Here is a 57,671-nt window from a genome sequence, read left to right as displayed (position 1 = left end):
GTCGACCTGCCGGCGGACCCGCACTTCGGCACCGTAGGCGCCATCGTCCCGGGCGTCGAGAGCAAGCTGGCTGACGACGGCGAGCTGCTGCTGCGCGGCCCCATCATCACCCCCGGCTACCACAACCTGCCGGACCAGACCGCTGAGGCGATCGACGACGACGGCTGGTACCACACCGGCGACATCGCTGAGATCGCCCCCACCGGCCACGTCAAGATCACGGACCGCAAGAAGGACCTGTTCAAGACCTCCGGCGGCAAGTTCGTGGCTCCGCAGAAGGTGGAGGGCGCCATCCAGGCGAACATCCCCTACGTGTCGCAGTCCATCGCGGTGGGCGAGGGGCGCAAGTACGTGGCCGCCCTCATCGTGCTGGACCCGGTGATGCTGCAGAAGTGGGCCGACAAGCGCGAACTCGGGAACCTCAGCTACGCCGAACTGTCGCAGCGACCGGAGATCCGGGCCTCCATCGAGAAGTGGATGAGCCGGGTCAACGAACGGCTCGAGAAGTGGGAGACGGTGAAGCAGTTCGCCATCCTCGACCACGAGCTCACCGTCGAGAACGCCGGCGTCACGGCCAACATGAAGGTGCGCCGCGGCGCGGTCACCGACAAGTACGCCGATGTCGTCGACACGCTGTACCCGCGGGAGGACTGACCCCTTGTTCCGCTGGGAGTGCCCCCTGCGTTGGTCGGACATGGATGCGCAGGGGCACATCAACAATGCCGTGATGGTCGACTACCTGCAGGAGGCGCGCGTCGTCTTCCTGCGTGGCGGGGCCGCCTCGGGATTGCTCGACGAGGGCATCGTCGTGGTCAGCCACCAGGTGGAGTACCGCCGACCCATCCATTACGACGGCGCTCAGGTGGTCGTCGAGCTGGGGGTGTCACGGCTGGGGGCCTCGCGGGTGGAGCTCGCCTACGAGGTGTCCCAGGGCGGTGAGGCGGCCCTCGTGGCGCGCACGATGCTGTGCGCCTTCTGCTTCGACGAGCAACGGCCCATCCGGTTGGAGCCCGAGTACCGCGAGTTCTTCGACGCCCACTGCAAGGAGGTGGAGCCGCTGCGCGAGCTGAGGGCTCCGGCGCTGGAGGGCGCGGGGACCCCGGTGTCGCTGCCGGTGCGCTGGACGGATCTGGACAGCTACGGGCACGTGAACAACGCGAAGGTCTACGACTACCTGCAGCAGGCGCGCATCGAGGCCACCACGCAGTGGGATCCGACGATGGCCCGGGCCGGCTCGGAGGGCGCAGAGCACATGTGGCTCGTCGCGCGGCAGGACGTGGACTACCTGGCGCAGCTCGAACACCGCCCGGAGCCGTACGAGGTGCGGGTCGCGCCCGTGCACCTGGGATCGTCGTCGATCGTGCTGGCCTCGGAGATCGTCGACCCGGCGACAGGCACGGTGCACAACCGGGCGCGGACCATCCTGGTGGTGGCCGATCAGGCGCTGAACAAGACGACGCTGCCCGGGGCACTGCGGGCCACCCTGGAGAGGCGCCTGGTGTCCTGACGCGATGATGGCTCCGCGAAGAACCTCGCGGAGCCATCACCGTGGTGCGTCAGCGCGCGGCCAACTCCGCCACCTCTGTGTCGGACAGGGGCGCGTTGTAGACCCGGAGCTCATCCATCGCCCCGGAGTAGGGGGCATCCCACCAGTTCACGCCCAGGCTGAAGACCCCGTCGGTGGTGGTGAGCACGTCCGGGAAGCCGGTGCCCTCGAACACCCGGGTGCCGTCCACCCAGGCCGCGAGCTTCCCGGAGTCGACGGTGAACGCCACGTGGGACCAGGCACCGACGGGCAGCTTCTGCCCGAAGCCGGCGTCGTACCAGGCCGAGCCGGACCAGATCATCGAGTCACCGCCCACGCCGCCGTGGCCGGACGGCAGCAGGCTCACCCAGGAGGTCTCGTCGCGCGCGGCGAAGAAGGTGGGGGTGAACTGCGTGGTCACGGTGGGTTTCAACCACAGGGAGACCGACCAGGTAGGCGCGGAGACGAGGCCATCGGGGAGCCGGACGCCCGTGGCGCCGTCGAACATGACGGCCTGGCCGTGTACCCCCTCGCCGAACGTGATGCTGCCGCCCGGGGCACCGATCCGCGGGCCGCTCACCGTGCCTGCGGTCTGCCCGTCGGCGGCGTCGAGGTCGCCGTCGAAGGGGTAGCTCGCCACCAGCCCGCCCTCAACGCGGGCGGGCACCACGACGGTGAACTGCCGCGAGCCGGTGACGACGCCGTTGGTGACGGTGGCGGTCAACTCCACCGTCGCGTCGGGCTCCCCGGCCGTGGGCCGGACGACCGAACCGTCAGCGGCGATGACCGACTCGTCCGAGCTGGTCCACACGATGGTCGACCCCTGGGTGCCGGCGGTCGGCAGAGCGAGGTCGCTGATGGCGGAGCCCGGCACCGTGAGGTCGGCCAGCACCCGCTCCACCGCCTCGTCCGGCCTCACCTGCAGCCGCTCAATGGCACCCAGTGCCGCCCCGTCGGGTGCCAGCGCGGTCCAGGTGGTGACCCATCGCCCCTGGTCAGGGTCGAACTGGCGGGCGACCTCCGCCACGTACGTGGTTCCGCCGAGCCGCAGGATGAGGCGGGACTGGCCGTCCCGCTCCCACGTGCCGCTCATGGCGCCGGTGACCTTGCCCTGCTGCGTCAACTCGATGGAGACGGCCTGATGGATGTCGGTGTCGATGGTGCGCGGGGCGTGGTCCACCACCGCGTAGCTGCCGACGACGTCGTGCCTCTTGATGTCCCTGGCTGTGGTGCCTCCGTAGCGCAGCGGCGCGACGACCGGCCACCCGTCAACGTCGGTGTACATCTCGTGCACGCGGATCTGGTGCTCCTCCCCGCGGCCCGGGAAGCGCGTGTGGATGGCCAGGAACGGCTGGCCGGTGGCCTCGTCGACGAACGGGGAACTGCCGCCGGGGGAGACGTACCCGAGCCCGCGTCCCACTCCGGGGTCGCCGGGCAGCCGCTGGAACTCGTGGTTGCCCAGCAACTTCACGGCTGACTCCTCGATGGAGGCGTCGTCGAACAGCGGCTTGGCCGGGTCCGCCTTGACCTCGGCCATGTCGCGTCCCTCCGCGTCGAGGTACGGCCCGTCCGGGCTCGTGGCGCGGGCGACGCGGATGTTGTAACCGCCCGTCGAATCCAGCCCGCCGTAGGTGACGAACAGGGTGTAGTAGCCGGTGGCGGGGTCGTAGCTGACGGCAGGCCCCTCGATGCGGGCGTGGTTGCCGCCCCAGAGGTGCTTGCCGTACCCCTGGTCCGGCAGCGGGAAGCCGGTGGAGGGATTCAGCTCGAGGATGAAGATGCCTCCTGAGAAGGAGCCGTAGACCATCCAGAGACGGCCGTCGGCATCGAAGAAGACATCCGGGTCGACGACATTGGGGTGGACCGTGGCGTCGTAGATGGTGCCGTCCTCGGAGGGCTGGCCCCACATGCCGGATTTCAGGATGAGGCCGAGGTCCTCGTACGGGCCGGTGACCTCGTCGGCCACCGCGATGCCCATCGCGGAGCGGGGTGAGTCGCCGCGGCAGGCGTTGTAGTACATGTAGAAGCGGCCGTCGGCCAGTTGGATCACGTCCGGTGCCCACAGCGTTTCGGTTTCCGCCCAGGTGAGCGCCTCGGAGAGCTCGGCGGTGACGTCGTCGAACAACGGATTCTCAGGGGTCACATCGGCGGCGATCTGCTCCCACTCGACCAGGTCCGTGCTCGAGGCCGCCTGGAGGTGGGATCCGAACACGTAATGCACACCGTCGACCTCGATGTGGTCGGGGTCGTGCACCGTGGCGTCCGCGAACGTCGGCGTGGGTGGCTGGGGTGCCTCGGGCGGCCGTGCCTCAGCGGGTGAGGCGGCGATCAGCGACACAGTGGCCACCACCGCCACGGAAATAGACAGGGGAGAGCGGAGAGACGACATTGTTGCTCCTCAGGTGGGTATCAGGTCAGGGACAGGGTGACGAAGGAGTGGGGCGGCAGTTCGACCTCGAGGACGCCGTCGGACGGGAGACCGACCTCGAACGACGACGGGGACACCGCGTCGGGCACGTCGGGGCTGTTGTGGTCACTGATCGACGGGGCGGTCAGGACCCGGCCCGTCACCGCTGTGACGGGACGGCCGCGCAGGGCGAGCCGCACCGTGGTGGCGGCCTCGAGATCGATGTTGCTCAGGGAGACCAGCGCCGCGCCGTCCTTGGTGGAGGCCGATGCCGAAACCATCGGCACGGTGGCTTTGCCAACCTCGCGGGTGCTGACCGGCTCGCCGATCCAGGACACTGCGAGCGAGTCCGCGTCGTGATGCCCCTTGTTCATCTCGAACACGTGGTAGGTGGGGGTCTTGACCAGGCGGTCGCCGTCGGTGTGGAGGACGGCCTGCAGGACGTTGAGCACCTGGGCGATGTTGGCCATGACCAGGCGGTCGGCGTGGCGGTGGAAGGAGTCGAAGTGTACTGCTGCCACCAGCGCGTCGCGCATGGTGTTCTGCTGGAACAGGAAGCCGGGATTGGTGCCGGGTTCGGCTGCGAACCAGGTGCCCCACTCGTCCAGCACGAGGCCGATCCGCTTGCCGGGATCGTAGGCGTCCATGATGGTGCCGTGCCGCGTGAGGAGTTCCTCTATCCGGAACGCCGAGCGCATGGTGTCGTAGTAGACGTCCGTGCTGAACTCGGTGGCGCTGTAGGTGGGCGGCCATTCGCCCGGGTACGTGTAGTAGTGCAGCGAGATGGCGTCGAAGAAATGACGGGGGTTGCAGCCGCAGCCCAGGTCGCCGAGGGTCTTCATCAGCGTCTCGGTCCAGTGGTAGTCGTCCACGTTGGCGCCGCCGGCGATCTTGTAGAGCTTGTTGCCGTCGTGTTCGCGGCAGTAGGTCGAGTACTGGCGGGCCAGGTCGGCGTAGTACTCGGCGCGCATGTTGCCGCCGCAACCCCAGGACTCGTTGCCCACGCCCCAGAAGGGGATGCGCCACGGTTCGTCGCGCCCGTTCTTGCGGCGCAACGTCGACATCGGGGCGTCGCCGGAGCGGGTGAGGTACTCCACCCAGTCAGCCATCTCCTGCACGGTGCCGGAACCGACGTTGCCGCAGATGTACGGCTCGGTGCCCAGTTGGTCGCACAGGTCCATGAACTCGTGGGTGCCGAAGGAGTTGTCCTCCACCACGTTGCCCCAGTGGGTGTTGACCACGGTGGGGCGCTGGTCCCGGGGGCCGACGCCGTCGCGCCAGTGGTACTCGTCGGCGAAGCAGCCGCCGGGCCACCGGAGATTGGGGATGTCCAGGGCCTTCAGCGCCTCCACCACATCCGTGCGCATGCCACGGGTGTGGGGGATGTGGGAATCCTCGCCGACGAAGATCCCCTCGTAGATGCAGTGGCCGAGGTGCTCGGCGAAGTGCCCGTAGAGGTGTCGGCTGATCCTGGGGCCGGGGACGTCGAGGTTGATGACGGCGGTGGTGAGCATGGGTCTCCTTACTTCGTGGTCTCGGACTCGGTCCGGAGGATCGGCCAGCCGTCGCGCCAACCGAAGGTGCGGATGGCCAGCTGGAAGTCGCCGCCGAGGTCGGCGTCGTAGTAGTGGTAGGCGATGTGGTCGCCCGAGACGGACTGGCCGCCGGGGCCGATGCGGTTGTCGACGATTTCGAGCAGCAGCGTGCCGCCGCCCTCTGCGAGATCGACCCCCTCCGCGTCCAGGTAAGGCCCCTCGGGTGACCTGGCGCGCCCGACGTTGATGTTGTAGCTGCTGGCCGTACCCCGGCAGCACGAGTCGAACGAGACGAACAGGTAGTACCAGCCGTCGCGGTACAGCAGCGCCGGCGCCTCGATGGCGTTGGTGGCGGTCTGGCGACTGGCAATGGTCACCGGTTCGGCTCCCTCCGCGACCGTGCCGGAGGGGAGATCCAGCGGCACCAACTGGATGCCGCCCCAGAACGACCCGAACGCCATCCAGCCCTGGCCCTCCTGGTCGACGAGCACGGCCGGGTCGATGGCGTTGTAGTCCGTGGATCCGTCGGACGAGACCACCTCGCCCCGGTCGGTCCAGCCCGCCGACGGATCCTCGGCGTTGAGCCGGTCGTTGGTCATCAGGCCGATGGCCGACGTGTTGGAGCCGAAGGTGGAGGCGGAGTAGTAGAGGTACCAGGTGCCCTCGTGCTCCAGCACCTCTGGAGCCCAGAAGTTCTCCACGCCGGTGATCTTCTCGACGGCCCATTGGGGCGCGGTGTCGGGCCCCCATGCCTCACCGGCGTAGCGCCATTCACGCCCGTCAGTCGAGGTGCGGACCTGGATCGCGCCTTGGGCGACGCGGGGGTCGCCGGTGGAGAACACGAACCACGGGTGGTCCTCGGTGCCGACGATGAGGCCCGGATCGTGTGTGCGGAGGTCGCCCGACACGTCGAGTTCCTCAGCCACGGGCGAGCCCGCCTGGCAGCCGGCCACCAGGAGGGCCGCCACCAGGCCCGCGACCCACCTGCCGGTCATCCGGCGAACCTCACCATCGTCCAGGAGATCGGCGGAAGCGAGATCTCCAGGGAGCCGTCCGTCAGCGTGGCGCTCTCGTTCGGGCGCGGTGCCACGGTGGTGTCGTCGTCAACGCCGGCCTGCCACCGGGGGTCGGTGTGGTGCAGGGTGACGGCCTCGGTCAGGGACACGCCGGCAGGGGTATCGACCACCACCTCGATGGTCTCGCTCTCGGAGCGGTTGACGAGGAACAGCGCACCGGCCGACTCGTCCCACGTCGCGACGGCGTCCACCGCGGGAACAGCGCCGAACGCGTGGCTCTCGATCGTGGGGGAATCGATGACGACGCGGAGCACTTCGCCCCGGGCGTACCTGGAGGTGAGCGCGAACGGGTGGAAGGTCGTCTGCTTCCAGACGGGGCCGGCGGGCTCACTCATCACCGGCGCGATGACGTTGACGAGCTGCGCCAGGTTGGCGGACCACACCCTGTCGGTGTGGCGCAGCAGCGAGATGAGCAGGTTCCCGAAGACGACGGCGTCGGCCACCGAGTAGTTGTCCTCGAGCAGTCGGGGTGCCACGGGCCAGTCGTCGCCCGTGGGCGGCTTCGACGGCGTGCGGTCCTGGTACCAGATGTTCCACTCGTCGAAGGAGATGCCTATCTTCTTGTCACTCTTCCGGGCGGCGCCGACGGCGTCGATCGTCGCGCCCACCTGGCTGATGAAGCGGTCCATGTCCTCGGCGGACACGAGGAACTCCTGGAGGCCGTGCTCGCCCTCCCAGTAGTAGGCGTGCGCGGAGATCATGTCCACCTGGTCCCAGGCCTCGGTGAGGACGATGCGCTCCCACTCACCGAAGGTCGGCATCGAGCGCTGCGAGGAGCCACACGCGACCAGTTCGAGGGAGGGGTCGATCATCCGCATGGCACGGGCCGTCTCGGTGGCGATGCGGCCGTACTCCTCGGCCGTCTTGTGACCGATCTGCCAGGGACCGTCCATCTCGTTGCCGAGGCACCACATCCGGACCCGGTACGGCTCGTCAGCGCCGTTGGCGCGACGCTGCTCCGCGAGGTGGGACGTGCCGGGCACGTTGCAGTACTCCAACAGGTCGAGGGCCTCTTGCGTGCCACGCGTGCCGAGGTTGACCGCCATCATCGGCTCGATCCCGGCAAGCCGTGCCCAGGCCATGAATTCGTCGGTGCCGAACGTGTTGGGGTCCGAGGAGTGCCAGGCGAGATCCAGCCGGTGCGGCCGCTCCTCGACGGGCCCCACGCCGTCCTCCCAGCGGTACCCGGAGACGAAGTTGCCGCCCGGGTAGCGCACGGTGGACACCCCGAGCTCGCGCACCAGGTCGAGGACGTCGCCCCGGAACCCGTTCTCGTCGGCCGTCGGGTGCCCCGGCTCGTAGATGCCGGTGTAGACGCATCGGCCGAGGTGCTCGACGAACGAGCCGAATGTCCGCCGGCGCACCGGGCCGACCCGGAACGCTGGATTGATGACCACATGGGCATGATGCATGCCTGAGCCCCTTTGCTGAAACTGTACATCGATAGAAAGCCAGCATGTCATCTGGCGCAGCGGCAGGTCAAGGTCTGGCTGAAAATCTCGTCGTTGAGCGTGAGGAGGCCTGAGAAGATCACGGTTTGATAACGGCGGTTGCGTGTACATCGATGTAAGTGTAATTTCCTGGCTACCAGTTCCAGGGTGGGAACGTGACGCCTCTCAACGACCGAGGGTGCGTGGGTCCCGGCCCCCCAAAGAGACGAAAGGGCCAGAAATGTTTGGCAACTTCAACCGCCGCAACTTCCTTCTCGGCGCCAGTGCAGCCCTCGCAGCCCCCACGCTCGCCGCCTGCGGAGGCAGCGACGACCCGGCTTCCGGCTCAGGCGGCAACGGCGGGAGCTCCGGCTCCGGCGTCGAGCTCACCTACATGTTCCGTGGCGGTGAGGACGAGCGCAAGGCATACGACCAGGCCATCAAGGCCTTCGAAGACGAGACGGGCGCCAAGGTGAAGGTCATCGTGACCGACGCCGACTCGTACCGCACCAAGCTGCAGGCAGCCATCACCGGCAACCAGACGCCGGACGTCTTCTACCTCGAACAGGGCGCGGTGATGGCGTTCGCGAAGAACGGCGTCGTCAAGGACATCACCGCCGACATCGAAACCGCCGGCATCGAGGTGGACAAGGTGTGGAAGTACGGCGTGGACTCCTACCGCTTCGACGGGTCCAAGGTGGGCGAAGGCGCCCTCTACGGGTTGCCGAAGGATATCGGTCCCTTCTCCTTCGGCTACAACAAGACGATGTTCGAGAAGGCCGGCATCGCGCTGCCCGACAAGGACACCCCCTATACCTGGGCCGAGTTCCGCGACGTCGCCAAGCAACTGACCACGGGCGAACAGTGGGGCACCGGCCTCAACGTCACCTGGAACCTCCAGGCGTGGGTGTGGTCCAACGGCGGCGACTGGGCCGATGCTGACCGCCGGAAGGTCACCGTCGACACCCCCGAGTTCGCCGAGGCCTTCCAGGATTTCGCCGACATCCAGCTGGTCGACAAGTCCACGCCGTCGGTCGAGCAGGCCCAGACCATGGACACCTACCAGCGGTGGATGCGCGGCCAGATCGGGTTCTTCCCCGTCGGCCCCTGGGACGTCTCCACCTACGCGAAGCTGCCCTTCGACTGGGATCTCATCCCCTACCCGGTGGGTTCCACCGGCAAGACCGCCACCTGGGTGGGTTCGCTCGGCATCGCGGTGTCGTCCAAGACGAAGAACTCCGAGCTGGCGGCCCAACTGGCGATGTTCCTCTCCGCCAACGAGGAGACCCAGCGCCAGCTGTACAAGGCCGGTGTCCAGATCCCCAACCTGGTGGACATGGCCCACGGCGAATACGCCGAGTCCGAGGGTATGCCCGAGAACAAGATCGAGTTCGTCCAGATCGCCGAGGAGTACGGCCGCGCCCTGCCCGCCGCCACCACCTGGTCCGGCGAGTGGTACGACGAGTTCTGGGTGGGCATCCAGCCGGTGCTCGACGGGAAGATCAGCGCGGCGGACTACTGCAAGGACGTCCAGCCACGCATGCAGCAGAAGCTCGACGCCGCCAACCAGGCCGCCGGTATCTGATCACCTTCGACGGTGGGGCGGGGCTCCTGCCCCGTCCCACCCCCATGACGGGAGAGCACTGTGCACACCAGCGTCAACGTTGCCGGCCACAAGGCCCGCACGCGAAAGACCCATCTGTACCGACGGGAGCACTGGGTCGCCGCGGCCTTCATCGCCCTGCCGCTGCTCGGCTTCCTGGTGTTCGCCATCGGGCCGTTCCTGTACGCGGTGTACGCATCGTTCACTAACTGGAACATGCTCAGCGACCCCCAGCCTGTCGGCCTCCAGAACTACATCACCGCCTTCAACGACCCCTACTTCCTCACGTCGCTGGGCAACACCTTCTTCTACATGATCGGCATCCCGATCGGCCTGGTGCTGGCCCTGACCCTCGCGCTGGCCATGAACCGGCGCATGCCCGGCCGGGCGCTGTTCCGCTCGATCTACTACGTGCCTGTCGTCAGCTCGCTCGCGGCCGTCTCGATCCTGTGGCAATGGGCCTACAACGGTGACTTCGGTCTCGTCAACCAGGTGTTGGAGCTTGTCGGCATCGACGGCCCCAACTGGCTGCAGAACACCGCCACCGTCAAGCCTGCCCTCATCATCATGGCCGTGTGGAAGGGCCTCGGCTACTCGATGCTGCTCTACCTCGCCGCGCTGCAGAGCGTGCCGGCCTCGCTGATGGAGGCGGCTGAACTCGACGGCGCCGGTTCCTTCCGCCGCTTCTGGCACATCACGCTGCCCATGGTCCAGCCCGTGACCTTCTTCCTGGTTGTCACCGGCGTCATCGGCGGCTCCCAGATCTTCACCGAGATCAACATCATGACCCCCACGGGCGGCCCGGAATACTCGTCGGCGTCGATCGTCTGGTACATCTGGCAGAAGGCCTTCGCCAACCTGCAGATGGGCTATGCGTCGGCGATGGCGGTCCTCCTCGGCCTGCTCGTGTTCATCATCACGGCCCTGCAGTTCTGGTTCAACGCCAGGCACGGCCACGAAGGAGCTGAGTGACATGGCGTCGACAGCCAAGACCCGCTATCGCACCGGCAACATCGTTGTTGCGGTACTGCTACTGATCGGCGGCATCGTGATGGTGGCTCCGCTGCTGTGGATGGTGTCGACCTCGCTGAAGACCCAGGACGGCGTCTTCTCCCTCCCTCCGGAGTGGATCCCGCCACTGCCGCAGTGGCAGAACTACCTGCGGGTGTGGGATGCCGGCCCGTTGGCCAGTGGCATCAAGAACTCACTGATCGTGTCGCTGACGGTGACCATCGTGGGCTCGATCACCTCGACGCTGGCGGCGTTCGCCTTCAGCAAGCTCCGCCTCCCCGGCAAGAACGCGATCTTCCTGTTCATGCTCGCCGGCATCATGATCCCGTTCCCCACCCTGATGATTCCCCAGTTCGTGATGTTCTCGAAGCTGGGTTGGATCGACACCCTGCTGCCGCTGATCGTTCCGGGCCTGTTCGGCAACATCATGATGATCTTCTTCCTCCGCCAATACCTGCACAGCGTGCCGGATTCCCTCATAGAGGCCGCCAAGATTGACGGCGCCGGTTATCTGCGGATCTTCGGCTCCATAGTGTTGCCTCTTATCCGGCCCGCTATCGCCGCGCAATTCATTCTGTGGTTCATGGCGGTGTGGAATGACTATCTGGCGCCGATCATCTACCTCAACAGCCCGGAGAAACAGACGCTCCAGGTGGTCATTGCCAACTTCAATGCCAATTACGCCATTCAGACCGACTATCCGTTGATCATGGCCGCTTCGGTGATTGCACTCGTGCCGGTTTTCGTGATCTTCGTCGCCTTCCAGAAGCAGATCATCGAATCCGTCGCACTCACCGGGACGAAGGGCTGACATGGGACCCGACTACCTGGCTGTGAAGGCCGTCTCCCAGGCCGATCCCGGTCTCTGGGGCGCCCATGACCCCACCGTCGTCCGGGCCCGGGACGGCCGGTGGCTGATGATGTCCACGGACACCGCGGTGGCCGGCTCTCCCGGTGCCGGCGTCCAGATCCGGCAATCCTGGGATCTGGAGACCTGGACCTGGTTCGGGCACGCCTTCAACGGGGTGCCCGGTCCCGCCTTCGAGTGGTCGGGTGCCCACGGCATCTGGGCCCCGGAGGTCATCCGGCGTGGCGAGGAGTACCGCATGTACTACTCGGCCAGTTCCTTCGGCTCCCGCACCTCGGCGATTGCGCTGGCAACGGCCCCTGATGCCACCGGTCCTTGGGAACACCGGGCCCTCGTCGTGTCGACGCGGCACGACGCCGACGACGTCAACGCCATTGACGCCGGGGTGACCACCGATGCCGACGGCACCGACTGGCTGCTGTACGGCTCGTTCTTCGGTGGTCTGCGGATCCTCCCGCTGGACGAGGCGGGGTTCCCGCTGGAACCCGGTGATCTGGGGGAGCCCGTCGTGCACCGGGCCGCGTCGATCAACGGTGCCGTCGAGGGCGGCCACATCATCGCCGCACGGGGGCGGTATTTCCTGGTGTGCTCGTTCGACTCGCTCTTCGACACCTACAACGTTCGCGTCGCCGCCTCGGATTCGATCACCGGCCCGTACGTGGACGCCACCGGAGCCGGCCTCATCGACGACTCGGAGCCGCCTGCTCAGGTCGGGACCCTGATCCTGACGAGCTACGAAGCGCCGGACGGCACCATCTGGGCTGCGCCCGGCCACAGTTCGCACCTGGTGACGTCCTCGGGGCTGGTCCTCGTGCACCACGTCCGCGACGGCGTTGACCCGACCCGCCACACGGCGCACCTCCGGGCGCTGAAGTGGACCGCCGGTGGCTGGCCGGTGGCCAACCCGCTGCCTGCACCCGGGCACGACGTGCCCGAGGACGCCGTGTGGGCGGGCCACTGGCTCGTCTACCGGCTGGAGGCGTCGGCCCCCATTCCCGTGCGCCCCACTCGGGTGGAGCTCAACGGTGCAGATCTAGCGGCACTCGCCACGGCTGGCCGCGGGAGCGTGTCGCTGGCGGGGCAGGTCGTCGACGCCGTGTGCTTCGCCCAGGACGGGGAACTCGCGTTCGCGGGAATCGACGAGCAGGGAGTGACGGTGTGGGGCATCAAGGCGTGAAGCGGTCGCCTCGCACGGGCGGCGGGTGGGCGGAGACAGCGATGCGCTGGCTCGGCACCGGCACCCAGGTGGTGGAGGTCAGCCTCGCCTGGTGGGTGGCGACCCTGCTCGGCCTGATCCTGTTCGGCCACCTGCCCGCCAGCGTGGCCGCCGTGTCGGTTCTCGGCAGGCTGGGCACCGACGACGCCAGCACCCGTCCGCTCGGTGACTTCGTCCGCGCCTGGCGCGCCACCCTGGTCCGCAGCACCGTGGTCGGCTGGCCGGCGACGCTTGCCCTCGTCGTCCTGGGCTTCAACGGCTGGGTGCTGAGCCTCGGCGATGAGCCGTGGATGGCCCCGATGTTCGTGGTCACGGTGGGCGTCGCCGCGTGCCTGTCGCTGGGGCTGGCCTACGTCGTGGCCATGCTGGCCGACGAGCGCGGCCGTCGCGTCCCCGTGCTCACGCTGTGGCGTGCCGCGCTGGGCGTCTGCCTCGTGTCGCCGGCGACGGCGGCTGCCTGGGCGGTCAGCGCCGCAGGCCTGGCCGTCGTCGCCTGGCGCTTCCCGATCCTGGTCCCACTGGCCGTGCCGGGGTTGGTGGCGCTGCTCACCGCGTGGTTGATGCGCCGGCGCCTGGATCAGACCGGGGTCTTCGCCCCGGAGGACTCGCGCTCGACGATGGTGAAGTCTGCATAGAGGTGGCGCACGGGCAGCCGGTCCTTCAGGGGAGTGGCTGCCTCACGGACGCGGTCCTCCAGCATCGCCACCGCCACCCGGGCGATCTGCTGGCGTCCCGGAGACACGGTGCTGAGGGTGGGGCGCGTGAAGGCGGCATCCTCGATGTCGTCGAAGCCGATGACCGCCACCTGGCTGGGCACGTCGATCCGGTGTGAATGCAGGGAGTGCAGCACGCCCAGCGCGAGCGTGTCGTTCAGGGCGACGACGCCGTCGAACTCCGCGCCGGACTCGATGAGTTCATCGGTCGCCTCGGCTCCGGTGTTGCGGTGCCACAGCCCCGTGGGCCGGATCAGTTCCTCCCGGACGGGCAACCCGGCCTCGCCCATGGCCCGGCGGAACCCGCGCTCACGCAGTGCTGCGGACCCGACCACCTCGCCGGGGTGCGTCCCGACGACGGCGATGCGGGTCCGACCCTGCTCGATGAGGTGCCGGGTGGCCGCCGCGGCCGCCTCCACGTTGCTCATCGTGATGTGGTCGTTCGGAGAACCGAAGACACGCTCGCCCAACAGGACGAGTGGGAAGTCGACGGTGAACAGCCTGATGTCCTCCGGCCCGAGGGCCAGCGGCGAGAAGATGGTGCCGTCGGTCATGGTGCGGAGCGGACCGTGCAGGACGTCGATCTCGCGGTTCCGATCCGAGTTGGTCTGCTCGATCAACACGCGCAGGCCTGCCTTCTCAGCTTCCACGATGACGGAATCAGCGAGTTCCGCGAAATAGGGGAGCTTCAATTCGGGCAGTGCCAGTCCAATGAGGCCCGTCCGTCCACGACGGAGGTTCCGGGCGGTGAAGTTCACCTCATAGCCGAGCTTTTCGATGGCATTCACAACCCGCTTTCGGGTCTCGGGACGCACGTGTGGGAATTCATTGACGACGTTGGAAACTGTCTTGACCGAAACGCCGGCAAGCTTCGCAACATCCTGCATCGTAGCGGCCACTTCGAGTCCTTCCCCGCGGTGATTCTGCTCTGGAGGAGCGGATGAATTCAGCGCAACTTCATTGTTCCACACGCATTCCATCGATAGGAAAGCGACGGCCCCGCTATGGCGCGGGCTGGCAGGTGGGGCACCACCAGATGACGCGCTGCTGGTCCACGTCGGCGTCGGCGACGGACTTGCCGCCGCCCAGTTCCGAGGCCTCGATCAGCGTGCCGCATCGGCGACACGGGCGGTGCCGGCGCCCGAACACGAACGTGTTCTCACCTCGCCGGTGGATCCCGGTGAACGTCCGGACGGGGTTCGTGAGGTTCCCGCGCATCAGTTTCGCGGCCAGGTCCACGACGGCGGGGACGTCGCACAGGGCCACCGACGTCGTCGGGTGGAGGCCGTGCAGGAAGCAGACCTCGACGCGGTACTCGTTGCCGATGCCCGCCAGGTTGCGCTGGTCCAGCAGCGCCTCGCCGATGGTCCGTTCGGGGCGGGACGACACCCGGCGGACCGCCTCGTCGCGCCCGGTGGACTCCCAGCGGCCGGGGGAGTGCCAGTCGCTGGCGAGCACATCAGGGCCGAGGTGGGCGGTGCGTCGGTCGTACTCCCTGGCGGGCCAGAGCTCGACGACGCCGAGCCAATGCCCCACCAACTCGACCCCGCCGTCGACCCGGATCACCAGGCGGGCGGTATGGGCGGGCGCCGACCATTTCGCCCCCACCGAATGGATGCGCCAGGTGCCGTCCATGCGGAGGTGGGTGTGCAGGATGCGGTCCGCGCACTGCCAGTAGAGGTGCTTGCCGTAGGGCCAGATGCGGTCGATCGTGGTGCCCACCAAGGTCTCCGTCGCGAGCGCGGGCACGCGGAAGTCGCTGTGCTCGATGGTCCGCCCGACGAGGGGCTGGAGCCGCTGCGACAGTTGCCAGACGGTGTCGCCCTCAGGCACGGGGCGCCTCCACCGTGATGCCCTTCGGCGTGAGCCGTGCACCGGCGGCCAGCAGCGTGGCCTCGAGGCCCGACGAACCCACCCGTTCGCCGTCGACCTCTTCGATGCGGAGCCTGCCCATCCTTCCCTCACCCACGGCGCGCACGAGGGCGTGGATGACCAGGGTGGCGTGGCGTTCGCGGTGCTCGGAGCCGCCGAAGAGGGTGAGGATGCGGCCCCCGCGGGTGAGGTGGGCGAGGCAGACGCCGTCGGCCAGCACGACGAGGGCGCCGGCAGCGCGCGAAGGGTGGGCCGTCGGGTGCGCGGGCCAAGGGAGGATCGAGCCGTACGGGTTGGCCGGGTCGAGGGCGGCCAGGACCTGGAGGCTGCGGGGCCCCTCCACCGCCGGCCCTTCGGGAACGGCTGGGCCGCGATTCTCGTGCGAGCGGAGCTGCTCGATGAGGTCCGGCGTGCTGAACTGCGCGCCGCCCAGGCCTTCCACGAGGTAGCCGCGCAGCATCTTGCCGGCTTCCTCCAGCTTGGACAGCAGGCGATAGGCGGCGGCGAAACCGCCGGGCGTGCCGTCAGCCGTCACCCCACCGCGCGTGATCACGCCGAAGCGCTCGAGCCACGAGGACGCCAACGCCAGGGCCGCTTCAGCGGGGGTGGGCTGGGTGTCCCGCACCCGGTACCACCGGCCCGAGACCTGCGGTGGGGTGAGCGATCCTTGCCCGCTCAACAGCGCGCGAGACGGGCGGGGGAGGCGGGCACGCCGTCGGGGCGAGGGGCGGCTGGCCTTGTGCGCTCCCCGGGCGGCGCCGCCGATACGGGCCCGCACGGGAGCCATCGACGCCGGGGCGATCGCGCCCTCCTCCGCCGCGCGCCAGAGTGCGTCCGCGAGTTCCACAGCGGACTCAGAGCCGTGGATCGACGCGAACGTACCGTCGCCCTCCGCGAGCCGGTCGGCCACGGCGAGCGCCTCCTCCGACGGCGGCTGATCCGGTGGCCCGAGCAGGTCGAGGTCGTCCGCCGGGACCAACGCCACCAGCGGGTCGTTCGGCCCCGCGGCGCCACGCAGACGGACCACCACCTCGCCCTCGGCGAGCAGCGCGTCGAGGTGCACTGCCTGGTAACCCGCCAGACGGGCGGGCAGCACGTGGGTTTCCCAGGCGCTGGCGGGGAGCGCCGCTCCGGCGAGCCGTTGCAGGGCGAGCAGCACCTCGTCGGGGCTGGACACCGGCCGGTCATCGACGTGGTGTGATGCCGCCAGGAAGCGTGCGAAGCCCTCCTGCGAGACGGGCTGCAGCTCCGAGCGCGCCTTGTAGAGCGAGCGGCTGCGCAGCCGGCGGAGCACCTCCGGGTCCACGAATTGGGGCTCCGTGGCGGTGAACCGCCCGGCCACCAGGCGCTTTGCCACCCGCTCCCGCTCCACCACCAACCCGACGGTGGCCACCCCCAGGCCGAACGCGTCGGCCACCTCCTGCGCACTGAACGGGCCGTGGGTGCGGGCGTAGCGGGCGATGAGCTGGGTCAGCGGGTCGCGGCCCTCCACCGGGGGCGCGGCGTGCCCGGCGGGTACCGGGATCCCGAGCGCGTCGCGCAGCAGGGCCAGATCCGAGACCGCCACCAGGTGCGGGCGCCCGGCCAGGTTGAGCACCACCACGTCGTTGAGCCGCTCCGCCACGGTGGCTCCGGAGGCGGCCCACCACTCAGGCGACACCTTCCCCTCGAGCTCGACGAGGGGAACCGGTCCCAGTTCCCGCGGCAGCGCGGCCACCGCGTCGTCGTGGCCGGCCCGTCGGTTCGACGCGGTGCGCTGCAGCTCGGCGACCACCTCGGCCACGACGTCCGGGTCGAGCACCTCGCGCAGGTCCAGCGTGCCCAGGGCGGCGGCCAGGAGCTCCGGGTCCATGGCGAGCAGGGCGGCGCGGCGCTCCGCGAGCGGCGCGTCGCCGTCGTAGATGAAGGCCCCGGGATAGCGGAACAGGAGCGTGGCCGCGAACGGGCTGGGTTGATCGGTGACCACCTCCACGAGCCGCACTGCCCCGGAGCGCAGCCCGCGCATGAGCTCGACGAGGCCGGGCAGGTCGTAGGCGTCCTGCGTGACCTCGCGCACCGTTTCGATGATGATCGGGAACCTCGGGTGGTGCCTGGCCACCTCCAGGAGTTGGGCCGAGCGCTGCCGCTGCTGCCAGAGCGGCGCGCGCCGGCCCGGGTTGGGCCGGGGGAGGAGCAGCGCCCGGGCGGCGCACTCGCGGAAGCGCGCGGCGAACAGGGCGGTGCCGCCCACCTGCTCGACGACGATGCGGCCCACGTCGTCGGGTTCGGTCAGGAGGAGTTCGGGGAGGCGCTCGACGAGATCCGAATCCGGGAGGCGCAGCACGATGCCGTCGTCGCCGGCCACGGGCGCGACGTCGATGCTGACCTCCCGCGACAGCGCGTCCGCGATGATGAGCGACCATGCCCCCAGCACCCGTCGGCCGAGCGGCGAATGGACCACCACGCGCCAGTCGCCCAGCTCGTCGCGGAACCGCTCCAGCACGACGGTGTGCTCGTCCGGCACCGACCCCGTCGCCGTGCGCTGCTCAGCCAGGTAGCGCTCCAGGTTGCGGCGGGTGTTCCTGTCCAGGAAGGGGCGGTCCAGCCGCTCCGGATTGCGCGAGGCCTCCCGCTGGAGGCGGCCGATGTTCCTGCCCAACTCCGCTGGCCGCCCCTCGTCCTCGCCGCGCCAGAACGGCAACCGGCCGGTGTTCCCCGGGGCCGGCGTGACGAGCACCCGGTCGCGCGTGATCTCCTCCACGCGCCATGACGACGCGCCCAGCGTGAAGACGTCGCCCACCCGTGATTCGTGGACCATCTCCTCGTCGAGTTCACCCACCCGCCGGGCACCCGCCTCCTCGCCGGCGAGGAACACGCCGAACATCCCCCGGTCCGGGATGGTGCCGCCCGAGGTGGCGGCCACCCGCAGTGCGCCCGGCCTGGGGTAGAGCCGGTTGTCCTCGCCCATCGCCAGCCTGGCGCGCAGGTTGCCGAAGTCGGCTGAAGGGTAGGCGCCCGTGAGCAGTTCCACCACGGAATCGAGCAGCGACCGGTCCAGATCCGAGTAGGGCCGTGAGCGCGTGACGGCGGTGAACCACCCGTCGACGTCCAGCCCCTCGTCGCCCTCTGCGGCCGTTGCGGCGACCGTCTGCTGGGCCAGCACATCCAGCGGGTGCTGGGGAATGTGGAGTTCCTCGATGTCCCCGGCCAGCATCCGCTCCGTCGTGACGACGGCCGAGGCGAGGTCACCCCTGTGCAACGGGAAGACCTGGCCCACGGACGTGGCTCCCACGACGTGCCCCGCGCGCCCGATGCGCTGCAGGGCGCTGGCCACCGACGGGGGAGAGGCGACCTGGAGGACCCGGTCCACCGCCCCCATGTCGATGCCGAGCTCGAGCGAGCTGGTGGCCACGACGCACTTGAGCTCGCCGGATTTCAGCGCGCCCTCGATCTCGGCGCGCTGCTCCTTGCTGACCGAGCCGTGGTGGGCGCGCGCGATGACCAGCGGTGCGCCGCGGACCGTGTCCACGGGTGCCATCACCTGGGCGGGCGGGCGTGCCGGGATGGGTGGGAGCGTGTCGGGATCGTGCTCCTCCGCCCACATCTCGTTGAGCCGGCCGGTGATGCGCTCGGCCGAGCGGCGGCCGTTGGTGAAGATCAGGGTGGAGCGGCCCTGTTTGACGGCGTCGTAGAGTTCCCGCTCCACATGCGGCCAGATCGAGCCGTTCGTGGCCGGGCCGCTGCGCAGCAGGTCCAACAGGCCGCCTGCAGTGCCGTCGCCTGCGTCGGGATCCGGGATGTCGGTGAGGTCCTCCACCGCGGTGCGCACGGTCACGTCCCACGACTTGTGGGCGGGCGGGGCCACCACCGTGACGGCCCTGTCGCCGCCGAGGAACGAGGCGACCTGCTCGATGGGGCGCACGGTCGCGGACAACGCCACGCGTTGGACGTCGCGTCCCACCAGCATGTCCAGCCGCTCGAGGGACAGGGCCAGGTGCGAGCCACGCTTCGTGCCCGCCACGGCGTGGATCTCGTCCACGATCACGGTCTCGACGGAGGTCAGCGTGCGCCGGGCCGAACTCGTCAGCATCAGGTACAGCGACTCGGGCGTGGTGATCAGGACGTCGGGCGGCCTCCGGATGAGGGCGGCGCGCTCCCGCTGAGGTGTGTCGCCGGAGCGCACGCCCACCGACACCTCGCTCCACGGGACGCCGAGGCGCTCAGCGGCCAATCGGGTGCCGGTGAGTGGCGCGCGCAGGTTGCGTTCAATATCGACGCCCAGCGCCTTGAGCGGCGAGACGTACACGACGCTGGTCCCGGCCGTCGGGAGCCTCTCGGGCCGCGTCGCCAGGCCGTCGATGGCGGAGAGGAAGGCCGACAGCGTCTTGCCGGAGCCGGTGGGCGCGACGACGAGCGCATGCTCGCCCCGCGCGATCGCTGTCCAGGCCTCGGCCTGGACAGCGGTGGGGGCCGAAAACACGCTGGCGAACCACTCGCGCGTGGGAGCGGAGAAGTTCGCCAGCGGGTCAGGTGCGGTCATCAGCCAGCGGTGTCCGCAGGCTCCTCGGTGCCGTCGGTGCTCCAATTGATGTGGAAGGCACCCTCGGCATCGATGCGGCGGTAGGTGTGGGCACCGAAGTAGTCGCGCAGGCCCTGGGTGAGAGCCGCGTTGAGACGGGGTGCGCGCGCCTGGTCATAGTGCGCCAGGGCTGCCGCGAAGCCGGGAACGGGGACGCCGGCCTTGACGGCCACCGACACCACCTCGCGCCACGCGTCCTGCGTGCTGGCCAGGCCCTCAGCCACGGAGGGCGCCTCGAGCAGCGTGGCGAGCTTCCTGTCCGCGTACTCCGAGCGGATGCGCTCGAGCAGCTTCGCGCGGATGATGCAGCCGGCGCGCCAGATCTTGGCCACCTCGCCGACGTTGATGTCCCAACCGTATTCGGCCCCGGCCATGCGGATCTCGTCGAGACCCTGCGCGTAGGCGACCACCTTGGAGGCCCACAGCGCCTGGCGGATCTGCTCGACGAACGCCTCGCGGTCCGCCACCTGGATCTTCGCGTCGGGACCCTGCAACGCGGCCTGCGCCGCTTGGCGCAGTTCAGGGGCCGACGAGATCGCGCGGGCGAAGACGGACTCGGCAATGGTGTTGACCGGGGTGCCCAGGTTGAGGGCCGACTGCACCGTCCAGGTGCCGGTGCCCTTCATGCCGGCGGCGTCGACGATCACCTCGACGAGGGGGCGGCCGGTGCGGGGATCCTTCTTGCGCAGAACCTCTGCGGTGATCTCGATGAGGTAGGAGTCCAGGTCGCCGGTGTTCCAGGTGGCGAACACGTCGGCCATCTCGTCGTGCGAGAACCCCACGGCCTTCAGGAGTTCGTACGCCTCGCCGATGAACTGCATGTCGGCGTACTCGATGCCGTTGTGCACCATCTTCACGAAGTGGCCCGCGCCATCCGGCCCGATGTAGGTGCAGCAGGGTTCGCCGTCGACCTTGGCGGAGATGGATTCGAGGATGGGGCCGAGCGCTTCGTAGGACTCGGGAGAGCCGCCGGGCATGATCGAGGGGCCTTCGAGCGCGCCCACCTCGCCACCGGAGATGCCGGCGCCGACGAAGTGGAGGCCCAGTTCGCGCAGCTTGAGCTCACGCCTGCGGGTGTCCTCGAAGTGGGCGTTGCCGCCGTCGACGACGATGTCGCCCTCGTCGAGCAGCGGGACCAACAGGTCGATGGTGGAATTCGTGGGGGCGCCGGCCTTGATCATCAGGATCATGCGGCGCGGGCGCTCGATCGAGGCGACGAAATCTGCCAGCTCGACGGCGGGGACGAAGTCGCCCTCGTGGCCGTGCTCGGCGACCAGCTCGTTGGTGCGTTCCGGGCTGCGGTTCCACACAGCTACGCGATGGCCGTTGCGTGCCAGGTTCCGGGCCAGGTTCGAGCCCATCACCGCCATTCCGATGACGCCGACAGCTGCCAGATTGCTCATGGAAGTTCTCCTCACGTTCGTTCCCCTTGAGCCTAGTGGTGCGGGGCTAGTAGGAGGAGCCCGTCTGCGCCGCCGCGCCCAAACCGCTCCAGATATTCCTTGACGTCAAGATGTCTTCGTGTCACTCTGCGGCCGCTCACGCTCACCGATGAAGGCTTGGTCACGGAATGATTACGGATCGCTCACCTTAACCGTTCAATCAGTCGTTCGCTATGAGCGTTAACGCGTCCAAATGGTGGGGCGCGGAATGAGCGAGTGTACGGTCTGTCCCTAGGAATAGCTCCTGCTCGAAGTAGATCCGGAGGATTAATGACTTTCAAGCGTTACATGAAGGCCGGCGCAGTGCTGGCCGTCGCAGCCCTGGGCCTGAGTGCCTGTGGCACCGGCACCACCGAACCCGCCGCTGAGGAAACCCCCGCTGCCAGCACCCCTGCACAGGAGACCACCCCGGCCGAGGAGAGCACGCCCGCTGAAGAGCCCGCCGGCGAGCCCGTGGAGATCCAGTACCTCCACCGTCTCCCCGACGGCGAGGGCATGACCCCGGTCAGCGAGATCGTTCAGCGTTGGAACGACGAGAACCCAGACATCCAGGTCACCGCCACCAAGTTCGATGGCAAGGCCCAAGAGATGATCACCAAGCTCGAGACGGACGTCAACGCGAACAACGCTCCCTGCCTCGCGCAACTCGGTTACGCCGAAGTTCCCGAGATGTTCGTCAAGGGCCTGGTCGAGGACGTCACTGAAGAGGCCAAGAAGTACGAGGGTGACTTCGGCGGCGCGTTCGGCCAGATGTCGGTCGGAGGCACCATGGTCGGCCTGCCGCAGGATTCGGGCCCGCTCGTCTACCTGTACAACGAGGCTGAGTTCGAGAAGCTCGGCATCGAGGTCCCGACCGACTCCGCGTCGTTCGTCGAGGCCGCCAAGGCCGCCGCGGCTAAGGGCAAGTACATCGCTGACTTCACCCCTGACGAGGCGCAGTACTGGCTGTCCGGCCAGGCCGCCGGCGCCGGCGCCGTCTGGTACGGGGCTGAGAACGATCAGTGGGTCGTGAAGACCGACACCGCGGAATCCCAGGCCGTCGCTGCCATGTGGCAGGAACTGCTGGACAACAAGGCCGTCCTCACGCACGACCGGTGGGGCGACGCCTACGGCGCAGCCCTGGTCGACGGCAGCCTCATCGGCAACATCGCCGCCGCCTGGGAGACGGGTTTCGCACTCGATGCCCTGGACGGGACTGCCTTCGAGGGCCAGTGGCGCGTCGCTCAGATGCCCGCCATCAACGGTTCCGAGCTGACCGGCCCGAACGGCGGCTCTGGCGTGGCGGTCATGAAGGGCTGCGCCAACCCGGCTGAGGCCATGGAGTTCAACGCCTGGTTCAACACCCAGGTCGATGACCTCGCGCAGCAGGGCCTCGTTCCCGCCGCCACCGCCGTGGCCGCGACGCCCGAGAAGATGAGCCGCCAGTTCGGTGGCCAGGACGTCATGGCTGAACTGGTGAAGGCCAACGAGCGCATGAGCACCGAGTTCGGCTACATCCCGGGCTTCTCCGCCGTGGGTCCGAAGATGGCTGAGGCAGCTGCTGCCGCCGCCAACGGTTCCGGCAAGGTCGCTGATGTGTTCGTGGCTGCGCAGGCCGCATCCATCGCTGCCCTGCAGGATGCTGGTCTTTCGGTTGCCAGCTGATCGTCGATGATCCAGTGGACCCGGGCCTGGGAGCGGAGCCTCCGCACCCAGGCCCGGTTTCCGTCCGCACAAGATGTATAGGAGAGAATATGTCCTCGCCCAGCACTACAGCTGAGCCGAAACGCAGAAGGTGGAGCCGACAGGCTAGGCATCAGGCGATCAGCGGTTGGGCGTTCGCACTGCCGTTCTTCCTGGCGTTCTGCCTCGTCTTCATCGCTCCCATCGTCTCGTCCGCCCGCTCGGCCCTGTTCACCATGAAGGCGAGCGGGGGACTTTACGGTGGTGGCACGATGACGGAGCAGTTCGTCGGTCTGGAGAACTTCCGGGTCGCGGCGTCGAACCCTGCATTCTGGGAAGGTGTCGGACGCGTCATGCTGTTCGGCCTGGTGCAGATTCCCGTCATGATCGGAGTCGCGCTCCTCCTGGCGCTGCTCCTCGACTCGTACCTGGTTCGCCGCCCCGGCTTCTGGCGCCTGTCCTACTTCCTGCCCTACGCCATCCCGGGCTTGATCGCCGCCATCGTGTGGGGATACCTCTACATCCCCGAGGTGTCGCCCTTCGCGGATGCCTTCGGCAGCGTCCAGGGATCCCCCTTCTTCCTGTCGCCCCCTGTGGTGCTGTGGTCCATGGCCAACATGACCACGTGGACCTACACGGGCTACAACATGCTCATCTTCCTGGCTGCCCTGCAGGCGATCCCCGGAGACCTGTACGAAGCTGCCCGCATCGATGGCGCCTCGGGTTGGAAGATCACCACGCAGATCAAGATCCCCATGGTGGGCAGCGCAGCGCTGCTGGCAGTGCTGCTGTCGATCATCGGCACGGTGCAGTTGTTCAACGAGCCCGCAGTCGTGCAGACGTTGGCCACCTGGATGCCCAACAGCTACACGCCGATGATGATGGCCTACAACACGATGATGGGTCAGATCACCCCGAGCGGCGCTGGAATGGCATCCGCCATCTCCATCCTGATGGCCCTGATCGCCGGCTCACTCGCCATCGTCTACTTCCTCGCGCAGCGGAGGCTTCAGAAGTGATGTTCACCAGGGTCAAGAACCCCAAGACGAAAACCACTCCGGACGGGTTGGTGTACCGCCCGTCGATCGACGGTCTGCCCCCGCGTGCCATCGCGCCGAGCAAGACGGCCCGCAACCTCACGACGGTGGTCCTCGCCCTCATCGGGTTGTATTTCCTCCTGCCCATTGTCTGGGTGATCTTCGCGTCGTCCAAGACCAAGGGTGACCTTTTGGGCACCTTCGGCTTCTGGTTCGGCAACGACGTCAGCTGGGGGGCCAACTGGAGCGCCCTGATGTCGTGGACGCAGGACCTGTTCCCCCGCTGGGTAGCGAACTCGGTGTTCTACTCCACGGTGTCCGCAGCAGTCGGGACGCTCATCTCGGTGGCCTGTGGCTATGCGCTGGCCAAGTTCAGGTTCCCGGGTCGAGGCATCATGCTGGGCGCCGTCATGACCGGCCTGCTGATGCCGGTGGCGCTGCTCACGGTTCCGATGTACCTGTTGTTCACGCAGATGGGAATCACCAACACCATCTGGTCGATTCTCATCCCGTGCATGGTGTCCCCCTTCGGCGTCTTCCTCGGCAACGTGTACGCCGCCACGTCGGTGCCCACGGAGTTGCTCGAAGCCGCCCGCATCGACGGCGCCGGCGAGGCCCGCATCTTCTTCACGATGGTGTTGCGTCTCCTCTCACCCGCAATGGTGACGGTCTTCCTGTTCATCTTCGTCGCCACCTGGAACAACTTCCTCCTGCCGTTGATGATGATCAGTTCCGCGGAGCTGAAACCCGTCACACTGGGTCTCTACGGGATGATGAGCTACTTCGACCCCAACCGGGGTGCCGTCATGCTCGGGTCACTCCTGGGCGTCATCCCGCTGATCGCCCTGTTCCTGTTCCTCCAGCGCTTCTGGAAGGCCGGCTTGGCAGCTGGTTCCGTGAAGGGCTGATCCACCACCGGATCATTCGACGCGGGGTCGGGCATTGCGCCCGGCCCCGCGTCGTTGTGCATGGCGGGTGGGTGCTGGGTTTGATGCCGTCCTGGGCATCAACTCCAGCATTGAACAGCCAGCCCCGTTTCACTGCTGAGTGTGGCGCCGTCGGCAGCGCCGACCCAGCAGGAATCGCAGCTCCATCGCCGGACGACGGTGGGCCCACCCAGCTCGCGCGTTGGCTGCCTTCGCCCACGGGGTGAACCAGAAGCCGAGAGCAGCAGCGCACACGCGAAGAACCCCCGGGCTTCCAAGCAGGTTGCCTGAAAGCCCGGGGGTCCACTTCAGCGGAGAGTCACCTCACCGCCCCTTCGACCGGGCACTGCGCGCCCGGCCCAAGGAACGGATCAACGCTTCTCGGGTTCTCCGAACATCACGATGTTGTTGAACACCCACTCGTTGCTCTGCGAGAAGGAATACCCACCCGCAGCCTTCGCAGTGGCGGCGTACACCGTCGTCCAGGTGTAGGAGCGGCAGGCACCCCTGCCCGTGGCGGCGGTGTCGCACTCGGTCTTCCACTGACGCCCACCCGAGGTGAACCCGCCGTTGGTGGTGGAGGCCAGGTCGCCCAGCGGGTTGCCCTTCCACGCCTGACGGGTCATGTACGGCAGGTACGTCAGGTTGTTGAAGGCCCACCCCGACTCGCGGACGAACGTGCCGTCCTCGACCTTGACCACGGTGGCCCAGATCTCGGTGCGGCAGCGTTCCGTCTGCGAGTACGGCTCGCAGGTGGTCATCCACTGACGGCCGTTGAAGTCGTGCGTGCCGGGCTCGGTGTAGGGCGCGGTCCGGACGAACGTGTCGGAGGGCTTGGTCGGGGTCGCCGTCGGCTTGGCCGAAGGCGACACCGAGGGCTTCACCGAGGGCTTCACCGAAGGCGACTTCGATGGGCTAGGCGACGGCGACGCCGAGGGGCTCGGCGACACCGACGGGCTCGGCGAGGCAGTGGCCGCCTTCGCCACCGTCAGCGTGAAGCTGGCGGTGCCGCTGAGGCCTGTCGCGTCCGTGACCGTCACCGTGACGGGGAACGTGCCGTCGACGGTGGGGCTGCCGGAGATGAGACCCGTCGCCGGGCTGATCGTGACGCCCGACGGCAGGCCGGACGCGGCCCAGGTGAATGGGGCGGTGCCGGTGACCGTCGGCTGGACCGACACCGTCGTGCCGACGGTGCCCGCCTGCGCCGGGATGGCGGTGACGGTGGGGGCCACCGCCACCGGGGCGTCACCGGAGACCGTCAGTTCCGCCACAGTGGTCCAGGCGTGCCCCGCGGTTTGGGGCCGGACCGAGACGAACTTGACGTAGCGCGCCTCCACGGGGCCGTCGGGGATCTCGACCGTCTTCAGACCCAGACCGTCGCTGAACGTGCCCTCGGCCACCTTGGTGTACTGGACACCGGCCGGCTCGGGGTACGCCAGCTGCTTGAGCTGCTCTGCGGTGCGGATGTCGAAGTCGCCCGCGGCGGCCACGTAGACCTCGTAGTCACCGATGAGGCCGTTGGCGCTGCTCTGGCGCGGAAGGTAGGTCAACGAGGCGATGTCCTTGACCTCGCCCAGGTCGAGCACCACGTAGTGCGGGAAGGGCGTGGTGCCGCCGCTCCAGCGGGTGTGCCAGTACGTGTTCGGGTTGCCGTCCGCCAACGCCGTGACGTAGCCGCTGCCGCCGCCTTCGTTCGGTTCGGCGGAGTTCCACGCCACGATGCCGGCGATGTCCAGGACCGACGGGTCGATCAAGCGGATCGCGGTGGAGACGCTGGCGGTGCGACCGTCCTCAAGCCTGGCCACCGCTCGGATGGTGCCCGAAGTACCGTCCAGCGGGGCCTTCACCGTCACCGACGCGGTGTCACCGGTGGTGGTCTGCGTCGCAGGCGTCACCGTCCAGCCCGCAGGGGCGTCGACGGTGAACGTGCTGCCCGCAGGCACGTTGGTCATGGCGAAGCTGACGGTGCTGCTGGCGCCCCAGGTCAGTTCGGCCGGGGCCGAGGTGACCGTCATCGACGGCGCGGTGAGGATGCCGCTCAGGTACTGCGCCTGGTTGGCGGCGGGATAGGGCTGCCAGTCCGCCGGGGCGCCGGTGGTGGAGTGCACCGGGACCAGACGGATGGTGTTGGGGCCCTGGCCCGCAGACTTCGCGACCACGGACACGGCGATCTCGTTCTCGCCGCGCGGGTTCAGCCATCCCGCCGGGATGGTGAACTCGGACTGCGGGCCGACGTCGCCGATGAACACGCCGGCGTTCCAGCCGTTGACGTACAGGTCGACCTGGCTGCCGTTGGTGCGCGTGGCGGTGGTGCCGCCGAAGTTGTCGGCGTCGATGACCAGGCGCCAAGCGGTGTCCTGGCCCTCGGCCACGTTGAGGTCGGCCTTGGTCCGGTACCAGGTGGTGCCGGCCTCGGTGGCCTCCATCGTGGACGCGGGGGTCCAGCCAGTGGTGTCGACGCCCGGTAGGTGCCAACCCTCGAGCTCGCCGATCTTGCCGCCGGTGTTGTACATGCCACGCATGGCGTCGGACTGGCCGAACGCATCTGCGGAGCCCTGCAACTTCCAGGTCTCGGTGCCGGCCTTCGAACCGAGGTTGGCTTCGAAGAGACCACGGTTCTGTCGCGACAGGCCGTCATCCGACCAGTCGAGGTTCAGACCCAGGTTGTTGGCCAGCACCGTGACGACGACTTCCTGGCCGCCGACGATGGACCCGGCAGGCACCGGGACGCTCTGGGTGGAGCCGTTGAGGGTGCGGGCACCGGCGTACTGGCCGTTGACCCAGACCTGGAAGAAGCCCGGCGCCTTGCGCTGCGCGCCGTACGTGCCGGCGTTACCGCGGAACGACAGGCTCGTCGGTGCGGTGTCGGCTGCCGTGTACTCGGCGCGGTACCAGACGGAACCGTTGTGGAAGCCGTAGCGGTTCGAGTCGAGCACCACACCATTGGTGCCGGGGCCCTGCTGTGAGTTGAGCGGGGTACGGGCGTTGGCGACGGTCCAGTCGGAGTCGTCGTAGTCGACTGCGACGGGCAGGGGCTCGGCCTTCTTCACCCAGTTGAGGGCTGGCGTCGCAACGGCTGCGGGAGACGGGGCGTTATTGCCGGTCAGTGTCTGGCCGTTCCAGGTGTAGGAGGTGATACCTGCTGGCAGGGTCACGTTGAGGGTGCCGCTCTGAGCCATGGAACCGGTCAGGTGGGCGGTGGTGCCCTCAAACTCGACGGTGCGCACCAGATACGCCCCGTGCACTGCGACGGTGTCGTTACCGTCGCCACGGATGCCTTCAATGTGCCAGGTGGTGGCAGCGGTCTGGCGATCGAGGACCCGCAGGATCAGGATCTTCCCGTCAGCACGAGTGACCTTGATGTCCTGCGCGGTGGCACCGTGGGTGTAGTTGAGGCGCAACTGCTGCGTGGCAGCGTCGTAGTCCTGCGTTACGCCCGCGGGCGCGTTGACGGAGTAACCCGCCGGCACGCGCAGCACGGTCTCGCCGGCGTCGGCACGGTGGCCCACCAGCGTCTGGATCATTCCTGCGTCAGTGATCAACGGCTCGTCGAACAGCTGGGAGGTGGTGTAGTACAGGTCGTGGACCCCGCCGAGCTTCACGTCTGCGGTGATCATCAGTGCGTCACGGCCGTGCAGGGCCAGCTTGGTGTCAGCCTTCTGGGGCACTCGCGGCCAGACGATCTCGCCCGACGGAACCTCCGGATCGACGGTGGCGTCACCGGTGTGAACGCGCACGGCGTCGACCGAGAAGTAGACACCGCGTGGGTCCTGAGCTCCTGGGAAGAACACACCCTTGTGCACGAGACGCACAGTGTGTTCGCCATCGGGCAGGTCCTTCTTGGAGAAGATGACCTGCTGGGGAACAGCGTTCGGGGTCACGTCCTCCTCGGTCTGGCCCACAAGGACGTCGTCGATGTAGACATCGGCCGGGCCGTGGTTGCTGGAGTGGGCGGCGATGACGTCGAAGCCCGTGCCGGTGAAGGTGAACTCCACCGAGTCCCCGGCGGTGCGGGTGTAGGTCTCGTCGCCGCTGATGTTCCCGGACGTCCAGCGGTGACCCGACGCCTGAGTCCAGTTCGCGGCTTCCGCGCCGGACGTAGGAGTGAAGACCACTGGGGCGGGGGTGAAGGTGAAGAAGTCCGTGTCCGAGTTGTTGTACACGGTGCTCGTGGAGCCGGTGCTGGCGCCGAGCACGTTGAGCGCGTCGATGGCGAAGGCAGTTCCGGTGGCGTTGGCGCCAGCCTGACCGGTCACGGTGATCGTGGCGGTGTGGGTGCCCTGCGTCAGACCCTCGACGCGGCCACGAACCTGCTGCACAGGGGCGTTCTGATTGGTGTTGTAGGAGGCGTCCATCTGAACGGGGGTGCCACCGTCGACGGTCAGCGTTGCCTTGCCGTAATCAGGACCAGTGGGCACGATGACCTCAAGTCCGGTTCCGGTGAACGTGAACGCTGCGGTTGACCCCGCCGTCGAAGAGCGGCTCAGGGTGCTCTTGTACGCCGAGGTGTCGGCAACCTGGGTCCAGCCACTGGAGTACGTGATAGTGGCCGAACGGTCGTCGTTGGTGTAGGCGTCCGCTACCGGACCAGTGGGCTCGCCGAGGCTCAGCGGGAACGTGAACGAGGTCTCGGTGGTGTCATTCGAATTGCTCAGGCGCGCAGCGATGTAGCGCGGGCCGTTGCCGCTGACGGAGAGCGCCTTGTGTTCCTGATCGGTGGCGACGCGCTGGTAGATGTTGACGTTGCCGCCAGTGCGCTCAGTAGCGGTGATGCGCGGTGCTGGCGCCATCGAGGTGAGCTGAGGGAAGCCGCGCTGGTAGTAGCCCAATTCCTTCTGCACAGCGAGCTTCGGAGTGATGGTGCGGTCCTCGTTGAGGGCAGCACCGTAGTCGTAGCTGGTGAAGCCGGAGCCGGGAGCTCCGGTGTAACCCCAGTTCGTACCGCCGATGATCATGTAGTAGTTGAAGGCAGTGATGCCCTGACCGATGTTGTTCGCACCCCACTGACGGGTGAACGACGGGTCTGCGAACTCCTTGCACTTGTCGTTCTCGGTCCAGGGTGCGCCCCAGGGGGAGAATGCTCCGCCCTGAGCTTCCGTGATGAAGTGCGGCGTGTCCTGGGAAATGTTGCGGAAGCCCTGTTCCTGATCGTTGATCGCGTTGCGGCCAGCGTCGCAGGAGAAGCCCAGCGGGTACTGGTCGTAGGCGTAATAGTCGAGGCCGAGGTTCTCCACGTCCGAGAAGCGGCCGCCCATGCCCCAGTCATTGTGAAAGAGGGGCACATCGATGCCGTCTGCAGCGATGTGCTCCGCCAGCGTCTTCAGGAAGGCGCGACGGTTGGTGTCTTCAGTGATGAGCTCGTTCTCAACCTGGTACATGATGATGGAACCGCCACCGTCGGTAATCTGGTGCTCCCGAGCGATCTCGTTGAAAGCGGAGAGCCATTCCTTGGAGGGCTCCAGCACCGAAGCATCGGTGGAGCGCAGGGAGCCGGCAGTCTTGTTGACCATGTACGCGGGGAGGCCGCCCATGGACACCTCGGCGTTGACGTACGGGCCAGGTCGCGCGATGACGTAGAGGCCCTCCTCAGCGGCGAGAGTCAGCAGCTTGTCGAGATCACGGGGACCGGAGAAATCAAAGGGGCCACCCTCCTCGTTCTGGTGGAATCCCCAGAAGAAATAGAGAGACACTGCGTTGAAGCCCGCAGCGCGCAGCTTCTGGAAGACGTCACGCCATCCGTCCTCGTGCGGTACCCGCCAATGGTGGAGTTCGCCGGACCAGATGACGAGGCGCTCTCCGTCGATCTTGAACGAATGGCCGTCCCAGGAGACGGCATGTTCCTGGCCATCGTTGCCGGGGAACGTGATCTTGTTGCCCTGGTGGGCAGGCGGGTCGACGGCCTTCGCCGTGCCGGGTGCTACAAAGCCGGTGATCGCGAGGGCGATCACGGCGAGGATGGCAAGAACTCTTCTTGACAAGCGGTTATTCACGCTGGGGGGCCTTCCGTGCGACAGTGCAGGTCCGGTGAGTGTCGCAAGGCGGAGCGTTCAGGTGCAAAGAATTCTGACGATCACGCGTTCTCAACGAGCGTTTGAGAACGCCCCGGCCGGATCAGGGCCCCCCAGCGCGGGGACCCCTCAGGAATCGGTGCGCGCGAAGGTCTGGCGACCCCTCAGGAAGGTGGCCTCCACGGGGTCCGGCAGGGTGCGTCCGTGGTACGGGTTGTTGCGGCTCAGTGACCTCGACTGGGCCCTGTCGACCGTCGCGGTCCGATCAGGGTTGACCAGCACGATGTTGGCGGGCTCGCCGACCCGGAGCGGGCGCCCCTGATCCGCCAAGGACGCCAGCCGGGCGGGAGCGTGGCTCATCCGCTCGGCCACCTGGGCCCAGGTGAGACGCCCCGGCTTGACCATGGTCTCGATGACGACGGACAGCGCCTGCTCCAGGCCCAGCATGCCGGGCCTGGCGTCGACGAAGGCGTGGTCCTTGTCCTGCGGCGCGTGGGGCGCATGGTCCGTGCCCACCACGTCGATGGTGCCGTCCTCCAGCGCGGCGCGCAGGGCTTCGATGTGCTCGGGGGTGCGCAGCGGCGGGTTCACCTTGTAGACGGTGTCGTAGCCGGTGAGTTCCTCGGTGCCCAGCAGCAGGTGGTGGGGCGTGACCTCAGCCGTGATCTGCACGCCGCGCTGCTTGGCCCACCGAACCACTTGGACGCCCTCGGCGGTGGTGATGTGGCACACGTGCAGCCGGGAACCGGTGGCCTCAGCCAGCATGGCGTCGCGGGCGATGATCGTCGACTCCGCCACGGGCGGCCAGCCGCCCAGGCCGAGGCGCCCGGACAGCTCGCCCTCGTGGCAGCAGGCGCCGGGGCCGGCCAGGAACGAATCCTGCGAGTGCTGGGCGACCACGCCGTTGAAGGGGCGCACCCACTCCAGCGCGCGGCGCATGAGCTGGGGGTTCATGAGGCACATGCCGTCGTCGGAGAACATCGTCACGCGGGCGCGGGAGCGGTTCATCAGGCCCAGTTCGGCGAGTTCCTCGCCCTTGAGGCCCTTGGAGATGGCGCCGATCACGACGACGTCCGCCAGGCCGGCGTTGAGGCCCAGGTCGAGCACGTGCTCGGCCTTCTCTGCTGTGTCGGTGACGGGCTGGGTATTCGCCATGGCGCACACTGCCGTGAACCCGCCGCGCGCGGCGGCCTCAGTGCCGCTCAGCACCGTTTCGGCGTCTTCACGCCCCGGCTCACGCAGGTGGGTGTGGGGATCGACGAGGCCGGGCAGCGCGATGAGCCCGTGGCAGTCGACGATCCGCGCGTCGGCCGGTGCTGATTCGGCGATCACGCCGTTGGCAAGGTGGAGGTCGGTGCGGGTGCCGTCCGGCAGTTGCACCCCGTGGAGCGTGGTGGCGGTCATCTACTACTTTTCCTCTCCGGCAAGCAGGTGGTAGAGCACGCTCATCCGCACCGCGACACCGGCCGAGACCTGGTCGAGGATGATCGAGCGCGCGGCGTCGGCGGCCGCTGACGAGATTTCGAGGCCCCTGTTCATCGGGCCGGGGTGTGCGATGCAGGCGCCGTCCTTCAGCATCCTGAGGCGTCGGGGGGTGAGGCCGTAGGCGTCGATGTATTCGCGCTCTGAGGGGAAGAACCCGCCCTGCATGCGCTCGCGCTGGACGCGCAGCATCATGGCCACGTCGACCTCCGGCAGCACCTCGTCGAAGGTCGCGGTGGTCTCGACGCCCCACGTCTCCACGCCGGGCGGCATGAGCGTCGGGGGAGCCACCAGGACCACGCTGGCGCCCACCTTTCCCCACAGGAGCACGTTGGAGCGCACCACGCGGGAGTGCAGGAGGTCGCCGGTGATGGCGATGCGCTTGCCCTTCAGGTCGCCCAGGTTGTTGGCGTGCAGCTGCCGACGGATGGCGTGGGCGTCAAGGAGCGCCTGGGTGGGGTGTTCGTGCATGCCGTCGCCGGCGTTGATCATCGACGCGCGGACCCAGCCCGCCGCCTGCGCCACCGAGCCGGAGCCGGCGTGCCGCATCACGATGGCGTCGACACTCATGGCGTCGAGGGTCTGCAGCGTGTCCTTCATGGACTCGCCCTTCGACACCGACGACCCCTTGGCCGCGACGTTGATGGAATCTGCCGACAGCCATTTGGCCGCCAACTCGAAGGACGAGCGGGTGCGCGTCGAGTCCTCGAAGAACAGGTTGACGATGGTGCGGCCGCGCAGGGCGGGCAGTTTCTTGATGGGGCGCGACTGGATGTCGTGCATCTCCTCGGCCGTGTCGAGGATGGTCCAGATCTCTTCTTCGCTGAGATCGGCGATGCCGAGGAGATGCTTCACCGGCCGCTCCGTTCGATGGTGATGAGGTCTTGACCGTCGGTCTCGGTGAGGTTCACACGGACCCGTTCGTCGCGGGCGGTCGGGATGAGTTTGCCGACGATGTCCGCTTGGATGGGCAGGTCGCGTCCACCGCGGTCGATGAGCGCCACCAGTTGGATGGAGCGTGGCCGGCCCAGGTCTGCCAGCGCAAGCAGCGCGGCCTGGATGGTGCGTCCGGAGAACAGCACGTCGTCCACCAGCACCACGACCTTGTCGTCGATCTCCTCCGGCAGGACGGTGGGGCTGGGCATGCGGGTGGGGTTGCGGCGCAGGTCGTCGCGGTACATCGTGATGTCCAGTTGCCCGACGGGGATCGAGTGCCCTTGCGCCTCGGCGATCGCGGCGATCCGCTCCGCCAGAGGGGCGCCGCGGGTGATGATGCCCAACAGGATCACGTCGTCACTGCCGTGGTTCTTCTCGAGGATCTCGTGCGTCATGCGGTTCAACGCCCACTGCATCTCGTCGCCATCTACTACGGCGCGTGGCTCCATGGTTCCTCCCGTGGTCGGCTCAATCTACCGTACGGACTGACTCCTCTCCCACGCCAGTTCCGTATAGAGTGCCTGCCATGAACCTGCTCCCACTCGAGGTCCTTCCGGGCTGGCCCCAGCCGGAGCCCGTCTCTGACATGCTCCTGATGTTCCTGATGGTGCTTGGCCCGCTGGGCTTCGGCGTCATCGTGGCTCTGCTGTACTTCGGCCCCAAGTTGGCGCGCGAACGCCGCGAGCGCGAGCTGAAGGCCAGCAGCACCGAACTGGAGAACACCCGTCCGAACTAGCCGCACCTGGACGACCAAGGGCCGCCGGGCATTGTTGCCCGGCGGCCCTTTTGTCGTCGCTCAGGACGCTTCGTGGCGGCTGCGCTCCTGGGCCTTCAGTGAGCGGCGCGCCTCGTCGAGTCGTTCAGTGACGGAACGGCGGACCTGTTCGCTGGGCTCGTTGTCGTCGAGCCAGGCCTGGATCGTGGCCACCAGCGACTCCGTCACCAGCGGCGTGGGGAACAGCCAGCGCAGCGCGGTACCGACGGTGGCGTAGCCCCGGTCGGCCCACGTGCCCTCACGGCGCGAGATGCGGCCGAGCAGGTCCAGGTAGGCGGCCGGGTAGGGCTCCAGCACCTCGTCCTGGCCGTACCGCCAGAACCCCATGCAGATGGACCGGTGGGTCTCATTCGGCACGTCCGGGTCGTCCGTGGCCAGCGCCCACGCCTGCGACTTGGAGTCCACGTCCGGGAGCGCTGCCCCCGCGCCGGCTGCCTGTTCGGCGCCGGCGGAGGTGTTGTCGCGGTCCAGCTCGGCGGAGATCTCGTCGTGGCCGATGGCACCCAGCTTGGCCAGGGCCGCCGTGATCGCCCAGCGCATGCCGGTGTCGATGACCAGACCCTCGGGCACCTCTTCGCCGTGGAGCCACCCGCGGATGAGTTCGATGCCCTCTGCGGAGCGCACATTCCCGATGAGCGCCTTGGCGATCAGCACCTGCTTGTCCGAGCCCGGCTCGGTCTCCTTGAGGAGTTGCGCGAGGCCCGCCACCCAGCGGGTGTTGAGGTCGTCGCGCAGTTCCGGAGCCGTGAAGGCGAGTGCGGCGTTGCTGGCCTGGGCCAGCAGCGTCGAGGCACCTGCCATGTCGTTCTCCGAGGGGAGCGCGGCCTGCACCAGGCGCTTGTACTGCTGCGCGGGGAACTCCGCGTCGCGCGTCATCTCCCAGAAGGCGGTGAGCGCGACGGCGCGGGCCAGGGGATCGGTCAGCGCGCCGATGTGCTCCACGAGCGCGGCGGCCGAGTCGTCGTCGAAGCGGACCTTGGCGTAGGTGAGGTCGCCGTCGTTGAGGAGCACCACGTCGCCGCGGTGCACCCCCACCAGGTCCTCGATGGCGGTGCGCTCGCCGTCGACATCGGTCTCGACGTAGTGGCTGCGGGTGAGGCGGCCGTCCTCGCCGAGGCTGTAGATGCCGATGCCCAGGCGGTGCGTGCGCAGCGTCGGCCAGTCCGCGGGTGCGGTCTGCACGACGTCGAAGCGGGTGAAGTGACCACCCTCATCGAGGTCGAAGCTGGCGGCCAGCGTGTTGACGCCGGCGGTCTCCAGCCACTGCGTGGAGAACCACGACAGGTCGCGGCCCGAGGCCGACTCCAGTTCGACCAGGAGGTCGGAGAGCTCCGTGTTGCCCCACGCGTGCTTCTGGAAGTACTCGTGCACGCCGGCGAGGAACGCTTCGCGGCCGACGATGGAGACCAGCAGCTTCAGGACGGAGGCGCCCTTGGCGTAGGTGATGCCATCGAAGTTCTGCTCGACCTTCTCGAGGTCGCTCATGTCGGCGGCGATGGGGTGGGTGGTGGAGAGCTGGTCCTGCAGGTAGGCCCAGGCCTTGCGCTCGTTGCTGAACGACGCCCAGGAATTGGTACCGGTGTCGTAGCGCTTGGAGATCTCGTCGTTGGCGTAGTGGGAGGCCCATTCGGCGAATGACTCGTTGAGCCACAGGTCGTTCCACCAGCGCATGGTGACGAGGTCGCCGAACCACATGTGGGCCAGCTCGTGGAGGATCGTGTTGTCGCGGGCGTCCAGTTCACGCGACGTCACCCGCGAGCGGAACAGGTACTCGTCGCGGAAGGTGACGCAGCCGGCGTTCTCCATGGCCCCGGCGTTGAACTCCGGCACGAAGATCTGGTCGTAGGTGGAGAAGGGGTAGGGCACGCCGAAGGAGTCCTCGAAGACCTCGAAACCGCGCTGCGTGGTGGTGAGGATGCGGTCCGCGTCCAGGTACTGGGCCAGCGACCGGCGGCATGCCACCGACGCCGGGATCTCCTTGCCGTCAGTGGTGATGGTGCCCTCCACCATGTGGAACTCGCCGCAGACAAGTGCGGTGATATAGGTGGAGACCGGCGGCGTGGGCTCGTGCTCGAAGCGGCCGAAACCGTCGCCGATGTCGTGCGGCTCCACGCGGGCGGAGTTGGTGAACACCACCCATTCGCTCGGGGCCAGCACGGTCAGCTGGAAGGTGGCCTTCTGGTCCGGCTGCTCGGCGTTGGCGAACATGCGGCGCGCGTCGGCCGTCTCGAACTGGGTGTAGAGGTACACCTTGTCGTCGGCCGGGTCCACGAAACGGTGTAGGCCCTCACCCGTGTTGGAGTAGCGGCACGTGGCCACGACCTGCACCTCGTGCTGGCCCTCCATGAGTTCGGGGAGGGGGAGGCGGTAGCCGTCGAAGGCTGAGGTGTCGAACGCCTCACCGTCGAGGGTGGCCTCACGCACGTCGTCGGCGATGAGGTCGAGGTAGGTCGAGCCGCCCTCCGAGGAGAAGGTGAGGTGCGTGGTCGAGACGAACTGCCGGGCGGGCTGTTCGACCTCACGACCGGTGAGGTCGACGAGAACACGGTAGGCCTCGGTGGTCATGATCTGGGACCGTGCGACGGCCTCGTCGCGCGTGATGTTCGCCGTAGCCATGGGGTGTCTATTCTCCTGTGTCGATGGTGTCCGCCCTCATCAGGGTTTCCTGCATTGTTCTACTGAACTGCCCTGGGCGGTGGGATTTAGGGCGCTCGTGGGAACAAATGATTCCCCCCCACCGTAGATCTGGGTGGTGTCACCAGCGTATGCAACGATAAAACGTATGAGTGAAGAGAGCCGGGCCGGGGTGGAATCCCCGCAGTTGCGCCGCCAGTGGACTGACCTCAACACGCGCCTGACCGAGGCCCAGGAGGCCTACTACGGGGCTGATTCGCCCACCATGTCGGACGCGGAGTACGACGAGACGATGCGTGAGCTCCAGGCGCTCGAGGACGCCCACCCGTCGCTGGTCACGCCTGATTCCGTCACCCAACGCGTGGGCACCGCGCGCATCACGGACTTCAAGCCAGTGGAGCACCGCCGTCGCCTGCTCAGCCTCGACAACGTGTTCTCGGACGAGGAACTCACCGCCTGGCTCAACCGCACCCCGGCAGACCGCTACCTGTGCGAGCTGAAGATCGACGGGCTCGCCGTGAACCTGCTCTACCTTCACGGCCGGCTCAGCGTCGCGGCCACGCGCGGCGACGGGCGCGTGGGCGAGGACGTCACGCCCAACGTGGAAACCATCAGGGGCATCCCGCGGCGGCTGAAGGGCGCGGCGCCGGCCGTGTTGGAGGTGCGCGGCGAGGTCTTCTTCCCCGTCGCGGGCTTTGAGCGGCTCAACGAGTCGCTGGTCGAGGACGGCAAGGCGCCCTTCGCCAACCCGCGCAACGCGGCGGCGGGTTCGCTGCGCCAGAAGAATCCCGCGGTGAGCGCGTCGCGCCCGCTGCAGATGATCGTGCACGGCATCGGCGTCGTGGAGGGGGCCGCCTTCGAGTCGCAGTCAGACGCCTACGAGCAGTTGAAGGAGTGGGGCCTGCCGGTGTCCCCGGCCTACAAGGTGCTGGAGTCGCGGGCGGAGGTGGCGGAGTATGTCGCCCACTACGGCGAACACCGCCACGGCCTGACCCACGAGATCGACGGTGTCGTGGTGAAGGTGGACAAGCTCTCGGAGCAGGACCGGTTGGGGGCCACGTCGAGGGCGCCTCGCTGGGCCATCGCGTACAAGTACCCGCCGGAGGAGGTCAACACCAAGCTGCTCGACATCCGGGTCAACGTGGGCCGCACCGGCCGCGTCACCCCGTACGGGATCATGGAGCCCGTCTTCGTCAGTGGCTCGACGGTGGAGATGGCCACGCTCCACAACCCGTTCGAGGTAGAGCGCAAGGGCGTACTCATCGGCGACACCGTCGTCCTCCGGAAGGCCGGCGACGTCATCCCGGAGATCGTCGCCCCCGTCGTGGCGCTGCGCGACGGCTCGGAGCGGCCGTTCGTGATGCCCACCCACTGCCCGTCCTGCGGCACCGAACTGCGGCCCGAGAAGGAGGGCGACAAGGACATCCGGTGCCCGAACTCCCGCACCTGCCCCAGCCAGCTCCGGGAACGACTGTTCAGCCTGGCGTCGCGTGGCGCGTTCGACATTGAGGCGCTCGGCGAGAAGGGCGCGAACGCGCTGCTCAGCGCCGGCCTGCTGACGGACGAAGGCGGCCTCTTCGACATGACGGCCGAAGACCTGCTCGCCACGGATTTCTACACGCGGCTGGCCAAGCCCTCAGACGGCGACGCGCCCAGCCGCAACGGCCGCGTGTTGTCGACGGTGGGGGAGAAGCTCATCGCCAACCTCGAGGCGGTCAAGACCCAGCCCCTGTGGCGCGTCCTGGTGGCGCTGTCCATCAGGCACGTCGGCCCCACGGCGGCCCGGTCGTTGGCGGCCAGGTTCGCCTCGCTCGACGCCGTCCGCGCGGCCTCGCTGGAGGAGCTCGCCTCGACGGAGGGGGTGGGCGGGGTGATTGCCGAGTCGGTGAAGAACTGGTTCGACGTGGACTGGCACGTCGCCATTGTGGACCGGTGGGCGGCTGCCGGGGTCCGGATGGCCGACGAAGTGGACCGGTCGCAGCCGCGCACACTGGAGGGCGTCACCGTGGTGGTGACCGGATCGCTGGAGGGCTTCACCCGGGACGGCGCGAAGGAGGCCATCATCAGCCGCGGCGGCAAGGCCGCGGGCTCGGTCAGCAAGAACACCGACTACGTCGTGGTGGGCGCCAACGCGGGGACGAAGGCCGCCAAGGCGGAGGAGCTTGGGCTGCCCATCCTGGACGAGGCAGGATTCGTCACCCTGTTGAGCAGCGGCCCGGCCGGGCTGGGATAGTTGACCCATGCGAATCCACATTGCCACTGACCATGCGGCCTTCGAGCTGAAGAACTACCTCGTCGAGCGGCTTCAGGAGGACGGCTTCGAGGTCGTCGACCACGGCGCGCACGAGTATGACGCGCTGGACGATTACCCTCCGTTCGTCATCCCCTGTGCAGAGGCAGTCGTAGCGGAGGAGGGGTCCCTGGGCGTCGTGCTGGGTGGCTCCGGCAACGGTGAGCAGATCGCGGCCAACAAGGTGAAGGGCGTGCGCGCGGCGTTGGCGTACAACGTGGAGTTGGCCAGGCTGGCCCGCGAGCACAATGACGCCAACGTCATCTCACTGGGCGGCCGTATGCAGTCCCTGGAAGAGTCCTACGACATCGTCAAGACCTTCGTCACCACGGAGTTCCCGGGGGAGGACCGGCATCAGCGCCGCATCGACCTCATTGCGGAATACGAGAACCGCTGAGCCTGCGCAGTTGACGCCTGGCGACGCGTTGCTGCCGCATCCGTCGCTGGGCTTCTATGAGGCGCGGGAGAACGAGCGCTGAGTCGATGCGCACGTTGGCCCGCCGGGGTTTACGGAGTGCGCCCTTGGTCGGGTCGTTCGAAGACATGTGCAGAGTCTATGCGCACTTTGCCCAGGAACCTCGGGCGTCCATCTGTGCGGACGCCCTTGTCAGACCGTTGATCGCTCAACTTTCTTGCGCGTTGCGATTCCTGAGGCGCTGATGCTTCTGCTGGTCTTCGATGCTGCGATCCCGACGGGGGAGCAGCTTCGCCCGCAGGGCCCGCTCCCGGTCAACCAGGCCGGACACGCCATCGCGCCCGAACTCACGCCGCTGCTCTTCGCTCATGGGTCGAGTCTACGGACGGCTAAGGTGGCGAAATGCCTGAGGGTCACGTCATTCACCGGCTCGCGTCCGAATACACCGCCACCTTCGGCGGGGTCGAGGTCTCCGTCACCTCCCCGCAGGGCCGTTTCGACGCGACACCTCTTGACGGCTCCGTGTTCAACCACGGCGAAGCCGTCGGCAAGCACCTCTTCCTCGACTTCGCCACGGGCGACGTCGTGCACATCCACCTGGGGTTGATCGGCAAGATCCGCTTCGAGCCCCTGGCCCCACCTGTCGGCGAGGTGCGGCTGCGCATCCACAACGGCGTCACCGTCGCAGATCTGCGGGGGCCGCAATGGTGCCGCATCATCACCCTGGAGGAGCGCGACGCGGTGGTCGCCTCGAGCGGTCCCGATCCGCTGCGCGCTGACGCCGAGCCGTCGCGGGGCTTCGAACGAGTACGACGCTCCGGCAAGCCGATCGCCGCCCTGTTGATGGACCAGCGCGTCGCCGCCGGAGTGGGCAACATCTTCCGCGCGGAGGTGCTCTACCGGCACCGCCTCGACCCCGCGGTACCCGGCCGTGACATCGACCGCCGCACCTGGGACGCCCTCTGGGCGGATCTGGTCGAACTGATGCACTACGCCGTCGGTGCCGGCCGCATCGACACGGTCCGCGACGAGCACGGCCCGGAGGTCCAGGGCCGCGATCCGCGGGTCGACCGGCACGGCGGTGAGGTCTACGTCTACCGACGGGCAGGGCAACCGTGCCTGGTGTGCGGCTCCGAGATCCGCACCGCCATGCTCGAGGGTCGCAACATGTACTGGTGCGGTCGTTGCCAGCGCCGGAAGCGGGTCGGTCGCTGAGCACGGGGGCGGTAAATGCCGGGACCGGCCGCGCATCCTCTCCGCGGCCATCAACGCCGCATAGGGTGGGCCCATGGAGTGGAGCGACTACCAAGCAGTCCTGTTCGACCTCGATGGAGTGATCACCCCAACCGCTGAGGTGCACATGCACGCCTGGGCCGACATGTTCAACGGCTTCCTCAGCACGCGCAGCGGCCAACTGCCGTACACCGACGACGACTACTTCGCCTTCGTGGACGGTAAACCGCGCTACGACGGGGTGCGCGACTTCCTCCTGTCCCGCGGCATCGTGTTGCCGGAGGGTCGGCCGACGGACGACCCGAGCCAGCTGACGGTGTGTGGGCTCGGCAACCGGAAGAACGAAGCCTTCAACACCATCATCGAGCGCGACGGCGTGGACCCCTATCCCGGCTCGAAACTCCTGGTCGAGCAGCTCGCGGCCGGCGGTTTCAAGCTCGCGGTGGTGTCGTCGTCGAAGAATGCGCCGGCCATCCTCCGCGCCGCGGGGCTCGCCCCCTACTTCCCCGTGGTGATGGACGGCAACGTCGCCGCCCAGGCCAACATCGCCGGCAAGCCGGCTCCGGACACCTTCATCCACGCCGCCCAGATGCTTGGCGTGCCCACCCGCAACGCCGTCGTCGTGGAGGACGCGATCTCCGGCGTGGCCGCGGGCGCGGCGGGAGATTTCGGCCTCGTCATCGGTGTCGACCGCGGCGTCGGGCACGAGGCGCTGCTCATCGCGGGCGCCGACCTCGTCGTCGACGACCTCCGGGAGCTTGCGGCATGAAGACCCGCGAGATCATCACCGACCCGATGAACCGCTCACGCTTCCCGGTGGACCCGTGGCGGTTGGTGGAGGTGGAACCCAGCGCCCATGACGTGGGCACCACGGAGTCGCTCTTCGCCGTCGGCAACGGCTACCTCGGCATGCGCGGGAACCCTGAGGAGGGGCGCGTCAGCTACGCCAACGGCACGTTCATCAACGGCTTCCACGAAACATGGCCCATCGAGCACGCCGAGGCCGCCTATGGGTTCGCCCACACCGGCCAGACGATCGTCAACGTTCCGGACGCCAAGCTGCTCAAGGTCTATGTCGACGACGAGCCGCTGACGCTCACGGTGGCAGACCTCGACGACTACGAGCGGGTCCTCGACCTGCGCTCCGGCTGCCTCAACCGCAAGGTGGTGTGGCGCACGCCGTCAGGGAAGGTGGTGGAGATCAGGAGCAGCCGCATGGTCTCGTTCACCGACCGTCACCTTGCCCTCATGCAGATCGAGATCACACTGCTTGAGGGTGGTGAAGCCCCCATTGTGGTCAGCTCGCAGATCGTCAACAGGCAGGACGGGTACTCCGATTACCGGGCGACCGAGCAGGCGGAGGGCTTCGACCCGCGGCGCACCAGCAAGTTCCAGGAGCGGGTGCTCAACCCGGAACTCAACTGGAGCAAGGGCGATCGCATGTTGCTCGGCTTCCAGACCGCGCGCTCCGGCATGACGCTCGCGGTGGCGGCAGACCACTCCCTGGAGACGGAGAACCGGTACGAGGCGGTGATCTCCACCACCGAAGACGTGGGCAAGCAGGTGTACCGCTTCGACGCGAAGCAGGGCGAGCCGATCAGGATCTCGAAGGCCGCGGTCTACCACAGCTCGCGCGGGGTGCCGGTGGCCGAACTGTCGGACCGCTGTCGCCGCACGCTCGACCGCGTCCGCGACAAGGGTTTCGACTACTTCTACGACCAGCAGCGGCACTGGCTGGACAACTTCTGGCGCGACTCCGACGTGGTCGTCGAGGGTCAGCCGGCCATCCAGCAGGCCGTGCGCTGGTGCCTCTTCCAACTGGCGCAGGCGTCGGCCCGCGCGGACCAGTTGGGAATCCCCGCCAAGGGCGTGACAGGCTCAGGCTACGAGGGCCACTACTTCTGGGACACGGAGATCTACCTACTGCCGTTCCTCACGTACACCTCGCCGCGGGCGGCCCGCAACGCGCTGCGCTCCAGGGTGATCATGCTGCCGCAGGCCCGTGAAAGGGCGGGTGTGCTGTCGCAACGCGGCGCGCTGTTCCCGTGGCGCACCATCAACGGGGAGGAGGCGTCGGCGTACTATGCGGCCGGAACCGCCCAGTACCATATCGACGCCGACGTGGCCTTCGCCTTCGAGAAGTACCGCGACATCACCGGCGACCAGGCCTTCATGTACCGCGACGGTGCCGCCGTGCTGGTGGAGACCGCCCGCATGTGGGCTGACCTCGGTTTCTGGCGCACCGACGCCGAGGGCGCGCACAGGTTCCACATCCACGGCGTCACGGGACCGGACGAGTACACCGCCGTGGTCAACAACAACCTCTACACCAACGTCATGGCCCGCGCGAACCTCAACTACGCGGTCTCCCTCATCCGCGAGATGCGCCACATGGACGAGGCGGCGTACCAGCGCGTGGTGGAGGACCTGGGCCTGACCGACGACGAGGTGCTCGAGTGGGAGGCCTGCGCCAAGGGCATGGTGATCCCCTTCGACGAGACGTTCGGTATCAACCCACAGGACGAGAAGTTCCTCTACTCGGAGATGTGGGACCTGGAGAATACCCCTGAGAGTAAGCGGCCGCTGCTGCTGAACTACCACCCGCTGGTGATCTACCGGTTTCAGGTGTTGAAGCAGGCCGACGTGGTGTTGGCGATGTTCCTGCAGGGCGACCAGTTCACGACGGAGCAGAAGAAGGCCAACTTCGAGTACTACGACCCCATCACCACCGGCGACTCCACCCTCTCCAGCGTGGTGCAGTCCATCCTCGCGGCGGAGGTGGGGTACCAGGACATGGCCATGGAGTACTTCACGTCCGGCCTGTTCGTGGATCTCGCGGACCTGCACTCCAACGCCCGCGACGGCGTGCACATCGCGTCGACCGCCGGCGTGTGGAAGGCGCTCGTGCACGGCTTCGGCGGCTTGCGCGACCACGACGGGCAGCTCACGTTCGACCCGCGCCTGCCCAAGGAGTGGCCGTCGCTGACGTTCTCCATCACCGTGCACGGTTCCCGTCTGCGAGTGCGCCTGGCGCGCACCTCGATCGCCTTCGACGTGGAGGAGGGCGGCCCGGTCGAACTGGCCGTGCGCGGGAGGCCGCTGACGGTGCTACCCGGAAGTCCGGTCGCCGTGCCGCTCGACGGGCAGGGCCCACTCCTGCCATCGTTGGAGGGTAGCCACCCTCTGGTGGGCGGACGTCGTAAGGACGGCTCCGTCGTCCAGGCGGTGCTGCCGGAGTCGCACCCGCAGGAGATCGCCGAGGAGACATCATGAGCCTGGAACTCACAGGGGTCGCCAGCGAACACTTCGAGACGCGCCCCCGGGCGGACGGTTTCGAGATGACCGGGGACGGCCGGCTGCGGCACCTGAGCGTCGAATTCGGTGACGGCTGGACGCTGCTCGACGACACCGTCGACGATGCGGGAGCCGAACTGCGGCACACCTCGGGCGTGACCGGCTCGGTGCGGCTGTCGTCCGGCCCGCGCCTGCGGCTGCAGGTCAACCTCACCTCGGAGATCGACGACACCGTCACCGTCCCCGGCCCCCTGCTACGGGTGGTGGGGGAGAAGGCCCCCATCAGCTGGCTGGCCGAGGCGTCGGGCGAGATCGTCCTCCCGTCGGAACACGGCCCAGGGCTGCTCACGCAGCGACGCGGGCTGTCCAGCGACGGCCCCGAACCGGGCACCGCATACCTCCTGGAGGCGGAGCCGCTGCTGCGGCCGAAGAGTGTCCTGTCGTCGGCGTGGACCTATGAGGCCCTCGAAGGCGACATCCTGGACATGCCGCTGGAGCCGTCGTGGTTCCCGTTCGACCGCTACCCCGGCGTCGGGCACGGCGTCGAGTTGAGCGTCCCCGACGGCCTGGTGGTCGCCGATGAGAGCGTCCGGGTGACGGACACCGACGGCGAGTTCGAGCTGTACCCACCGCCCGGGTTGTCGAGGGTGGGGGTGTGGGGCCCCGGTGGCCGGACGCTGCTGGAGATAGGCTCCCATCTCGACCCGGAGCAGCTCCGCGAGAAGCTGGCCGGTGAGCGTTTCGTCGACGACGCCTGGGCCTATGTCGCCGTGCGGCACATGATGGAGAGCTGGACCCCCGACGACTTGGTGGACCGCGTCGACTTCGTGCTCGGGCAGGTGCTGGAGAAGCCGACGGCGTGGGGCGCCGTCGCCGCGCACCTGGCCACCCAGCTCGGCCTCCCGCTGGAGCAGGAGGCGCAGGAAGCTGCCACCCAGGTGCTGTCGCGGGGCCGCGTCGACGAGGTGATCGTGCTGACGATGCACGGCATGGTGCCCATCGACCTGGCAGGCGGAGCCTGGCCGGTCGGCAACTTCCGGGAACTGGGGATCGAGGCGATGTCGCGCATCGGCTACGGCCGGGTCCGCTCGGCCGGTGCTCCAGTGAGGGGCCGTGACGTGGCGGTGGCCAAGTTGTTCGCCGCAGGGCTGGGGGAGACCGAGCAGGGGCTGCGCGCCTCGTCGTGCGCGATGATGGCCGAGCACCGGCTCCTGTGCTGGCTGTCGGCGCAGCAGTCGCCGGTGGATCTGGCCTGGCTGTCCGTCGGTTGATGACAGATGTCACCCCAGAGTGATGACATCGCATCCTGGCGCCGGCCTCTGCGGGCCCTGAGGATAGGGCACGTCCATGCGTCGTCGCGGCGTCGGTGATGTAGTGCCACACGGCCCTTGGGGGCATGACCGGCTCCGCGATGATGGCCTGACGCGTCGCGCCCTGTGGACTCGGCTACGGTCATGCTGTGCGCAGGTCGCGCCCTGACCCCTGAAGGTTGTAGATGGATAGCGTTCTCGACGAAAGCCGGGCCCCGGCCCACCAGCCGGCGGCAGACGGTTTGCCGTGGTACCGGCGCATGGTGATGCAGGGCGGCCTGTACATCGCGCCCGGTGCCGCCTTCGTCCTCATCCCCATCGTGTTCGCCTCCGGGGCGCCGCTGCACATCTGGCTGTTCGTGGTGGCGACTTCCCTGCTGCTCGGGTTCCTCGTGGTGGGTTCCACCGCCATTGCCCACTGGAATGCACGCGGCCGATGGCTCTGGATGGCGGCCGTCCTCGGCACCGTCGGGCTGATGGCGCTGTCGCCAGGGCACACGATGCCCATCTACCAGGTGCCCTACATCACCACCACGGCCGCCGTGCTCCTCCCATTCCGGCATTCGCGTGTCGTGATCCTCGTGACCACAGCGGTCGCCATCCTGACGGCACTGGTCGAGCGGAACCTGCAGATCGTGGTGATGGGTGCCCTGGGGCTGGCTATGGGCCTGGTGATCGCGCTGGCGCTGGAGACGAGCCGCACCCGCGACAGGCTGCGGCTGTCGGAGCAGCGCACCGCGGTGCTGGCGGTCGCGGCGGAGCGGGAGCGGATCGGACGTGATCTCCACGACATCCTCGGGCACTCGCTGACTGCGGTGGCGGTCAAAGCGGACCTGGCAGAACGCCTGATCGACCGCGACGCCACTGCCGCCCGCGCGGAGGTGGCCGAGTTGGCCCAGATCGCCCGACAGGCCCTCGCCGACGTCCGGGCGACTGCCTCCGGGATGCGCAAGGTGCGCCTCGCGAGCGAGATCGCCTCGGCACGCTCGGTGCTGACCGCAGCCGGCATCGAGGCGGTCATCCCGACGGCCCTGCCTGCCCTGGACGACCGGACGTCGGAACTGCTCGGCTACGTGGTACGGGAGAGCGTGACCAACGTCGTGCGGCACGCCGAAGCGTCCACCTGCACCATTTGTTACAGCGACGGGGTGCTGACCGTCTCTGACGACGGCCGTGGGATCGGGGACCGGGAGCGGAACGGCACCGGCCTGAGCGGCCTGCGCGCCCGCGTGGCGGAAGCCGGAGGGCGGCTCGAGGTGGTGGCCGACGGAGTGGGCACCACCGTGGTGGCCTCCACCGGGGTGTCCTCCACCGGGTCCGGCGCGTCGCTGCGATCGTCCTGCCTGTCGAAGATCGAGTCCTATTCGCAGTCCCGCAGCGGGGCGCCGGCCGTGCCGGAGGGCGCCGCATGACCACGTTGCTGATCGCGGATGACCAGACGCTGATCCGGACGGCGCTGGCCACCATGCTCGCGCTGGAGGAGGACCTGCAGGTGGTGGGTCAGGCCAGCACGTGCGCAGAGGTGGTGCAGCGGGCGTTGGAGACCCAGCCCGGGGTCATCCTCCTCGATGTGCAGATGCCCGACGGCGGGTTGGGTGTCGACGACGGCATCGAAGCCATCCCGCACGTGCTCGACGTCGCCCCCAAGAGCAGGATCATCGTGGTGACCACCTTCGGCCGTCCGGGCTACCTCCGCCGGGCGCTGGAACGGGGAGCGGTGGGATTCTTGGTGAAGGACACCCCCGTCGACAGGCTCGTGGAGTCCATCCGGCGGGTGTCCGAGGGGCTCCGCACCGTGGACCCGGAGTTGGCGGCCGCCTCGCTGAGCATCGGCCGCTCGCCGCTGACGGAGAAGGAGGCCCTGGTCCTGGCCGCCTCGGCCGGCGGCGCGAGCACGGCCCAGATAGCGCAGAGCGTCTACCTGTCCGAGGGGACGGTGCGCAACTACCTCAGCTCCACCATCGGCAAACTCGGCGCCCGCAACCGCGCTGAGGCGCTCCGCACCGCCACCGACAACGGCTGGCTCTGACCGCGAGCAATTCGATGGGGTCACGGCACCTGTAACGCTGTTCGTCGGCGTGTCGCCACCGTGACCCCATCCAATTGCTCACGGTAAACGCCCCGTCGGGGTCCTTCCGGACGTCGCCGAACCCACGTAGGGTCGGTGGCATGAAGATCTGCATCATCGGTGGACACGGAAAGATCGCTCTGCTCCTGCACCCCCTCCTGGTGCAGGGCGGCCACGAGGTCGCGGCGTTGATCCGCAACCCGGCCCAGGTGAGCGACGTGGAGGAGACGGGGGCCCGCGCTGTGGTGGCCGACGTGGAGAACCTCGACACCGACGGCCTGGCAGCCCAGTTCGACGGCTTGGACGCCGTCATCTGGTCGGCCGGCGCCGGCGGCGGCAATCCCGAGCGTACCTACGCCGTCGACAGGGACGCGGCCATGCGCGCGGTCGACGCCGCCCTGCAGGCGGGAGTCTGGCGGTTCGTGATGGTCTCCTATGTGGGCTCCGGCGTCGACGACGTCCCCGAGGACAACCCCTTCCACCACTACGCGGTGGCGAAGGCCGACGCCGACCAGCACCTGAGGGCGTCGTCGCTGAACTGGACGATTGTCGCGCCCGGCCAACTCACGGAGGAACCGGCCACGGGGAAGATCGAGTACGGCGACCACGTGCTCTCGGGCGAGACCTCCCGCGGCAATGTCGCCCAGCTGGTCGCTGCCGTCGTCGGCCGGGCGGATCTACCCGGCATCACCATCAGGTTCCGCGACGGCGTGCATCCAGTCGGGCTGGCGCTGGACTCGCTGGTGCGCCGGAACAGCGGCCAGACGGTGAACGCGCTCACGGAGGGGGTGGGCCCGCAGGGTCCGTTCCTGCAGGGGGTCGACGAGGACGTGCCGCATGACTGATGGGCTCCAGGCATGGGGCGCGGAGACCGGTTAGGGCATCTGCCCGATGCGACGGGGTGTCCCTCCGGCGGACAGTTAGACCTGTCAGCAATAGCGCGGATCCGGAGCAGGGTCCGCGAGACCGGGGGGACCACAATGTACGACTACCACGTTCCATACGCGATCCACCAGGAACGCGCAGCGGAGCTCGAGCGGGAGGCCACCCTCCGACGCCTTGAGCTTGAGCGACCACAATCGCCGACCGAGCCGAAGCGCTCCTTCGCTTCACTGATCACCTACTTCATCCGACGCGTCCACAGCGGCGCCCTGCCGCCCGTCGCGCCCCGCCCCTCGGGTGGGTATGCGTAGTCGTTGGCCGGCACAGAACCGATGGACCCCGAAGCGGAGAACGCTTCGGGGTCCATCGTCGTGTGGGTGGGTTACGGGACGACGACCGTGGCGGTGTTCGACCACGGCGACTGGATCGTGTTGGTGAACACGGCACAGAACCGATGGACCCCGAAGCGGAGAACGCTTCGGGGTCCATCGTCGTGTGGGTGGGTTACGGGACGACGACCGTGGCGGTGTTCGACCACGGCGACTGGATCGTGTTGGTGAACGCGAGGACCCGGTAGTAGTAGGTCTTCGCGGCGGTGCCGGCTGGCTGAACGACGTGATGTTGGGCCCCACCGTCGCGTTGACCACGCCTCGTGAAGGTGACGTTGTCAGCCCTCTGGATCAGGAAGCCGACCTCCGGTTCCCACCGTCGCCGGGGGGCCGTTGGCATAGTTGGGATGGCCGAATAGTTGGCTGCGAGCTTCGCCGGTGCCGCCCGTGCCGCCGGAGGAGGATCCGGCGCAGGGTAGGCGGGGGACAGGGAAAGGTCCGGTCGGGACGCTTACTGTCAGCCATTCCATAGTCAAGGGTTGGCCGTTACGATGTGAGACCTGGCCACGAGTTCCCACCTTCCCGGTGGAATCGGGGCATAGCACCCGACTCCTCGCGACTGGCCCGGCGGAAGGAGCAGCACGATGCCCAACCACGCAGCCGAACATGCCTCACAACCAGAGTCAGTGGAGCAGACCCGGGACAAGGCGGCCAGCGCCCCCGGGCCCAACGACGGGCGTAAGCCGGACTCTCCCCCGGACCTGCACAAGCCATCCTGGAAGTACGCCTTCACGAGGGCACTGTCCGAGTTCTCGAAAGACCACGTGACGGACCTGGCGGCGAGCCTCACCTACTTCGCCGTCCTGTCGATGTTCCCCATGCTTCTGGCGCTGGTGTCCCTGCTGGGCGTCTTCGGACAGGGGGAGCAGTCGGCGCAGGGCATCCGGACCCTCATCGAGCAGTACGCCCCCGAGGAACTCGCCGGGCTGTTGGGAGACACCGTCAGCGGGTTGGCGGAGCAGACGGGCGCCGGCTTTGCGCTGGTGACCGGCCTTGTCCTGGCGTTGTGGGCGGCTTCTGGGTACGTGGGGGCGTTCTCGCGGGCGATGAACCGGATCTATGAGGTTGAGGAGGGCCGCCCCTTCTGGAAGCACAAGCCACAGATGCTGCTGCTGACCCTCGTCCTGGTGATCATCCTGGCCGTCATGGTCTTCGCCATGGTCCTGTCCGGGGACCTGGCGCAGTCGGTGGGGGACCTGATCGGCCTCGGAAGCACCGCGGTGCTGGTGTGGAACATTGCGAAGTGGCCGGTGATCGTGGCCTTGGCGGTGCTGGTCATCGCGATGCTGTACTACTACACCCCCAACGTGAAGCAGCCCAGGTTGCGCTGGATCAGCGTCGGCGCCGTGCTGGCCCTCGTGGTGGCCGCCGTGGCGGTGGCAGCCTTCTCGATCTACGTCTCCAACTTCGCGTCCTACAACGCCACCTACGGCATCATCGGCTCGTTCATCGTCCTGCTGCTGGGCCTGTGGATCGTCAACAATGTGCTGTTGTTCGGCGCTGAGGTCGACGCGGAGATCGAGCGTGGGCGGCAACTCCAGGGTGGAATCGAGGCGGAGGAGACGATCAAGCTGCCCCCGCGCGACACCCGTGCGTCCGAGAAGCTTGCCGACAGGCACAGCAGACTCGTCACGCGGGGCAGGGAGTTGCGACTCGAGAACGACCGCTCCACGGATCGCTGAGGGCTTCAGGCCCGCGCGGCGGCCCGCTCGATCTCCGCGACGTCGATCCTCTGCATGGTGAGCATCGCGGCGAACGCGCGTTCCCGCACGCCTGCATTCTCGGATTCCAGGGCGTCGGTCAGGGCTCGGGGCGTGATCTGCCATGACACTCCCCAGCGGTCCTTGCACCAGCCGCAGGCGCTCTCCTGGCCGCCGTTGCCGACGATGGCGTTCCAGTAGCGGTCGGTCTCCGCTTGGTCGTCCGTGGCGATCTGGAAGGAGAAGGCTTCACTCTGGGTGAACTCAGGCCCGCCATTGAGTCCCATGCAGGGGATGCCGCAGACGGTGAAATCCACAGTGAGGACGTCCCCTTCTTTGCCGCTGGGGTAGTCGCCCGGGGCCCGGTACACAGCCCGCACCTCGCTGTCTGGGAAGACAGAGGCATAGAACTCTGCTGCGGCCTGTGCGTCCTGGACGAACCACAAGCAGATCTTGTTTTTGGGGGTTGCCATCATCGGCTCCTTCGATGTCGACTGAACGTCACGTTAACCCTGCTCTCCATCCGCGGCAATAGCTGACCAAAGTGGCTGCACTGGGGGCGAGACCGCGCTCCGTGAATCAGATTCCACCATCCCCTGTGACGTGATAGTTGCCGATCATGGGCTCCAGGTAGCCGCCTGTTGTCAGGATTTCGTGCGGGAAAAGTGCTGGTCAGGCACAATGTGGCCAAAGCGCTGCCAGGGGGGAGCGCTGTCCTACCTGGGGGAATCGTGAAAGATACTTGTTTACAGCGCTCTGCCGTGGCGTTCGCCACGGCGCTCCTCATGCTGGCGGCTCCATTGGCGGGCCACGCCGACAACACGGTCGTCGCAGCCGGAGACTCCACCACCGTCATCTCGGGCTCCACGATCGATTTCGGGACGGTCTGCCTGGGCTCAGCTGCCCAGCGCACAGTCAATGTGGCGATCAAGCGGAACGGCAATTACGACAACTCGAACGTCTTCAAGAACGAAACGACAGCGGTGGTCACCGCGGATGTCTCCGGTGCCGGCTACACCTCGTCCTTCGACGTCGGCAACGAGATTGCTATCCCTGACGACTGGCGGAACGTCGACAACAACGTCCTGACAGCCGCCGTGACCTCGCTCATCACTCTCGATGCCTCCGTTGTCGGGCCCAGTACCGGTTCCGTCACTTTCACATCCACGGGAACGAAAGCCAACGGCTCGGGGCTTACCGTGAAGAGCGATCCGATTGCACTGACCGCAAGCGTCATCTCCTGCGACGAGGGGCCCAGCATCACGGTGGACGACGTGACGCTGGAGGGCAACACCCTGGGGGGTCGCACGCTCGAGTTCGGGGACGTGGGCGTGGCCAGCGACGCGGAGAGCACTCCGGCGGTGACCTGCGCCCCAGCCATCGGATCTCTCCTTTCCCTCGGCACGACAGATGTGACGTGCACCGCCACGGATTCCGCAGGCCAGACGACGGATGACTCGGGCAGCGTCACGATCGTCGACACGACTCCACCGGTGATCACCGGGACGCCCGACAGCGCAACGGTGGAGGCCACCTCAGGGGCGGGTGCGTCGTATAGCTGGACTAGCCCCGCAGCTTCTGACGTCGTTTGGGGGAGCCTTTCAGTGGATTGCTCACCTGCCTCCGGCAGCACCTTCGCGCTAGGCGCAACGTCGGTCATCTGTACTGCGACGGACGGCTCGAACAACAGCCAGACAACCCAATTCCAGATCAACGTGGCGGACACCACAGCTCCGGAGCTCACCGTGCCGGGCAGCATCACGGCAGAGGCCACCTCGCCGTCGGGTGCGGTCGTCTCCTTCACGGCCACCGCGACTGACGCGGTGTCCGTCCCGGTCGTCACGTGCAGCCCGGAGTCGGGCGACATCTTCCCGCTGGACACCACGACGGTGAGCTGCACGGCCATCGATGATGCGGGTAACGCCTCCGCTGCCCAGACGTTCACCGTCACAGTGGAGGACACCACACCTCCGACGCTGGAGAGCGTGCCGGAGAGCTTCACCGTCGAGGGCAACACACTGGGGGGCGCACTCACCTCGTTCACCATGCCCACGGCGACTGACACGGTGGACGCGGAACCGCTGGTCACCTGCGACAACCCCAGCCTCTATCCGCTGGGGGAAACCGTCGTGACCTGCACCGCCAAGGACGCTCGGGGCAACCGGTCGACGGCCAGCTTCAGCATCACCGTGGTGGACACCACGGCACCTTCGATCTCCTGGCGGAGCACCGCACCCGTACCCAATGCGCACGGGTGGCACAACGATGACGTCACTGTGGTGTGGGAGTGTCTCGACATCGTCCACGGCGAATGGACCGTCGCGGAGACGGTGACGGGGGAGGGCAGTTCGCTGACCGCCACCGGAACCTGCGCGGACGGGTCGCTCAACGCGACCTCCGACACGAAGTCCGGGATCATGATCGACCGAACGGCGCCGCTGCTCGACGTCAGCGGCCCGGCTGACGGTGCCACGGTCGACCTCTGCACCGCAGGCTCGACGACGAAGCCGACCTTCGCTCCCAGCGACGTCCTTTCCGGGGTGGATCCGGCCACCATGAGCGAGGCGTGGGCCGAGCCGTCAGCGGCCTCCGGGGTGGGTACCTATAGCTACACCGCCTCGGCGAGCGACAAGGCCGACAACACGGCATCTGAGACCCGCACCTACGACGTGGTGTACGGCTCCGGCGCGTGGGGCGGCTTCCGACAGCCCATCAACATGGATGGACTCAGCAGGTTCAAGCTGGGCAGCACCGTCCCGGTGAAGTTCCGGTTGGACTGCGACGGCACGCCGATCTCGACGGCGGTTGCGAAGCTCTACGTGAAGAGGGCGGATGGCGTCCCGAACGCCGGGGTGGATGAGGCTGTTTCGACTGCGGCTTCCACCACGGGCAATCTCTTCCGGTACAGCGACGGGCAGTACATCTTCAACCTCAGCACCAAGGCGGGCTACACCAACCCGGGCTCCAGCACGGTGACGGCATTCACGGCTGGTACGTGGACGCTGACGGCCGTCCTCGACGACGGGTCCAAGCACTCCGTCACCGTCCAGTTGGCCAAATAGATCGGCCCTGAATAGCACATCAGCAGTGCCCGGCCCCTGCATGTGGCCGGGCACTGCTCGTGTGCGTCAGAGGCTCCAGGGCGGTCCATGGGCGGCCTGTCAATGCTGGTCGTGACCGGCGCCTTCACCGCTGGGGTACTCCGGCACGTTGATCTCAACCGTGGCCGGGCGGGCCGCAGCACATCCACGGCCACACCTGGGGGCTCCCAGGGAGCGGAGTTACGCAAAGACACGGTGTTGCTGACTCCGATGCAGACCCTCGAACTGGACCTGCTCACGGATCACCCCGGCGACTGGATACTGCCAGTTCGCGAGAGGGCCACTCGGCGCGCGATGCCTTGATCCTCACCGCCACGATGGCGTCCGATTTCGCTGCGTGTATCAATAGTCTCGTAGAAGACCCGTCCACCTGTATGGCCACCGTGGCAGGGGGGAGCGTCGGGCCCCGGGGGAGGGGGGAGACGCCGAAGGCGAAGTCGCCGCGCAGCCGGTCAGGATCAGCGCGAACTTGAGAACAAGCCTCTTCATGGGACACGCCCCTTCGTAGCGATTTGAGACGTCGAGTCTGTCGAATAGTGCGGGCACCAAGTCATGGCGTAGTCCTTGCACGCCATATCAGAAGGTCGCAGATGGGCGGCGGCAACGATCGCCAGCTGGGCGGAGGCGGTGTCCGGTGCTGCGAAGAGGCCCAACCCGTGCAGGTAATTAGTCAATCACAATTGACATTTCAGCCCGTTGAAGTAATATTCATACCGACGAAAGGAAACCCATGGCGCAGGCCTACCATCCCGATGCGTATGCGATGCAGGCGATCATCGCCCTGTCGAACGGCCTTGAGCGGGAACTGGCGCGGCTGCTCGGATTGAACGCAACCGATTACCGGGCGCTCTCCACCCTCCAGCAGCTCCCTCGCGACAAGGCCGTCACCCTGGGCGACCTTGGGGGAGCCCTCGGCACTTCCGCCGCCACGACCTCGGCTCTGGTGGACAGGCTCGAGCGCGCGGGCTACGTAGTGCGACGTCGAGGCGAGGTCGACCGTCGTCAGGTGACCCTCGAAACCACCCCTCTCGGCTGGACCAGGATCATGGCGTTGATGCGGCCGCTCATGGACGCCACCGACGACCACCTGAAGGCGCTCAACGCCGATGAAGTGCGAGCCGTGAGCGCGTTCCTCCGCTTCATGAACACCTGCCTGGCTGAGCGGCTCGAATCGCTCGCCACCCTCGAATCCGCCCAGTGACCCCCACGTCATATCGGCCACTCAGCCGCCAACCAGCTCAGGAGACCACCATGTCCATCCCCTCCCTGTACATCGGAAGAAGACGCTCGTGGATCGTGGCGATCTTCTTCGTCCTCCTCGCAGGCCTTGTCGTCGGCCTCGTCCCAGAGGCTGAACGAGACGCCTCACCGACCGACTCCCTGGCCCAGGGATTCGACAGCACCCGCGTGGTGGAGTTGTCGGAGCAGTTCCCGCAGGAGGGGGACGCCACAGCCCTGATCCTGTGGACGTCCACGGATGGGGGGAAGCTGACCGAACAGCAGATCGCCTCCGCCCGCGAGTCTCTCCTCAGCCGCCTGTCCGGGGACGCGGGTTCCGCAGAGCCGCAGCCCGGCGAGGGCGCTCCGGACGGCGCCGGGCCGCCTCCCGGTGTCACCGGCTCTGACGCCGGCGCTGCTGGGGGCCCACCTTCGGGGCCTCCGCCCCTGCCCCTCGTGAGTGAGGACGGCACAGCCGCCTTCGGGACGATCAGCGTCGAGGCGGACTCCTCCACCGAAAATCGCGACGATGTCGAGTTGTTGCGCGCGGAACTCCGCGACGAGGCCGCGGAGGGCGTCGACGTGCAGGTGACGGGGCCAGCGGGCATCCGCGCGGACCTGGGAGCCGTCTTCAGCGGGGCGAACTTCCGCTTGCTCGCCGCTACCGCCGCGGTGGTCGCCATCCTCCTGCTGCTGACCTACCGCAGCCCGGTGCTGTGGATCATCCCGTTGGTCGTCGTGGGCCTGGCTGACAGGCTTGCCGCCATCCTGGCCACGCACACCCTGCGCCTGACCGGCGTCCCGTGGGACGAATCCACCATCGGCGTGTTGTCCGTATTGGTGTTCGGCGCGGGCACCAATTACGCCCTCTTGTTGATCTCGCGCTACCGCGACGAACTCCGGAGCAGTGAGGACCGCTTCCAGGCCATGCGTACGTCACTGCGACACTCCGGCGAGGCCGTACTCACGAGCGCGTCCACGGTCGTGCTGGGCGTGCTGACGCTGCTCTTGTCGGTCTTCCCGGCAACCCGGGGCCTTGGTCTCGCCAGCGCGGTCGGCATCGTCATCGCGGCCGGTTATGCACTCGTCGTGCTGCCATCGGTGCTCGTCCTGTTCGGCCGCTGGGTCTTCTGGCCACTCGTTCCCCGTGTGGGGCAACCGGCCCTGGTCGACAGCGGCCGCTCCGTCTGGGCGCGGGTCGGGGCCCAGGTGGCCCGCCGCCCCACTGTTTTCGTGCTGGCCAGCGTCGCGCTGCTCGCTGTACTCGGTGCCGGGCTGTTCCGGATCGAGACCGGCCTCGGCCCGTCGGACCAGTTCCTCCGCAAGCCGGAGGCGATCGTGGCGCTGGAGCGCCTCGGCGAGTCGTTCCCGGCGGGCCAGTCCGACCCCGCGATCGTCATCACAGAAGAGGACGCCACGCGCGTGGCAGAAGTTGCTGAGGGCGTCCCCGGGGTGGTGTCTGCCACTCCTGCAGGGACCGCAGAGAACCTCGCGCAGCTGCGCGTGGTGCTCGAACCCGAGCCTGGAAGCGACGAAGCGCGTCAGGTCGTTCGCGACCTGAGGGTGGCTTTCGAGGGCCTCGCGCCGACCTTCGTCGGCGGAACGGAGGCCCAGTCCGTCGACAGTCTGGATGGGGCCGCCGAGGACCAACGCACGATCATCCCGCTCATCCTCGCGCTGGTGCTGGGCATCCTCTTCGTCCTTCTCAGGTCCGTGGTCGCACCACTCGTGCTCGTGGCGACCGTCGTCGGCACGTACGTCGCGGCGCTCGGTGCCTCATGGGTGCTCTTCGTGGAGGTGCTGGGCTTCGAACGACTGGACTCCAGCGTGCCGCTGCTGACCTTCCTCTTCCTGGTGGCGCTCGGCATCGACTACAACATCTTCCTGGTCACGAGGGCCAGGGAAGAAGGCAGGCACCACGGCAGCAGGCGCGGAATGCTGAGGGCTCTGACGGCCACCGGTGGCGTCATCACCAGCGCAGGGATCCTGCTCGCCGCAGTCTTCGCGGTGCTGGGCGTTCTCCCGCTGGTGGTGCTGGCCCAGATCGGTGTCGTCATCGGGGTCGGCGTCCTGCTGGACACGTTGCTCGTGCGCACTGTCCTGGTCCCCGCGATTGCGGTCCTCCTCGGTGACGCATTCTGGTGGCCGCGGCGGACGCGATCACCTCACCCGGCGACCGCCCCGGCGGACGTCAGTGGCCAGGTCGACTCCATGAAGCCGAGGGAACCGGAAATGGTGGGCTGACCTAGGAGTTGCGGCGGCGGATCTCCGCGGTGAGGAATGTCGCGAAGCTGCACCACGCCGCGTAGGGCGCCAGCGCGGCCATCCGGCTGCTGCCGGATGGCCCTGCTCGGCGGGCCAGGTCCCACGAACTGGCAGCCAGGAGCCCGGCCAGAACGGTCGCGGAGCCCAACCTGTGGGCCCGGAAGAACGCCCAGCTCCACCCCTGGTTGAGGGCGAGGTTGAGCACCAGGGCGTTTCGGTATCGATCCGCGGACGCAGGGTCGCCCTGGGCCTCAAGGTCTTCGATGACCTTTGCGCTGGTCAGCGCGATGTCGGTGTAGAGGGCGGTCCAGACGATGGGGAACACCCAGCTCGGGGGTTTCCACCCGGGCTTGTCCAAGGCTCGATACCAGGCCGAGCCGGGGTCGGTCGCGAGCGACCCGGAGAGGGCGGTGACGGCCGTCAGTGCGCTGGTCAATGCCAGGGGTCGTTCGAACCATTTCCTCGTCGCCATGAATGTCCTTCCGGAGGGGCCCGGCATGCCTCAGTGGAGCACCGTGGCTGGCCGTGGCCGCTGACTCCACCCTACCGTCGGGTCGCTCTGCCACCGTGCGGAGGCAGACCAACGAGCTTGCGCTCGCGTCGAGGGAGGGGGTCGTCGATGTCCTGAGACATCACATGGTCGGGGCGACAGTGTGTGATCTTAGGACATCGGAATAGGGTGTCTCGGGTCATCGGAATACCCCTGTCTCAGGTCATCGGAATGGCTCTGCGAGTCTGCGTGGATGGCAGCAGCGAAGCGCAGATTGGTGATTGAGGCGGTCTTGGCGGG

42 protein-coding genes (1 of these 42 running past the window's edge) are annotated in these 57,671 nt (G+C 67.8%); 25 read left to right on the top strand and 17 right to left on the bottom strand.

The window, feature by feature from the left end; all coding sequences use genetic code 11:
- Together H5393_RS05515 and H5393_RS05510 are read left to right on the top strand one after the other, a co-directional pair.
- Positions 1–654, top strand: the 3' end of a protein-coding gene (locus tag H5393_RS05515) for a long-chain fatty acid--CoA ligase (protein ID WP_182764411.1). It extends 1,182 nt beyond the left edge of the window; the window shows 654 of its 1,836 coding nt (coding positions 1,183–1,836); its start codon lies off the left edge, out of view; the stop codon is at positions 652–654.
- Entirely contained in the window at positions 620–1,507 is an 888-nt protein-coding gene (locus tag H5393_RS05510; RefSeq protein ID WP_370585940.1) for an acyl-CoA thioesterase, read from the top strand. The genes H5393_RS05515 and H5393_RS05510 overlap by 35 nt, the downstream gene beginning before the upstream one ends.
- Before the next feature lie 49 nt (positions 1,508–1,556).
- Here H5393_RS05510 and H5393_RS05505 read toward each other — a convergent pair whose 3' ends face one another.
- Genes H5393_RS05505 through H5393_RS05490 form a run of 4 tightly spaced genes read right to left on the bottom strand, consistent with a single transcriptional unit; the run spans position 1,557 to position 7,955 of the window.
- A complete protein-coding gene (locus H5393_RS05505; protein ID WP_182765843.1) occupies positions 1,557–3,914 on the bottom strand; it encodes a LamG-like jellyroll fold domain-containing protein in 2,358 nt (785 codons plus the stop codon).
- Between the two features lie 20 nt (positions 3,915–3,934).
- On the bottom strand, positions 3,935–5,446 hold the full coding sequence (locus tag H5393_RS05500; protein ID WP_182765842.1) for an alpha-N-arabinofuranosidase: 1,512 nt from the start codon (positions 5,444–5,446) through the stop codon (positions 3,935–3,937).
- Between the two features lie 8 nt (positions 5,447–5,454).
- Positions 5,455–6,462, bottom strand: a complete 1,008-nt coding sequence (locus H5393_RS05495; protein WP_182765841.1) for an arabinan endo-1,5-alpha-L-arabinosidase — start codon at positions 6,460–6,462, stop codon at positions 5,455–5,457.
- Positions 6,459–7,955 carry an alpha-N-arabinofuranosidase gene (locus H5393_RS05490; protein ID WP_182765840.1) on the bottom strand — a complete coding sequence of 499 codons (1,497 nt, stop codon included), beginning with the start codon at positions 7,953–7,955 and terminating at the stop codon, positions 6,459–6,461. The genes H5393_RS05495 and H5393_RS05490 overlap by 4 nt, the downstream gene beginning before the upstream one ends.
- A gap of 259 nt (positions 7,956–8,214) precedes the next feature.
- Here H5393_RS05490 and H5393_RS05485 point away from each other — a divergent pair, with 259 nt between their 5' ends.
- Genes H5393_RS05485 through H5393_RS05465 form a run of 5 tightly spaced genes read left to right on the top strand, consistent with a single transcriptional unit; the run spans position 8,215 to position 13,306 of the window.
- Positions 8,215–9,558 (top strand): sugar ABC transporter substrate-binding protein, encoded by a 1,344-nt coding sequence (locus tag H5393_RS05485; protein WP_182765839.1) that lies wholly within the window; start codon positions 8,215–8,217, stop codon positions 9,556–9,558.
- A 60-nt stretch (positions 9,559–9,618) separates the two neighbouring features.
- The gene (locus H5393_RS05480; RefSeq protein ID WP_182765838.1) at positions 9,619–10,548 is read left to right on the top strand and encodes a carbohydrate ABC transporter permease; all 930 of its coding nucleotides are present in this window, start codon (positions 9,619–9,621) and stop codon (positions 10,546–10,548) included.
- 1 nt (position 10,549) lies between these two features.
- On the top strand, positions 10,550–11,398 hold the full coding sequence (locus tag H5393_RS05475) for a carbohydrate ABC transporter permease (RefSeq protein WP_182765837.1): 849 nt from the start codon (positions 10,550–10,552) through the stop codon (positions 11,396–11,398).
- Position 11,399: 1 nt separating this feature from the next.
- Positions 11,400–12,632: an arabinan endo-1,5-alpha-L-arabinosidase gene (locus H5393_RS05470; RefSeq protein WP_182765836.1), complete on the top strand. Its 1,233-nt coding sequence runs from the start codon at positions 11,400–11,402 to the stop codon at positions 12,630–12,632.
- Positions 12,629–13,306 carry a DUF624 domain-containing protein gene (locus tag H5393_RS05465; protein WP_182765835.1) on the top strand — a complete coding sequence of 226 codons (678 nt, stop codon included), beginning with the start codon at positions 12,629–12,631 and terminating at the stop codon, positions 13,304–13,306. Before H5393_RS05470 ends, H5393_RS05465 begins: the two co-directional genes overlap by 4 nt.
- Here the strand turns inward: H5393_RS05465 and H5393_RS05460 are convergent.
- The 4 genes from H5393_RS05460 to gndA all read right to left on the bottom strand — a co-directional run bounded on the left by H5393_RS05460 (position 13,249) and on the right by gndA (position 21,217).
- Complete coding sequence (locus tag H5393_RS05460) at positions 13,249–14,271, bottom strand: LacI family DNA-binding transcriptional regulator (protein ID WP_182765834.1); 1,023 nt, start codon at positions 14,269–14,271, stop codon at positions 13,249–13,251. The two genes, H5393_RS05465 and H5393_RS05460, sit on opposite strands and share 58 nt — an antisense overlap.
- Before the next feature lie 115 nt (positions 14,272–14,386).
- Entirely contained in the window at positions 14,387–15,217 is an 831-nt protein-coding gene (locus H5393_RS05455; RefSeq protein WP_182765833.1) for an Fpg/Nei family DNA glycosylase, read from the bottom strand.
- Positions 15,210–19,775 (bottom strand): DEAD/DEAH box helicase, encoded by a 4,566-nt coding sequence (locus H5393_RS05450; RefSeq protein WP_182765832.1) that lies wholly within the window; start codon positions 19,773–19,775, stop codon positions 15,210–15,212. The genes H5393_RS05455 and H5393_RS05450 overlap by 8 nt, the downstream gene beginning before the upstream one ends.
- On the bottom strand, positions 19,775–21,217 hold the full coding sequence (gene gndA, locus H5393_RS05445) for an NADP-dependent phosphogluconate dehydrogenase (RefSeq protein ID WP_182765831.1): 1,443 nt from the start codon (positions 21,215–21,217) through the stop codon (positions 19,775–19,777). The genes H5393_RS05450 and gndA overlap by 1 nt, the downstream gene beginning before the upstream one ends.
- Positions 21,218–21,526: 309 nt before the next feature.
- Here gndA and H5393_RS05440 point away from each other — a divergent pair, with 309 nt between their 5' ends.
- From H5393_RS05440 to H5393_RS05430, 3 genes are all read left to right on the top strand, one after another.
- A complete protein-coding gene (locus tag H5393_RS05440) occupies positions 21,527–22,900 on the top strand; it encodes an ABC transporter substrate-binding protein (RefSeq protein ID WP_245244148.1) in 1,374 nt (457 codons plus the stop codon).
- A gap of 89 nt (positions 22,901–22,989) precedes the next feature.
- Positions 22,990–23,937, top strand: a complete 948-nt coding sequence (locus H5393_RS05435; RefSeq protein WP_182764396.1) for a carbohydrate ABC transporter permease — start codon at positions 22,990–22,992, stop codon at positions 23,935–23,937.
- Complete coding sequence (locus tag H5393_RS05430; RefSeq protein ID WP_182764603.1) at positions 23,937–24,863, top strand: carbohydrate ABC transporter permease; 927 nt, start codon at positions 23,937–23,939, stop codon at positions 24,861–24,863. Before H5393_RS05435 ends, H5393_RS05430 begins: the two co-directional genes overlap by 1 nt.
- Before the next feature lie 389 nt (positions 24,864–25,252).
- On the opposite strand, the gene H5393_RS05425 is transcribed toward H5393_RS05430, so the two are convergent.
- The 4 genes from H5393_RS05425 to pyrR all read right to left on the bottom strand — a co-directional run bounded on the left by H5393_RS05425 (position 25,253) and on the right by pyrR (position 33,756).
- A complete protein-coding gene (locus tag H5393_RS05425; protein ID WP_182765830.1) occupies positions 25,253–30,871 on the bottom strand; it encodes a beta-galactosidase in 5,619 nt (1,872 codons plus the stop codon).
- 147 nt (positions 30,872–31,018) lie between these two features.
- Positions 31,019–32,293 carry a dihydroorotase gene (locus tag H5393_RS05420; RefSeq protein ID WP_182765829.1) on the bottom strand — a complete coding sequence of 425 codons (1,275 nt, stop codon included), beginning with the start codon at positions 32,291–32,293 and terminating at the stop codon, positions 31,019–31,021.
- Between the two features lie 3 nt (positions 32,294–32,296).
- Positions 32,297–33,226, bottom strand: coding sequence for an aspartate carbamoyltransferase catalytic subunit (locus H5393_RS05415; RefSeq protein ID WP_182765828.1), 930 nt, complete (start codon positions 33,224–33,226; stop codon positions 32,297–32,299).
- Positions 33,223–33,756: a bifunctional pyr operon transcriptional regulator/uracil phosphoribosyltransferase PyrR gene (pyrR, locus tag H5393_RS05410; protein WP_182765827.1), complete on the bottom strand. Its 534-nt coding sequence runs from the start codon at positions 33,754–33,756 to the stop codon at positions 33,223–33,225. The genes H5393_RS05415 and pyrR overlap by 4 nt, the downstream gene beginning before the upstream one ends.
- A 77-nt stretch (positions 33,757–33,833) precedes the next feature.
- Between pyrR and H5393_RS05405 the strand changes: the two genes are divergently transcribed.
- A complete protein-coding gene (locus tag H5393_RS05405) occupies positions 33,834–34,043 on the top strand; it encodes a hypothetical protein (protein ID WP_076060554.1) in 210 nt (69 codons plus the stop codon).
- Between the two features lie 60 nt (positions 34,044–34,103).
- Here the strand turns inward: H5393_RS05405 and pepN are convergent, their stop codons facing one another.
- Complete coding sequence (gene pepN, locus H5393_RS05400) at positions 34,104–36,698, bottom strand: aminopeptidase N (protein ID WP_182765826.1); 2,595 nt, start codon at positions 36,696–36,698, stop codon at positions 34,104–34,106.
- A 166-nt stretch (positions 36,699–36,864) separates the two neighbouring features.
- Here pepN and ligA point away from each other — a divergent pair, with 166 nt between their 5' ends.
- Together ligA and H5393_RS05390 are read left to right on the top strand one after the other, a co-directional pair.
- Positions 36,865–38,949 carry an NAD-dependent DNA ligase LigA gene (gene ligA / locus H5393_RS05395; RefSeq protein ID WP_182765825.1) on the top strand — a complete coding sequence of 695 codons (2,085 nt, stop codon included), beginning with the start codon at positions 36,865–36,867 and terminating at the stop codon, positions 38,947–38,949.
- 7 nt (positions 38,950–38,956) lie between these two features.
- Complete coding sequence (locus H5393_RS05390; protein WP_182765824.1) at positions 38,957–39,403, top strand: ribose-5-phosphate isomerase; 447 nt, start codon at positions 38,957–38,959, stop codon at positions 39,401–39,403.
- 226 nt (positions 39,404–39,629) lie between these two features.
- Here the strand turns inward: H5393_RS05390 and H5393_RS05385 are convergent, their stop codons facing one another.
- Positions 39,630–39,791 (bottom strand): hypothetical protein, encoded by a 162-nt coding sequence (locus H5393_RS05385; protein ID WP_182765823.1) that lies wholly within the window; start codon positions 39,789–39,791, stop codon positions 39,630–39,632.
- A 32-nt stretch (positions 39,792–39,823) separates the two neighbouring features.
- On the opposite strand from H5393_RS05385, the gene H5393_RS05380 reads away from it, so the two are divergent.
- The 8 genes from H5393_RS05380 (at position 39,824) to H5393_RS05345 (ending at position 48,519) form a co-directional block, all read left to right on the top strand.
- Positions 39,824–40,636, top strand: coding sequence for an Fpg/Nei family DNA glycosylase (locus H5393_RS05380; protein ID WP_182765822.1), 813 nt, complete (start codon positions 39,824–39,826; stop codon positions 40,634–40,636).
- A gap of 73 nt (positions 40,637–40,709) precedes the next feature.
- On the top strand, positions 40,710–41,423 hold the full coding sequence (locus H5393_RS05375; protein WP_182765821.1) for an HAD family phosphatase: 714 nt from the start codon (positions 40,710–40,712) through the stop codon (positions 41,421–41,423).
- Positions 41,420–43,927: a glycoside hydrolase family 65 protein gene (locus H5393_RS05370; protein WP_182765820.1), complete on the top strand. Its 2,508-nt coding sequence runs from the start codon at positions 41,420–41,422 to the stop codon at positions 43,925–43,927. The genes H5393_RS05375 and H5393_RS05370 overlap by 4 nt, the downstream gene beginning before the upstream one ends.
- A complete protein-coding gene (locus H5393_RS05365; protein WP_182765819.1) occupies positions 43,924–45,219 on the top strand; it encodes a hypothetical protein in 1,296 nt (431 codons plus the stop codon). The genes H5393_RS05370 and H5393_RS05365 overlap by 4 nt, the downstream gene beginning before the upstream one ends.
- 224 nt (positions 45,220–45,443) lie before the next feature.
- On the top strand, positions 45,444–46,670 hold the full coding sequence (locus H5393_RS05360) for a sensor histidine kinase (protein WP_182764382.1): 1,227 nt from the start codon (positions 45,444–45,446) through the stop codon (positions 46,668–46,670).
- The gene (locus tag H5393_RS05355) at positions 46,667–47,287 is read left to right on the top strand and encodes a response regulator transcription factor (protein ID WP_182765818.1); all 621 of its coding nucleotides are present in this window, start codon (positions 46,667–46,669) and stop codon (positions 47,285–47,287) included. The genes H5393_RS05360 and H5393_RS05355 overlap by 4 nt, the downstream gene beginning before the upstream one ends.
- Before the next feature lie 140 nt (positions 47,288–47,427).
- On the top strand, positions 47,428–48,171 hold the full coding sequence (locus H5393_RS05350) for an SDR family oxidoreductase (RefSeq protein ID WP_182764380.1): 744 nt from the start codon (positions 47,428–47,430) through the stop codon (positions 48,169–48,171).
- A gap of 135 nt (positions 48,172–48,306) precedes the next feature.
- Positions 48,307–48,519 carry a hypothetical protein gene (locus H5393_RS05345; RefSeq protein WP_182764379.1) on the top strand — a complete coding sequence of 71 codons (213 nt, stop codon included), beginning with the start codon at positions 48,307–48,309 and terminating at the stop codon, positions 48,517–48,519.
- A 193-nt stretch (positions 48,520–48,712) separates the two neighbouring features.
- On the opposite strand, the gene H5393_RS05340 is transcribed toward H5393_RS05345, so the two are convergent.
- On the bottom strand, positions 48,713–48,937 hold the full coding sequence (locus tag H5393_RS05340; protein ID WP_182764378.1) for a hypothetical protein: 225 nt from the start codon (positions 48,935–48,937) through the stop codon (positions 48,713–48,715).
- Between the two features lie 244 nt (positions 48,938–49,181).
- Between H5393_RS05340 and H5393_RS05335 the strand changes: the two genes are divergently transcribed.
- Positions 49,182–50,279, top strand: coding sequence for a YihY/virulence factor BrkB family protein (locus H5393_RS05335; protein WP_182764377.1), 1,098 nt, complete (start codon positions 49,182–49,184; stop codon positions 50,277–50,279).
- Between the two features lie 5 nt (positions 50,280–50,284).
- Here the strand turns inward: H5393_RS05335 and H5393_RS05330 are convergent, their stop codons facing one another.
- Complete coding sequence (locus H5393_RS05330) at positions 50,285–50,770, bottom strand: VOC family protein (RefSeq protein ID WP_182764376.1); 486 nt, start codon at positions 50,768–50,770, stop codon at positions 50,285–50,287.
- 288 nt (positions 50,771–51,058) lie between these two features.
- Between H5393_RS05330 and H5393_RS05325 the strand changes: the two genes are divergently transcribed.
- From H5393_RS05325 to H5393_RS05315, 3 genes are all read left to right on the top strand, one after another.
- Positions 51,059–53,359, top strand: a complete 2,301-nt coding sequence (locus tag H5393_RS05325) for an HYR domain-containing protein (RefSeq protein ID WP_182765817.1) — start codon at positions 51,059–51,061, stop codon at positions 53,357–53,359.
- 769 nt (positions 53,360–54,128) lie between these two features.
- Positions 54,129–54,599 (top strand): MarR family winged helix-turn-helix transcriptional regulator, encoded by a 471-nt coding sequence (locus tag H5393_RS05320; RefSeq protein ID WP_182764373.1) that lies wholly within the window; start codon positions 54,129–54,131, stop codon positions 54,597–54,599.
- Positions 54,600–54,649: 50 nt separating this feature from the next.
- The gene (locus tag H5393_RS05315; protein ID WP_182765816.1) at positions 54,650–56,860 is read left to right on the top strand and encodes an MMPL family transporter; all 2,211 of its coding nucleotides are present in this window, start codon (positions 54,650–54,652) and stop codon (positions 56,858–56,860) included.
- 1 nt (position 56,861) lies between these two features.
- Here the strand turns inward: H5393_RS05315 and H5393_RS05310 are convergent, their stop codons facing one another.
- The gene (locus H5393_RS05310) at positions 56,862–57,353 is read right to left on the bottom strand and encodes a TspO/MBR family protein (protein WP_076060591.1); all 492 of its coding nucleotides are present in this window, start codon (positions 57,351–57,353) and stop codon (positions 56,862–56,864) included.
- Between the last annotated feature and the right edge of the window lie 318 nt (positions 57,354–57,671).

It is taken from the genome of Tessaracoccus sp. MC1756, assembly GCF_014164735.1.
Classification (GTDB): Bacteria; Actinomycetota; Actinomycetes; order Propionibacteriales; family Propionibacteriaceae; genus Arachnia.
Note: the sequence above shows the minus strand (reverse complement) of the source record. Positions and strands in the feature narration are given on the sequence as shown.

Coding starts and splice junctions, on each gene's coding strand:
- H5393_RS05510 (WP_370585940.1), top strand. CDS start 620: ATGTCGTCGACACGCTGTACCCGCGGGAGGACTGACCCCTTGTTCCGC.
- H5393_RS05505 (WP_182765843.1), bottom strand. CDS start 3,914: ATGTCGTCTCTCCGCTCTCCCCTGTCTATTTCCGTGGCGGTGGTGGCC.
- H5393_RS05500 (WP_182765842.1), bottom strand. CDS start 5,446: ATGCTCACCACCGCCGTCATCAACCTCGACGTCCCCGGCCCCAGGATC.
- H5393_RS05495 (WP_182765841.1), bottom strand. CDS start 6,462: ATGACCGGCAGGTGGGTCGCGGGCCTGGTGGCGGCCCTCCTGGTGGCC.
- H5393_RS05490 (WP_182765840.1), bottom strand. CDS start 7,955: ATGCATCATGCCCATGTGGTCATCAATCCAGCGTTCCGGGTCGGCCCG.
- H5393_RS05485 (WP_182765839.1), top strand. CDS start 8,215: ATGTTTGGCAACTTCAACCGCCGCAACTTCCTTCTCGGCGCCAGTGCA.
- H5393_RS05475 (WP_182765837.1), top strand. CDS start 10,550: ATGGCGTCGACAGCCAAGACCCGCTATCGCACCGGCAACATCGTTGTT.
- H5393_RS05470 (WP_182765836.1), top strand. CDS start 11,400: ATGGGACCCGACTACCTGGCTGTGAAGGCCGTCTCCCAGGCCGATCCC.
- H5393_RS05460 (WP_182765834.1), bottom strand. CDS start 14,271: ATGCAGGATGTTGCGAAGCTTGCCGGCGTTTCGGTCAAGACAGTTTCC.
- H5393_RS05450 (WP_182765832.1), bottom strand. CDS start 19,775: ATGACCGCACCTGACCCGCTGGCGAACTTCTCCGCTCCCACGCGCGAG.
- gndA (WP_182765831.1), bottom strand. CDS start 21,217: ATGAGCAATCTGGCAGCTGTCGGCGTCATCGGAATGGCGGTGATGGGC.
- H5393_RS05440 (WP_245244148.1), top strand. CDS start 21,527: ATGACTTTCAAGCGTTACATGAAGGCCGGCGCAGTGCTGGCCGTCGCA.
- H5393_RS05435 (WP_182764396.1), top strand. CDS start 22,990: ATGTCCTCGCCCAGCACTACAGCTGAGCCGAAACGCAGAAGGTGGAGC.
- H5393_RS05430 (WP_182764603.1), top strand. CDS start 23,937: ATGTTCACCAGGGTCAAGAACCCCAAGACGAAAACCACTCCGGACGGG.
- H5393_RS05420 (WP_182765829.1), bottom strand. CDS start 32,293: ATGACCGCCACCACGCTCCACGGGGTGCAACTGCCGGACGGCACCCGC.
- pyrR (WP_182765827.1), bottom strand. CDS start 33,756: ATGGAGCCACGCGCCGTAGTAGATGGCGACGAGATGCAGTGGGCGTTG.
- H5393_RS05405 (WP_076060554.1), top strand. CDS start 33,834: ATGAACCTGCTCCCACTCGAGGTCCTTCCGGGCTGGCCCCAGCCGGAG.
- pepN (WP_182765826.1), bottom strand. CDS start 36,698: ATGGCTACGGCGAACATCACGCGCGACGAGGCCGTCGCACGGTCCCAG.
- ligA (WP_182765825.1), top strand. CDS start 36,865: ATGAGTGAAGAGAGCCGGGCCGGGGTGGAATCCCCGCAGTTGCGCCGC.
- H5393_RS05390 (WP_182765824.1), top strand. CDS start 38,957: ATGCGAATCCACATTGCCACTGACCATGCGGCCTTCGAGCTGAAGAAC.
- H5393_RS05385 (WP_182765823.1), bottom strand. CDS start 39,791: ATGAGCGAAGAGCAGCGGCGTGAGTTCGGGCGCGATGGCGTGTCCGGC.
- H5393_RS05380 (WP_182765822.1), top strand. CDS start 39,824: ATGCCTGAGGGTCACGTCATTCACCGGCTCGCGTCCGAATACACCGCC.
- H5393_RS05375 (WP_182765821.1), top strand. CDS start 40,710: ATGGAGTGGAGCGACTACCAAGCAGTCCTGTTCGACCTCGATGGAGTG.
- H5393_RS05370 (WP_182765820.1), top strand. CDS start 41,420: ATGAAGACCCGCGAGATCATCACCGACCCGATGAACCGCTCACGCTTC.
- H5393_RS05365 (WP_182765819.1), top strand. CDS start 43,924: ATGAGCCTGGAACTCACAGGGGTCGCCAGCGAACACTTCGAGACGCGC.
- H5393_RS05360 (WP_182764382.1), top strand. CDS start 45,444: ATGGATAGCGTTCTCGACGAAAGCCGGGCCCCGGCCCACCAGCCGGCG.
- H5393_RS05355 (WP_182765818.1), top strand. CDS start 46,667: ATGACCACGTTGCTGATCGCGGATGACCAGACGCTGATCCGGACGGCG.
- H5393_RS05350 (WP_182764380.1), top strand. CDS start 47,428: ATGAAGATCTGCATCATCGGTGGACACGGAAAGATCGCTCTGCTCCTG.
- H5393_RS05345 (WP_182764379.1), top strand. CDS start 48,307: ATGTACGACTACCACGTTCCATACGCGATCCACCAGGAACGCGCAGCG.
- H5393_RS05340 (WP_182764378.1), bottom strand. CDS start 48,937: ATGCCAACGGCCCCCCGGCGACGGTGGGAACCGGAGGTCGGCTTCCTG.
- H5393_RS05335 (WP_182764377.1), top strand. CDS start 49,182: ATGCCCAACCACGCAGCCGAACATGCCTCACAACCAGAGTCAGTGGAG.
- H5393_RS05330 (WP_182764376.1), bottom strand. CDS start 50,770: ATGGCAACCCCCAAAAACAAGATCTGCTTGTGGTTCGTCCAGGACGCA.
- H5393_RS05320 (WP_182764373.1), top strand. CDS start 54,129: ATGGCGCAGGCCTACCATCCCGATGCGTATGCGATGCAGGCGATCATC.
- H5393_RS05315 (WP_182765816.1), top strand. CDS start 54,650: ATGTCCATCCCCTCCCTGTACATCGGAAGAAGACGCTCGTGGATCGTG.
- H5393_RS05310 (WP_076060591.1), bottom strand. CDS start 57,353: ATGGCGACGAGGAAATGGTTCGAACGACCCCTGGCATTGACCAGCGCA.